Annotated in this window: 56 protein-coding genes and 1 pseudogene (1 of these 57 only partly in view); 21 read left to right on the top strand and 36 right to left on the bottom strand. The window is 48.8% G+C overall.

All coding sequences use genetic code 11. The features are described 5' to 3' along the window. The first annotated feature begins 169 nt into the window (after positions 1-169). On the top strand, positions 170-622 hold the full coding sequence (locus H0248_RS02070) for an acyltransferase (RefSeq protein ID WP_116165002.1): 453 nt from the start codon (positions 170-172) through the stop codon (positions 620-622). Positions 623-653: 31 nt separating this feature from the next. Here the strand turns inward: H0248_RS02070 and H0248_RS22005 are convergent, their stop codons facing one another. After that, the gene (locus H0248_RS22005) at positions 654-1,235 is read right to left on the bottom strand and encodes a hypothetical protein (protein WP_226887661.1); all 582 of its coding nucleotides are present in this window, start codon (positions 1,233-1,235) and stop codon (positions 654-656) included. 25 nt (positions 1,236-1,260) lie between these two features. Between H0248_RS22005 and H0248_RS02080 the strand changes: the two genes are divergently transcribed. Beyond that, the gene (locus tag H0248_RS02080) at positions 1,261-2,469 is read left to right on the top strand and encodes an IS256 family transposase (RefSeq protein WP_180784488.1); all 1,209 of its coding nucleotides are present in this window, start codon (positions 1,261-1,263) and stop codon (positions 2,467-2,469) included. A 208-nt stretch (positions 2,470-2,677) separates the two neighbouring features. Here the strand turns inward: H0248_RS02080 and fumA are convergent, their stop codons facing one another. Continuing rightward, entirely contained in the window at positions 2,678-4,321 is a 1,644-nt protein-coding gene (gene fumA / locus H0248_RS02085; RefSeq protein ID WP_116166972.1) for a class I fumarate hydratase FumA, read from the bottom strand. Between the two features lie 491 nt (positions 4,322-4,812). Next, the gene (locus tag H0248_RS02090) at positions 4,813-5,691 is read right to left on the bottom strand and encodes a LysR family transcriptional regulator (protein ID WP_102118238.1); all 879 of its coding nucleotides are present in this window, start codon (positions 5,689-5,691) and stop codon (positions 4,813-4,815) included. A gap of 139 nt (positions 5,692-5,830) precedes the next feature. On the opposite strand from H0248_RS02090, the gene H0248_RS02095 reads away from it, so the two are divergent. Next, a complete protein-coding gene (locus H0248_RS02095) occupies positions 5,831-6,301 on the top strand; it encodes a multidrug/biocide efflux PACE transporter (protein ID WP_180784489.1) in 471 nt (156 codons plus the stop codon). A 318-nt stretch (positions 6,302-6,619) separates the two neighbouring features. On the opposite strand, the gene H0248_RS02100 is transcribed toward H0248_RS02095, so the two are convergent. Further along, complete coding sequence (locus H0248_RS02100; protein ID WP_102118240.1) at positions 6,620-7,399, bottom strand: L-threonylcarbamoyladenylate synthase; 780 nt, start codon at positions 7,397-7,399, stop codon at positions 6,620-6,622. Positions 7,400-7,770: 371 nt separating this feature from the next. Here H0248_RS02100 and H0248_RS22010 point away from each other — a divergent pair, with 371 nt between their 5' ends. Next, positions 7,771-7,902, top strand: coding sequence for a hypothetical protein (locus H0248_RS22010; RefSeq protein ID WP_257981528.1), 132 nt, complete (start codon positions 7,771-7,773; stop codon positions 7,900-7,902). Positions 7,903-8,032: 130 nt separating this feature from the next. On the opposite strand, the gene H0248_RS02110 is transcribed toward H0248_RS22010, so the two are convergent. The 6 genes from H0248_RS02110 to H0248_RS02135 form a co-directional block, all read right to left on the bottom strand. Beyond that, positions 8,033-9,562, bottom strand: coding sequence for an FAD-dependent oxidoreductase (locus H0248_RS02110; RefSeq protein ID WP_116166970.1), 1,530 nt, complete (start codon positions 9,560-9,562; stop codon positions 8,033-8,035). 67 nt (positions 9,563-9,629) lie between these two features. Beyond that, positions 9,630-9,977, bottom strand: a complete 348-nt coding sequence (locus H0248_RS02115; RefSeq protein ID WP_102118242.1) for an FMN-binding protein — start codon at positions 9,975-9,977, stop codon at positions 9,630-9,632. An 84-nt stretch (positions 9,978-10,061) separates the two neighbouring features. After that, positions 10,062-11,438 (bottom strand): MFS transporter, encoded by a 1,377-nt coding sequence (locus tag H0248_RS02120; RefSeq protein ID WP_116155493.1) that lies wholly within the window; start codon positions 11,436-11,438, stop codon positions 10,062-10,064. Further along, on the bottom strand, positions 11,439-12,401 hold the full coding sequence (gene nrfD / locus H0248_RS02125) for a cytochrome c nitrite reductase subunit NrfD (protein WP_116238205.1): 963 nt from the start codon (positions 12,399-12,401) through the stop codon (positions 11,439-11,441). Beyond that, a complete protein-coding gene (locus H0248_RS02130; RefSeq protein ID WP_116238204.1) occupies positions 12,394-13,092 on the bottom strand; it encodes a 4Fe-4S dicluster domain-containing protein in 699 nt (232 codons plus the stop codon). The genes nrfD and H0248_RS02130 overlap by 8 nt, the downstream gene beginning before the upstream one ends. Positions 13,093-13,708: 616 nt before the next feature. Then, the gene (locus H0248_RS02135; RefSeq protein WP_116166969.1) at positions 13,709-14,674 is read right to left on the bottom strand and encodes an alpha/beta hydrolase; all 966 of its coding nucleotides are present in this window, start codon (positions 14,672-14,674) and stop codon (positions 13,709-13,711) included. A gap of 276 nt (positions 14,675-14,950) precedes the next feature. Between H0248_RS02135 and H0248_RS02140 the strand changes: the two genes are divergently transcribed. The 6 genes from H0248_RS02140 (at position 14,951) to H0248_RS02165 (ending at position 22,431) form a co-directional block, all read left to right on the top strand. Then, a complete protein-coding gene (locus H0248_RS02140) occupies positions 14,951-15,853 on the top strand; it encodes a LysR family transcriptional regulator (RefSeq protein ID WP_102118247.1) in 903 nt (300 codons plus the stop codon). Between the two features lie 292 nt (positions 15,854-16,145). Then, positions 16,146-17,360 (top strand): D-mannonate dehydratase ManD, encoded by a 1,215-nt coding sequence (manD, locus tag H0248_RS02145; protein ID WP_039283781.1) that lies wholly within the window; start codon positions 16,146-16,148, stop codon positions 17,358-17,360. Positions 17,361-17,389: 29 nt separating this feature from the next. Further along, a complete protein-coding gene (locus H0248_RS02150) occupies positions 17,390-18,412 on the top strand; it encodes a Zn-dependent oxidoreductase (protein WP_102118248.1) in 1,023 nt (340 codons plus the stop codon). Between the two features lie 200 nt (positions 18,413-18,612). Beyond that, entirely contained in the window at positions 18,613-19,983 is a 1,371-nt protein-coding gene (locus H0248_RS02155) for an MFS transporter (protein ID WP_180784490.1), read from the top strand. A 103-nt stretch (positions 19,984-20,086) separates the two neighbouring features. Then, the gene (locus tag H0248_RS02160) at positions 20,087-21,553 is read left to right on the top strand and encodes a mannitol dehydrogenase family protein (RefSeq protein WP_180784491.1); all 1,467 of its coding nucleotides are present in this window, start codon (positions 20,087-20,089) and stop codon (positions 21,551-21,553) included. A gap of 191 nt (positions 21,554-21,744) precedes the next feature. Next, the gene (locus tag H0248_RS02165) at positions 21,745-22,431 is read left to right on the top strand and encodes a GntR family transcriptional regulator (RefSeq protein ID WP_014914316.1); all 687 of its coding nucleotides are present in this window, start codon (positions 21,745-21,747) and stop codon (positions 22,429-22,431) included. Positions 22,432-22,497: 66 nt separating this feature from the next. On the opposite strand, the gene H0248_RS02170 is transcribed toward H0248_RS02165, so the two are convergent. Further along, a complete protein-coding gene (locus H0248_RS02170; protein ID WP_180784492.1) occupies positions 22,498-23,859 on the bottom strand; it encodes an esterase-like activity of phytase family protein in 1,362 nt (453 codons plus the stop codon). A 142-nt stretch (positions 23,860-24,001) separates the two neighbouring features. Further along, on the bottom strand, positions 24,002-25,195 hold the full coding sequence (locus H0248_RS02175; RefSeq protein WP_039312555.1) for a multidrug efflux MFS transporter: 1,194 nt from the start codon (positions 25,193-25,195) through the stop codon (positions 24,002-24,004). A gap of 394 nt (positions 25,196-25,589) precedes the next feature. Here H0248_RS02175 and azuC point away from each other — a divergent pair, with 394 nt between their 5' ends. Then, positions 25,590-25,667 (top strand): stress response protein AzuC, encoded by a 78-nt coding sequence (gene azuC, locus H0248_RS22410; protein WP_225602203.1) that lies wholly within the window; start codon positions 25,590-25,592, stop codon positions 25,665-25,667. 102 nt (positions 25,668-25,769) lie between these two features. On the opposite strand, the gene H0248_RS02185 is transcribed toward azuC, so the two are convergent. The 5 genes from H0248_RS02185 to H0248_RS02205 all read right to left on the bottom strand — a co-directional run bounded on the left by H0248_RS02185 (position 25,770) and on the right by H0248_RS02205 (position 33,205). Further along, entirely contained in the window at positions 25,770-27,635 is a 1,866-nt protein-coding gene (locus tag H0248_RS02185; protein ID WP_180784493.1) for an Svx/AvrXca family virulence/avirulence protein, read from the bottom strand. A 184-nt stretch (positions 27,636-27,819) separates the two neighbouring features. Then, positions 27,820-29,136 carry a purine-cytosine permease family protein gene (locus H0248_RS02190; RefSeq protein WP_180784494.1) on the bottom strand — a complete coding sequence of 439 codons (1,317 nt, stop codon included), beginning with the start codon at positions 29,134-29,136 and terminating at the stop codon, positions 27,820-27,822. Between the two features lie 14 nt (positions 29,137-29,150). Continuing rightward, positions 29,151-29,840, bottom strand: a complete 690-nt coding sequence (locus tag H0248_RS02195; protein WP_180784495.1) for a helix-turn-helix transcriptional regulator — start codon at positions 29,838-29,840, stop codon at positions 29,151-29,153. Positions 29,841-30,516: 676 nt separating this feature from the next. Further along, positions 30,517-31,866 (bottom strand): enolase C-terminal domain-like protein, encoded by a 1,350-nt coding sequence (locus tag H0248_RS02200; protein WP_180784496.1) that lies wholly within the window; start codon positions 31,864-31,866, stop codon positions 30,517-30,519. Next, positions 31,859-33,205, bottom strand: a complete 1,347-nt coding sequence (locus H0248_RS02205; protein WP_180784497.1) for an MFS transporter — start codon at positions 33,203-33,205, stop codon at positions 31,859-31,861. Before H0248_RS02205 ends, H0248_RS02200 begins: the two co-directional genes overlap by 8 nt. Before the next feature lie 138 nt (positions 33,206-33,343). Here H0248_RS02205 and H0248_RS02210 point away from each other — a divergent pair, with 138 nt between their 5' ends. Then, complete coding sequence (locus H0248_RS02210) at positions 33,344-33,511, top strand: hypothetical protein (RefSeq protein ID WP_240346009.1); 168 nt, start codon at positions 33,344-33,346, stop codon at positions 33,509-33,511. Between the two features lie 108 nt (positions 33,512-33,619). Next, positions 33,620-34,924 carry a type II toxin-antitoxin system HipA family toxin YjjJ gene (gene yjjJ, locus H0248_RS02215; RefSeq protein WP_180784498.1) on the top strand — a complete coding sequence of 435 codons (1,305 nt, stop codon included), beginning with the start codon at positions 33,620-33,622 and terminating at the stop codon, positions 34,922-34,924. Positions 34,925-35,019: 95 nt separating this feature from the next. On the opposite strand, the gene H0248_RS02220 is transcribed toward yjjJ, so the two are convergent. From H0248_RS02220 to H0248_RS02240, 5 genes are all read right to left on the bottom strand, one after another. Next, the gene (locus H0248_RS02220) at positions 35,020-35,589 is read right to left on the bottom strand and encodes a fimbrial protein (RefSeq protein ID WP_180784499.1); all 570 of its coding nucleotides are present in this window, start codon (positions 35,587-35,589) and stop codon (positions 35,020-35,022) included. Between the two features lie 27 nt (positions 35,590-35,616). After that, the gene (locus H0248_RS02225) at positions 35,617-36,651 is read right to left on the bottom strand and encodes a hypothetical protein (protein ID WP_180784500.1); all 1,035 of its coding nucleotides are present in this window, start codon (positions 36,649-36,651) and stop codon (positions 35,617-35,619) included. 17 nt (positions 36,652-36,668) lie between these two features. Continuing rightward, a complete protein-coding gene (locus H0248_RS02230; RefSeq protein WP_180784501.1) occupies positions 36,669-37,418 on the bottom strand; it encodes a fimbrial biogenesis chaperone in 750 nt (249 codons plus the stop codon). Between the two features lie 37 nt (positions 37,419-37,455). Next, positions 37,456-39,954, bottom strand: coding sequence for a fimbria/pilus outer membrane usher protein (locus tag H0248_RS02235; protein ID WP_180784502.1), 2,499 nt, complete (start codon positions 39,952-39,954; stop codon positions 37,456-37,458). Between the two features lie 149 nt (positions 39,955-40,103). Then, the gene (locus H0248_RS02240) at positions 40,104-40,652 is read right to left on the bottom strand and encodes a fimbrial protein (RefSeq protein WP_180784503.1); all 549 of its coding nucleotides are present in this window, start codon (positions 40,650-40,652) and stop codon (positions 40,104-40,106) included. A gap of 690 nt (positions 40,653-41,342) precedes the next feature. Here H0248_RS02240 and H0248_RS02245 point away from each other — a divergent pair. Both H0248_RS02245 and H0248_RS02250 read left to right on the top strand, forming a co-directional pair. Beyond that, entirely contained in the window at positions 41,343-42,110 is a 768-nt protein-coding gene (locus H0248_RS02245; protein WP_180784504.1) for a winged helix-turn-helix domain-containing protein, read from the top strand. Further along, entirely contained in the window at positions 42,097-42,567 is a 471-nt protein-coding gene (locus tag H0248_RS02250; protein ID WP_180784505.1) for a FidL, read from the top strand. The genes H0248_RS02245 and H0248_RS02250 overlap by 14 nt, the downstream gene beginning before the upstream one ends. A 120-nt stretch (positions 42,568-42,687) precedes the next feature. Here H0248_RS02250 and cueP read toward each other — a convergent pair whose 3' ends face one another. The 3 genes from cueP to H0248_RS02265 form a co-directional block, all read right to left on the bottom strand. After that, the gene (gene cueP, locus H0248_RS02255) at positions 42,688-43,239 is read right to left on the bottom strand and encodes a copper-binding periplasmic metallochaperone CueP (protein WP_180784506.1); all 552 of its coding nucleotides are present in this window, start codon (positions 43,237-43,239) and stop codon (positions 42,688-42,690) included. 214 nt (positions 43,240-43,453) lie between these two features. Beyond that, the gene (locus H0248_RS02260; RefSeq protein WP_180784507.1) at positions 43,454-43,855 is read right to left on the bottom strand and encodes a VOC family protein; all 402 of its coding nucleotides are present in this window, start codon (positions 43,853-43,855) and stop codon (positions 43,454-43,456) included. 85 nt (positions 43,856-43,940) lie between these two features. Next, positions 43,941-44,507, bottom strand: a complete 567-nt coding sequence (locus H0248_RS02265) for a TetR/AcrR family transcriptional regulator (RefSeq protein WP_180784508.1) — start codon at positions 44,505-44,507, stop codon at positions 43,941-43,943. A 131-nt stretch (positions 44,508-44,638) separates the two neighbouring features. On the opposite strand from H0248_RS02265, the gene H0248_RS02270 reads away from it, so the two are divergent. Together H0248_RS02270 and H0248_RS02275 are read left to right on the top strand one after the other, a co-directional pair. Further along, entirely contained in the window at positions 44,639-45,172 is a 534-nt protein-coding gene (locus tag H0248_RS02270; RefSeq protein ID WP_180784509.1) for an HPP family protein, read from the top strand. Between the two features lie 232 nt (positions 45,173-45,404). Next, positions 45,405-46,544, top strand: a complete 1,140-nt coding sequence (locus H0248_RS02275; RefSeq protein ID WP_240346011.1) for a methyltransferase — start codon at positions 45,405-45,407, stop codon at positions 46,542-46,544. 710 nt (positions 46,545-47,254) lie between these two features. On the opposite strand, the gene H0248_RS02280 is transcribed toward H0248_RS02275, so the two are convergent. Beyond that, positions 47,255-48,274 carry an alpha/beta hydrolase gene (locus tag H0248_RS02280; protein WP_180784510.1) on the bottom strand — a complete coding sequence of 340 codons (1,020 nt, stop codon included), beginning with the start codon at positions 48,272-48,274 and terminating at the stop codon, positions 47,255-47,257. A gap of 160 nt (positions 48,275-48,434) precedes the next feature. Between H0248_RS02280 and H0248_RS02285 the strand changes: the two genes are divergently transcribed. Next, positions 48,435-48,857, top strand: coding sequence for a MarR family winged helix-turn-helix transcriptional regulator (locus H0248_RS02285; protein ID WP_180784511.1), 423 nt, complete (start codon positions 48,435-48,437; stop codon positions 48,855-48,857). 128 nt (positions 48,858-48,985) lie between these two features. Here the strand turns inward: H0248_RS02285 and H0248_RS02290 are convergent, their stop codons facing one another. Next, entirely contained in the window at positions 48,986-50,173 is a 1,188-nt protein-coding gene (locus tag H0248_RS02290) for an MFS transporter (protein ID WP_180784512.1), read from the bottom strand. 115 nt (positions 50,174-50,288) lie between these two features. Between H0248_RS02290 and H0248_RS02295 the strand changes: the two genes are divergently transcribed. Then, positions 50,289-51,245 (top strand): AraC family transcriptional regulator, encoded by a 957-nt coding sequence (locus H0248_RS02295; protein WP_180784513.1) that lies wholly within the window; start codon positions 50,289-50,291, stop codon positions 51,243-51,245. A gap of 207 nt (positions 51,246-51,452) precedes the next feature. On the opposite strand, the gene H0248_RS02300 is transcribed toward H0248_RS02295, so the two are convergent. The 6 genes and pseudogenes from H0248_RS02300 to H0248_RS02325 form a co-directional block, all read right to left on the bottom strand. Continuing rightward, complete coding sequence (locus H0248_RS02300) at positions 51,453-52,190, bottom strand: sensor histidine kinase (RefSeq protein ID WP_180784514.1); 738 nt, start codon at positions 52,188-52,190, stop codon at positions 51,453-51,455. An 18-nt stretch (positions 52,191-52,208) separates the two neighbouring features. After that, the gene (locus tag H0248_RS02305; RefSeq protein WP_180784515.1) at positions 52,209-53,000 is read right to left on the bottom strand and encodes a response regulator; all 792 of its coding nucleotides are present in this window, start codon (positions 52,998-53,000) and stop codon (positions 52,209-52,211) included. 286 nt (positions 53,001-53,286) lie between these two features. Further along, positions 53,287-53,514 (bottom strand): annotated as a pseudogene (locus H0248_RS02310) (CcdB family protein). A gap of 39 nt (positions 53,515-53,553) precedes the next feature. Beyond that, positions 53,554-53,772 carry a type II toxin-antitoxin system antitoxin CcdA gene (gene ccdA, locus H0248_RS02315; RefSeq protein ID WP_180784516.1) on the bottom strand — a complete coding sequence of 73 codons (219 nt, stop codon included), beginning with the start codon at positions 53,770-53,772 and terminating at the stop codon, positions 53,554-53,556. Positions 53,773-53,786: 14 nt separating this feature from the next. After that, positions 53,787-54,035: a helix-turn-helix domain-containing protein gene (locus H0248_RS02320; RefSeq protein ID WP_094432189.1), complete on the bottom strand. Its 249-nt coding sequence runs from the start codon at positions 54,033-54,035 to the stop codon at positions 53,787-53,789. Between the two features lie 86 nt (positions 54,036-54,121). After that, positions 54,122-54,376, bottom strand: coding sequence for a helix-turn-helix domain-containing protein (locus tag H0248_RS02325; RefSeq protein WP_180784517.1), 255 nt, complete (start codon positions 54,374-54,376; stop codon positions 54,122-54,124). A gap of 103 nt (positions 54,377-54,479) precedes the next feature. Between H0248_RS02325 and H0248_RS02330 the strand changes: the two genes are divergently transcribed. Both H0248_RS02330 and H0248_RS02335 read left to right on the top strand, forming a co-directional pair. Beyond that, positions 54,480-54,722, top strand: coding sequence for a helix-turn-helix domain-containing protein (locus tag H0248_RS02330; protein WP_180784518.1), 243 nt, complete (start codon positions 54,480-54,482; stop codon positions 54,720-54,722). 445 nt (positions 54,723-55,167) lie between these two features. Next, positions 55,168-55,371: a helix-turn-helix transcriptional regulator gene (locus H0248_RS02335; RefSeq protein ID WP_180784519.1), complete on the top strand. Its 204-nt coding sequence runs from the start codon at positions 55,168-55,170 to the stop codon at positions 55,369-55,371. A gap of 25 nt (positions 55,372-55,396) precedes the next feature. On the opposite strand, the gene H0248_RS02340 is transcribed toward H0248_RS02335, so the two are convergent. The 3 genes from H0248_RS02340 to H0248_RS21880 form a co-directional block, all read right to left on the bottom strand. Beyond that, a complete protein-coding gene (locus H0248_RS02340; RefSeq protein WP_180784520.1) occupies positions 55,397-55,654 on the bottom strand; it encodes a plasmid replication protein in 258 nt (85 codons plus the stop codon). Next, the gene (locus H0248_RS02345; protein WP_180784521.1) at positions 55,651-56,508 is read right to left on the bottom strand and encodes a replication initiation protein; all 858 of its coding nucleotides are present in this window, start codon (positions 56,506-56,508) and stop codon (positions 55,651-55,653) included. Before H0248_RS02345 ends, H0248_RS02340 begins: the two co-directional genes overlap by 4 nt. A gap of 313 nt (positions 56,509-56,821) precedes the next feature. Then, positions 56,822-57,018, bottom strand: partial view of a hypothetical protein gene (locus H0248_RS21880; protein ID WP_205558602.1) — the end only. The gene runs 511 nt beyond the window's last position; 197 of the gene's 708 nt are visible here — the last part of the coding sequence; its start codon lies beyond the right edge, outside the window — the gene reads right to left on this strand; its stop codon occupies positions 56,822-56,824.

Raw genomic sequence — 57,018 nt, forward strand, 5'->3', positions numbered from 1 at the left:
TGACAACTACCTTGACACTTACCGGATGGAATGAACAACAGGATCAAAGTGATAAAACAGATGGCATACGAATACTGGGATAACGACTACTTTTTTATGAAGATAAAAGCAGCGTTCCCCAGTAAAGTGCGATGAACCTTATTAATTAGACCTTATTCTGGATAATTCTATGAAATTGTTAGAAAGCGAAATTCGCGACGTGATTTCAGGAAATAACGTCACCATCATCAGACCTGCCAATATTTATGAATGTGAACTCAAGGATAACGTATTCATTGGCCCTTTTGTTGAGATACAGAAAGGGTGTCTAATTGGTAGTGGTAGCCGGGTTCAGTCACACACATTTATCTGTGAAAACGTAACATTAGGCATGAACTGCTTCATCGGCCATAACGTGACGTTCGCAAACGATCTGTTTCATTCCGGTGTGCCGGACCCTTCACCGAATAACTGGATCACCATTTCCCTCGGAGATTCGGTCATTGTGGGAAGCGGAGCCACCATTCTGTCGCCATATATATGCAGTGGTTCCGTCATCGGCGCAGGTTCCGTCGTGGTTAAACAGATTGAGGTAAAAGGGATTTATGCAGGAAACCCAGCAAAATTAATCAGGCTATTATGAAAAGTAAAAGGGCCTGTTACGGCCCTTTTTATCAGAGATAGATTTGCGAGTATGGTAGATATGCGGAAATGGATTCTTGTGGTTCTTTACCAACTGCCGCCCTGTATTCAGCGTCAGTGATATCACCTTTGCTAAGCAAATGACTGAGAACTTCTCTCCCCAGCCCTGACAGTATCTGTATTTTTGCAGTACTGAAATCAAACATATTATCTATCATACCTGGCTCCGGAGTTACCGGCGGCCTAGCCAGATAGCCAGGTTTAACCACACTGGTAATGATGTTCCAGTAAGAGGAAAAGTCCCTAGAAGGATCTGGGATGAGGCCCGCCCGCAACCCTATACGGATGGTTTCCAGCCAGCTGTCATAAAAGCGTTTAACATGCAGTGAAGCCATGTGTTCAGCGCACCAGTCCTGCATAACAATTTTCTCCGGAAGTTCTGAATTCCCAGTGAAAACATTAATAACCCATTGGCTGATAATATCAAAATAGGGAAATGCAGCACCGAAACCAGCAGTATCTACAGGAGGATTGATGACAGCGAGAGTAGGATCTTCCGTCCAAAAAGAGCCTGTACATAAATTTGTGTAATTGCCTGATTTTGATATGTTCAATCCAACATCAAAAGTAGGTTAATTTATGGACGAAAAACAATTACAGGCACTGGCTAACGAACTGGCCAAAAATCTCAAAACACCTGATGATCTCAGCCAGTTCGATCGCCTGCTGAAAAAAATCAGTGTTGAAGCCGCCCTTAATGCTGAAATGTCCCACCATCTCGGGTACGAGAAAAACCAGCCCAAAGCGGGTCTTAACGCACGCAACGGTTATTCCACAAAAACTGTCATTACTGGCGATGGCCCGCTCGAACTGCGTACTCCGCGCGATCGTGACGCCACCTTCGAACCTCAGCTCATCAAGAAAAACCAGACGCGCATCACGCAGATGGACAGCCAGATTTTATCTCTGTATGCCAAAGGCATGACCACACGGGAAATCGTCGCCACGTTCAAGGAAATGTACGATGCTGATGTCTCACCCACACTGATATCCAAAGTCACCGATGCGGTTAAAGAGCAGGTTACTGAGTGGCAAAACCGGCCATTGGATCCGCTCTATCCTATTGTTTATCTTGACTGTATTGTGGTGAAAGTTCGTCAGGATGGCAGTGTGATTAACAAAGCCGTGTTCCTCGCTCTGGGCATTAATACCGAAGGTCAGAAAGAGCTGCTGGGGATGTGGCTGGCAGAAAATGAAGGCGCAAAGTTCTGGCTAAGTGTGCTGACAGAGCTTAAAAACCGAGGACTTCAAGATATCCTGATTGCCTGTGTGGACGGATTAAAAGGCTTCCCTGATGCGATAAACAGCGTTTACCCTCAGACACACATCCAGCTGTGCATCATCCATATGGTGCGCAACAGCCTGAAATACGTGTCATGGAAGGACTACAAAGCCGTTACTGGTGGACTGAAAACAGTGTATCAGGCTCCGACAGAGGAAGCCGCACTGATGGCACTGGATACGTTCGCGGGTCTCTGGGACGATAAATACCCGCAAATCAGCAAAAGCTGGCGTGCGCACTGGGAAAATCTCAACACCTTCTTCGGTTACCCGCCCGATATCCGCAAGGCCATCTACACCACGAATGCCATTGAGTCACTGAACAGCGTGATCCGACAGGCGACAAAGAAGCGTAAAGTGTTCCCGACAGACGACGCAGTGCGGAAAGTGATTTATCTGGCGATTAAAGATGCCTCAAAAAAATGGAGTATGCCGATCCAGAACTGGCGGCTGGCGATGAGCCGCTTTATTATCGAGTTCGGTGACCGCCTGAGCGATCACCTTTAATACGGTGGCAGTTACACAGAATTATTTACAGGCTCGCCTCTGGCGGTGAAGGTATCGCGTAGCGACCCCGTTCCGCCAAAAAGCCTGAGGTCAAGGAGCAGCGGCGATTGGCTGCTCCTTGTCGGGTGCGTGCAGAGAATCTGCATGAAAATACCGATTGTTATCGCACACGAAATATCGCCTAACTTCTAACCGCCGTAGGACTTCCTTAACCGCATTTCACGCACTTGGCGCTCTGAATCACCTGGAAGAAATCGTTGCCTTTATCATCGACCAGAATAAAGGCTGGGAAATCTTCGACTTCGATTTTCCAGATAGCTTCCATACCCAGTTCAGGGTACTCAACGCAGGTCAGGCTCTTGATGCTGTTCTGCGCCAGAATCGCTGCCGGGCCGCCGATGCTGCCAAGGTAGAAGCCACCGTGTTTATGGCACGCGTCGGTCACCTGCTGGCTGCGGTTGCCTTTCGCCAGCATGATCATGCTGCCGCCGTTGGCCTGCAATAAATCAACGTAGGAATCCATACGGCCAGCGGTGGTTGGGCCTAACGAGCCGGACGGGTAGCCTTCTGGCGTTTTCGCCGGGCCTGCGTAGTAGATCGGGTGATCTTTGATGTACTGCGGCAGGCCTTCTCCGTTATCCAAACGTTCCTTCAACTTGGCGTGAGCAATGTCACGACCCACGATGATGGTGCCTGTCAGGGAAAGACGGGTGGATACCGGATACTGCGACAGCGTTTTCAGAATCTCGGCCATCGGACGGTTCAGGTCGATTTTAATCGCATCGCCTTCGCCCGTTTCACGCAGGTGTTCAGGGATATATTTGCCCGGATTCTGCTCTAACTGCTCCAGCCAGACGCCCTTGCGGTTGATCTTGCCTTTGATGTTACGGTCAGCGGAACAGGACACGCCCATACCGACGGGGCAAGAGGCACCGTGGCGCGGCAGGCGGATAATCCGCACGTCGTGTGCAAAGTATTTCCCGCCAAACTGTGCGCCCAGACCCAGATCGCGCGCGGCTTCCAGAATCTCTTGCTCCAGCGCGACATCGCGGAACGCCTGACCGTGCTCGTTGCCCTCGGTCGGCAGTTCGTCGTAGTACTTGGTCGACGCCAGCTTAACGGTTTTCAGCGTGGTTTCTGCCGAGGTGCCGCCAATCACAAACGCGATATGGTACGGCGGACAGGCCGCGGTGCCCAGCGAGCGCATTTTCTCGATCAGGAAGCTTTTCAGCTTACCCGGCGTCAGCAGCGCTTTGGTTTCCTGATACAGATAAGTCTTGTTTGCAGAACCACCGCCTTTGGTGACGAACAGGAATTTATAGTCTTCGCCTTCGGTACTGTAGAGGTCAATCTGCGCGGGCAGGTTGGTGCCGGTGTTGACCTCTTTGTACATATCCAGCGCGGCGTTCTGCGAGTAACGCAGGTTGTCTTCAATGAACGTGTTGTACACGCCTTTGGACAGCGCTTCGGCATCATTACCGCCAGTCCAGACGTTCTGGCCTTTTTTACCGACGATGATCGCCGTACCGGTATCCTGACAGGTCGGCAGGATGCCCTTGGCAGAAATCTCTGAGTTGCGCAGGAATTGCAGGGCAACGTATTTGTCGTTTTCGCTGGCTTCCGGGTCGTGAAGAATATCGGCAACTTGCTGCTGGTGAGCGGGGCGGAGCATGAAAGAAGCATCGTGGAAGGCTTGCTGGGCCAGAAGTGTCAACGCGGCTGGCTCGATCTTCAGGATGTCCTGACCTTCAAACTGTGCGACAGAGACAAAGTCGCTGCTCAACAGGCGATATTCGGTATCATCTTTACTGAGTGGAAAAGGATCTTGGTAATAGAAGGGTTTATTCGACATTTTTTTCTCACTTGCAATTGCATCAATTAGTAAATTTTCACCTTATAGGATTCAGCATCTTATTATTAAGGCGTATTACCGCAGCACTACAGGGATGTCTCGAATACAAAAGTAGTAATCACCATAATAGTATGGTTTTTTGTCGGGAAGTACTACTTTGGTACATCACAATAATAATGATGTGCGTGTTATTTTTTCCCCGTAGCAGACACGTGGAACGGCGACATGGCATAGGTTTCCTGTGTGCGGACGCCACGGGAAACGGCACGCGATTTAACGTGAAAATATTCCTCTTTCAATTGGCTTAATTAAGTAAAGTAAATGGTGAAATTAAAAACAATAACCATTTAATCTTTAATGTTATTCGTTGGCGATATAAAGAAACCGTTATTGGCTTTTTATCGCTTCATGAAAAAACAGACCGATCACAAAAGCCACGGCGCGGTGGTCGATGTGATGACTGATATAATGTTGCCAATCCAGTGACGGAGTTATGGCGGCGTAGTCTCTTGTTGGGCAAGGAGATTGTCGATCATCCACAGCCCAGCAGGGCCGGGCGGATGGGGTTTGGACCAGACAACGTCTACGTCGATCCACTGCGGCCAGCCTGCGACAGGCAGCTCCACCAGTTTCCGCTGGTCATATTGCGCCACCAGCCAGCGTGGCAGAATGCTCCAACCGTGCCCCTGCTGTGCCATTTCCAACAGCATAAGATAAGACGGCGCAGACCAGACGATCCCTTCCGGTTGCAGCCGATCGCTGCGTTTATAGGTATTGAGATAGAGCTGGCGGACTGTCGCTAGCTGGCTGCGCGTCACGGTTTTTTCCGTTGCGAGCGGGTGCGCTGCCGACACAAAGATGGCCATTTCGGTCTTAACCTGCAAACGCGCGGCGGCAATATCGGGCGGGTAATCCGTTTGGGCGCGTAGTAACCCGACATGCGCACGGTTTGTTTGCAGCAGATCGATCACGTCATCGCCTTCCGCAATCAGGCATTCAAATTCAATATCGGGAAAGTGATGGGCGAAACGCTGAAGCACGGGTTCGTAGTGGGTTGCTTGCCAGATATCGGACAACACAAACGTCAGGCGGGGTTCGATATGGTCGGCTAGGCGAATCGCCAACTCATCCAGCTCTTCGCTGGCGGATAAGATCGCCTGTACGTGGGAAAGCACTTTTCTGCCCGCCAGCGTGAGCACCGGCTGGTGACTGGAGCGATCAAACAGCGTCAGCCCCAGATCGGCTTCCAGATTAGCGATGGCCGCGCTGATCGTGGACTGGCTTTTATGCAAGCGTCGTGCGGCGGCGGAAAACGAGCCCGCATCAACGGTGGTAACAAAAGCCAGCAGGGATTCCGGTGAATATCGCATTGTGTCTCTATCGTTTTTATCGATGGAATCTAACTGTACTCTACCACCTTATACGATGAAAATAAGGCTGTAATACGATGCCATCCATGGTCATGGCGAAAATTGACCCGTAACTCGCAATAAATAAAGTGAATGTGTTATGCAGAACAAAATCAGTAAAACCTTACGTGAGCGTGTGTACCATGCGATGGGCTTTGAGCTCATCGCGTTGACGATCTGTGCGCCAGCGGGTGCCTGGCTGCTGAATAAGCCGCTCTTCGATATGGGCGCACTGGCAATTATGCTCTCCAGCGTCGCGATGATCTGGAACATGATCTACAACTCGATATTTGATCGCCTGTGGCCTGCGGATCGCGTTAAGCGCCGACTGCCGGTTCGTATTGCTCACGCGCTGGGGTTTGAAGGCGGCTTTATATTGATTGGTCTGCCGCTGGCGGCGTGGATGCTGAACGTTACGCTGTGGCAGGCGCTTATGGTGGAGATCGGCTTCTTCCTGTTCTTCCTGCCGTACACCGTGGTGTATAACTGGGCCTACGATACGCTGCGGGAACGCATTGTGAACCGCCGCCATCACGCTCAGCAGGTCTCAGCCAGTTCTCGTCTGCGCTAATTCGTCTACGTTAATTTGCCTGTGTTAACTCTGCGTTACCGGTGTGTCAGCTTAACGCTCTGATACGCCGGTAGCTCAAGCGCTCGCCATAAATACCAGGATGCCACCGTACGATAAGGCTGACATTGTAGGCCCAGCGCGTATTGATAGCGCTGAGATGAGTTTTGGCGCGCTGCGTGAAATCTGCTGGCAGATGGGATGGCATAAACGGCTTCCGTAATGAGAACGCAAAGGACAGAAAACGAGCATAGGAGATTGCCGCATAGCGCGCCATGTAGGAAGGGCTATTTCAGCGGCAGGCTATGCCGCTGTTACGTGCTAATAATAATCGCCGTGCCGATAGTCCCAGGTGGTGAAGGTATCAGACAGTAGCGACATCACCTTGTCCACATCCAGCCCCTTGCGTATCAGCGTCGGGCACGGGTACACGTTCCGCCTCCCTTTTTGTTCCGGCACCAGTTGACCTTCTGTATCCACCATCGACACCATCACGCCTTGCTCGTAGCGTGTGTCATGGGACTTATTTGGCTGGATAGATTTCACGTAATCGTCGGCTTCGATAATCAGATCGGCAAAGGCACTAATACGTTCACCGATCCCCTCCACCTCGCCTCGGTTGCCTTTACCTGACGGGTTAGCTGAACTGGCAAAGGTTAATTTTCCATACTCTTCCCACAGCGCCTGCGTGAGGATTTCGCTCGGTTTACCGAATTTAATCACGAAACAGCTGGTTTTGCGATCGTCCATCATCAGCGCTTTCGAGCCATCTTTGGGGATACGCGCTAATGCACTGTCGTGCCAGGGAAGGATGCAGCCCAGCAGCACGTCGGCGTCCCAATGGCGCTGATATAACTGTTCGATTTCTGGATTCAACTGTGCCAGCACTTTCAACTGGTCAATGGAGCCACACAGCACTACACCCGGCTTGTTTCGGTTGCGCTGTTTGGCGTCAAATTTGCGCTCCAGCCCTGCTTTATCTGAAGCCATGATGATATAACCCACCTTGGTTGGAGAAACGATGATTCCCCCGCCGCGTGACATAATTTGCACCGCATCATCATGCAAACCGCCATTCCAGTGAACTTTACTTCCGCTCATGTTGCCCCCTGATTGTAGAGAAAAAACGGAGTCTCACTGTGTACCATTTATTTGCATGACATATTTGTTTGAAAAGTAACCAATAATGTCGACGGAAATATCAACATCGGGGCGATCCGAATGAAAAAGCAAGAGTGGGACGTGTGCGTAAGGTGGCGCAGGTTTAGCGTTAACGCATGGCGTGGCTTTTAGTCGTATCAAGACGGGCAGCCATACTGAGATTGGAATGAGGTTGAGGTGCATACGATGCTTAACGATACGCTGTTTCAGGATGTTGACTCGCGCTGGGGCATCGTGCGTAAACGCGCCCTGTTGGAGAAAGAGCAGTTGGAGAAAGAATAAGCTGCGCATCCGCGAGGGGAGTCGTTATCGTGAATTTTGATTTATTTGCCGATGAAGCGCCGCGTCGCTGGACGGAAACGCTGGCGCCGGGCACAGTTATCCTGTGCGGAAGCGGGATAAGAGGAGTGCCAGCCTGTATTGAGCACTACAGGCTGTCTTAATCATGCTGGTCATTTAAGCCCGCTGTTAGGGGAAACACAGGGGGAGGTTCCCGTAGGGAGGCCTCACCCCTGTGGTTGCCCCGTGTATCTCAATGCTCAAACGATCGGCATCAGGCTTAAGCGCTGGCGCTTATTTCTTGCTGAACTTCATATAATCGAGGGCGCTTTCTGCCGCAATACGGCCGGAGTTGAGCGCAAAGCCAAACGTGCCACCGCCTAACAGCAGGTCATAGGTGTCGCCATACATGCCAGCAGCATCATTACCCGTGACGTACAGACCCGGAATGACCTCGCCGGATTTATCTATCGCCTGCATTTTCTCGTCAATCTTCACGCCGCCGAGTGTACCCAGCGCGGCGGGCTGCATTCTCACCGCATAGAACGGGCCGGTTTTTACCGGACGCAGGTAATCCATGTTTTTGTTGAACACCTCATCCCGCTTTTGCGACGCAAATTTGTTATTTTCTTCCAGCGTATTCTTCAGCACGCTGGCATCAACGCCCATCTCTTTCGCCAGCCCGTCAATGGTGGCGGATTTGAAGACGAAGCCGCGATTTTTCTGACTTTCCTTGGTAAATTCGCTATCAAATTTAGTCAGCTTGGTATTGGCGATCACCCATTCGCCAATCGGCACATCAATGCCGTCTTCGACGTAATGCTTACGGGATGTTTCGTCAAAAATGGAGTACATGATGCCGCCCGCTTTGGACAGCGCATTGCCGGAATGTGGCCAGATGATGACGTTGGATTCATCGGTAAAGCGGCGGCCGTGTTGGTCAACCCACAGATAGGGCTGACGTGCGGCGGCCAGCAGGTGAGAGTTGGGCGCGTAGTCTGGCAGGCCGGGGCGATAGGCTTGCAGGAGACCCAAGCCGTCCGGCTTGGCGCCGGCTTTCCAGGCCATATTAATCCCGTCGCCGTCTTTACCGACGTTACCTACCATAATGGTATCGGGGAAGGCGGCGTATTTTTGCAGCATCTCTTTGTTGTTGGCATAGCCACCGGTCGCGATGATGACGGCCTTGGCGTCGATCTGGAAGGTGTTGCCTTCGCTATCTTGTGCGATGACGCCTGTGACTTTGCCGTCTTTCACGACCAGATCTTTACCCGCTGTCTTCACCAGCGTGGTGACATCCATCGTTTTAAACTGCTCGTGGAATGTCTTGATCAGGTGGCGTCCGTGGCCGGGGCCGTCGATCACATGCCAGGTCAGCATACCGCCAGGGCCGCCGGGGCCGATGTATTCAAACTTGATGCCTTTCGATTTCACCCATTCAATCGTGTCCGCAGAACGGTTGACGAAGGCACGCACCACGAAGGGATTGGCCATCCAGTGGCTGTACTCCATGATGGTCTTAAAGGCCATATCCGGCGTGACCACAATCCCCTGACGCTTCTGCATACTGCTGTTGGCGGCGAAGATGCCTTCGGCAAAGTTACCCGTGCCGCCAACTATCGGTTGTTTTTCCAGTAAGACGATTTTCGCCCCTTTCTCTGCGGAGGCCATGGTTGCCGAGGTGCCTGCCGCACCCGCGCCGATAATCACGATATCCGCGCTTTTCGGGATTTCCGGTTTTGCCGCGTCCGCCGCCTGTGCGGTAGACCAGCTCATCATCGAGAGACAGAGCGTCGCGAGTACACTTTTTCTGAAGCGTTTCATGATGTTTTCCTTAATGTTATTCGTATTCTTACAATGCAGTCGTGCTGCGTGTGGAGAACCTACGGGATTAATTCGCTTTAGCCTGCGAGTACGCGTCTTCCGCCGCTTCTTTCACCGCACCGCTGGTCATCGTGGCGCCGGACACCCCATCAACCTGGATGCTCTGCTTTTCGGTCATGGTTTTCGCGAGTTCTATGGCGGCTTCCCCGCCGACTTCCGGCGTTTCTTCTGGGGCATCAATCGTCGATTTAAGGACTTTCCCCTGCGCATCGATATCAAGCGTAACGGTGACGTCCCCGCCGATACCCTGTCTCGCAGCGGAATAGGTGCCCGCTTTAAAATTCCCTTCTTGCGCAACCGCGGTTCCCATTGCGAATAACAGGCAGAGTGGAAGGATTCCTGAGCAGATTTTCATATCAATAGTTCCAGTAGTTTTTGAATGAATACGGTGAATCACAAATCTATTTCCCATAAATCACGTTATCTCCCATAAATAACGCTATCTCCCATGAATAAAGTGATAACCATCGTCGTTATTGAGGGGCCTGAATATCAGGCAGCAAAGGGGTAAGCCAATGCCGAGTAATAAAAACAACAGACTGAAGTGATTAAGGTTGAAGAGGATTTCAAACTGAGAAAGAAAACGTAATATCGGAAATGTCAGCGTCATACTGAGCATGACGGAAAGTAATTGGCTAATGGTTAAAAGATTATTACCGCTGTGGTACGTGCTGTTATTCAGGTTGCTAAAGGCCAGCGTACTTTCTGCTGAATATAAGGTTGAAATCAGCACGCCTAATATCATGGCGATGATGCCGATGAGCGGCATTAATTTCTCTTGCACGGCGACGCTCAACGCGAGGATACACAGAGACGTTACGCTGGTTGTCAGCATCAACAAACGACGGTAGCCAATACGCGTGACCAGCGGTTCGAACAGTATTTTTGACAGCAGTGCACCACTGGAAAAGAGCAGCAGAACCAAGCTGGTTTCCGCAGGTTTACAGGCCAGCGTCGTTTGCAGCATTAACGAAAGCACGACGGGCGTTGATGCCAGTAATGTGCGCGTCGCGATACCGCCAATAACGCCGACAGAAAAGGTTCTGATGCCAAACAGGGCACGAGGAAATAATGCCGTCTCTGTAATGAGATGCTGCCGATAATAAATGAATACCAAGCCCAGCGTGCTGCAAGACAGGAATAGCATGACGAACGTTGGCAATATATTTTTCGTGGCGGTGGTTAACATGAAGGCCACGAGAAATAACATTAAAATGGGAAACGCGACTTCATAGGCACCCGTGCGTGATGTCTCTTTTATCGTTGCAGTAGGAATATAGTAGGTTGCCAGAAAAAAGCAGAGTAAAGCCAGCGGGATATTCACGAGGAAAATAGCCTGCCACGAGAGAAAACTAACCAGAATATTGCCGAAAACGGGGCCGATCAGGGTACCAAGTAATCCCAATAAGGTCACCCGATTCAGGAAGCGTAATTTCAGCTTCTGCGGTGTGGTGCGTAATATCACGGTTCTGATGATGGGCAGCATGAGCGCACCGCCGATGCCTTGAATAAAGCGGAAAATGCTTAAGCTGCCGAGTGTGGTTGCCGTCATGCACAGCAGCGAGCCGAGCGTGAAAATGGCAATCGCAATCTGGTAGGTTTTCCGTTCCCCTAGCCGTTCCGCCAGCCAGCTATTGGCCGGCGTAAACGCGACGACCGTGACAATGTAGGCGATCACGATCGTCTCCATATGCAACACCGGCTGGTGTAGCGACTGCGCGATGGCAGGAATGGCGACATACACCATGGTGGTATCCAGCGATTGCATGAAAAAGGTGGCAGAAGCAATCCAGAATAAGACCCATGACGTATTCATTCAGGCCACCGTCATTTGTCCGGCATAAAGCACGAACAGTCGTAGCAGGAACACGCCGAACAGGCTCATGACGGCTAACGTAATCACTTGCCCTTTGCCGGAATGGGAAGAGGGCTTGCGTACCCGGTTGGCAATAGCGGGAATCACAATACCGATGCCGATAATGCCGATCCAGAATACGCCGCCCCAGAAACCCGATAGTGCGGTTTGTGCGGCGACAACCTTTTGCCCGCCGCCAAGCAGCAGCCCGACAAAAAACGCGAACAGCAGGAACAGCTCGGCATACACCACTGGGGTTTCCACGCAGTGGATGAAATGCAGGGAGCGTGAATGCTCCGATGTATTACGGCCCCATGCGCTGGCCAGCAGCATGACGGCAATGCCGGAGGTGGTGCCGGATACCAGAAACAGGACGGGCAGAACAGGGTTATTCAGCAGCGGGAACGATTTCAGCGCGGACAACAGAAAGCCGGTATAGCAGCCGAGCAAGACTGCCAGCACCAGCAGCAGGTTCTCAATCACCGCCGCTTGTTTGACGATTACCGCTGTTAACTGACGGGCTCGCGCCGCCAGCGCAGGTCGGTGCCAGACGGTTTCAAGCTGCGTCAGCCATGTATCATGATAAAGCGTGATCAGCCATAACAGCATCACGACGAAATACACCTGAAAGAGCATCACGCCAAGCGACATGATGGAGGTCGGGTTGTAAAAGACCATCAAATACCAAAAGGTAAAGGGTTTGGTCAGGTGGAAAATCAGAATCCCCAGCCCGAGGATCACGGCGAGCGGTGCGACGATAGCCGTGGTTTTGATGACAAGATTACTGCCGCGATATTCGCTGGGAACGTAGTGCCTGAGGAGCATCGAGAGCGATACCATTCCCGCCGAAATGCCGACCAGAAGAAGATAAACGGCGATGGGCCAATCCCATACCAACGTGTCGAACGTGAAGGCATTATGCATTGTCGATTTCTCCTCGTTTCCCCGGCATACGGTAGAGCTGGGGTTCAGTACCCAAATAGACCTTGGAGCGGTAGGTCGCGTTGCTCTCGATCATTTTGGCAATGTTGCTTTCAGGGTCGTTGAGATCGCCAAATACCAACGCTTTGGTGGGGCAGATTTCGACACAGGCAGGCTGTTTCCCAGCGGCCAGATTGGTTTCTCGGCAAAAATTGCATTTGTCTGCCGTTTTCATGACGGGATTGATGAAACGCACATGGTAAGGACAGGCGGCAATACAGTAGCGGCAGCCCACGCAGCGTTTATCGTTCACATCAACAATGCCGGTGAGCGCATCTTTGAAGGAGGCTCCCGTTGGGCAGACGGCAACACAGGGCGGATTCTCGCAGTGCTGACAGGATTTACGGAAAAATTGCTTGATGGCGCGTGTCTTCTCGACGGCAGGAATATCGACGGTTTGCAGTATATCCAGCCGGGTTACGCCATCGGGCACGTTATTGGTCTCTTTACAGGCCTTGATACAGGCTTTGCAGCCGATACAGCGCATTTCGTTATGCAATAAGCCATATTTAACGGCTACTTTACCCTGCGTTTTTTCGGGTTCATTTTGCGCTTGTGCGAGACCGATATGCCCACTCATGGCAATCGTACCTCCCATATAGGCAATAAAACGACGGCGAGATAAGTCTTCCATATTATAAATCTTCACATTGGGGTGATAGCCGCGCGACGGCTAAATAGCTTCTCATAATAGCGCTACACTTGCAGAAGATGACATCCCGCCAGCGCTGGAGCCGCACAATGATAGGTGGAGCATCAATGCGAGAAGCTATTTAGATATTATGCATCCAGCAATAGCATTAATATTTCTCAGTGTGGCGCTAATAGGAATAACGCTCCGTTATTACGATGAAAATAATAAGCAGACCACGTTGTTATTGTGGTTTTATTGAAACATGGGAAGTAACGGGTAAGTGTGCGATTGGTCACGTTTATTTTTTTTGTAGATCCGTATATAACAAATATAGATTTGTTATAAATGAAGTTTTATTGTGTTATCGCTTTATTCTTAGTCCTTCCTGTTTTTAGTCATCAAGACTTCCACTAGGATAATTTTTTATTTTCTCTATGTACGGTGATTTTGAATAATTGATGTATATCAGATTATACGTTTTTTTATGTGACAATAAATGAGAGGGGAATTGATAATGGCATTTTTGGTAACAAATAAAAAACGTTAGTGCTTGTTAGGCTCTAACGTTTATGCAACATGAGTTATTAGGGGATAAAATTTTAATTGTCTGCAGGCATCAAGGTTTTAAGTGCTTATCAAGAAAGCGGACGGTAATCTTCATAATTTCCGGTTGCAGCCAATGCGGTCCACCGTGCTCTGCGCCTTTCACACTATAGTAGGTTGACGCGATCTTTTTCTCTGTTAGTGCCTGATGCAGCCTCTCGGTCTGACGTGGAGAAACTACGGTATCGTTCGTGCCGTGCATAATCAGGAATGGGGGCGTCGCGCTGTTGATAAAGTTAATAGGGTTAGCGGCAGCAGCTTTTTCAGGGTAGCGGGTGATTGCGCCTCCTTCATTAAATACCGAGGTGCCATTGACCCAAATTGCTTCTGTCGCGGAAGGTGATGCGTGTTTCTGAACGACATCGTCAGGGAAACCTTCACCCACAAGTGTCAGGTCGGATAAGCCATAGAAATCAATCACGGCCTGAACATCACTGCTTTGATCGAGATTATCGCCTTTATCATAGTCCTTTGAACCATTTGTCGTCCCAGCAAATGCTGCCAGATAGCCTCCCGCAGACGCACCGAAAACCGCAGCGTGTTGTCCGTCAATGCCGAATTTTTTCGCATTGGCACGCAGATAACGAATGGCGGACTTGACGTCTTCCAGCGGAGAGGGAAAAAGCACGGTGGGGGCGACACGATATTCCATGCTGGCAACGACATAACCGGCTTCGGCAAGGTTAAGACGCTGTTGCAGGTAATTATCTTTATTGGCATTAACGAATCCGCCGCCGGTAATGAATAATACGACGGGAAGTGCGGTTTTCGCTTCAGGCTGAAGGATATCCATTTTTAATGCGACGTTAGGGTAGCCCCGCACCGATACCTGAGAGTAAACGACGTCAGAGATTAACTTCACGGATGTCGTTTCCTGTTTGACGGTGATTTCATGCTGGTTCTGTGCTGCATTGATTGCTGTCGCGCTCATCATTGCCAAGGTCGCTAACCCTATTTTTGTCGTTTTCGAATAATCCATATCTTAAGTCCTTTTGTTAGTGGTATGTAAATTTTTTTGTTTGAGAGAGGTGATGTCATATTTGTAAAGGTAATATTAAAAAATCTTTAATATTATTGGTATTTCGTCTTAAATGAATGAATTATTTCCTCGTTGATAATAAGTTGACTATCTCTACTATTAACGTTATTTCTCATGAATTAAATGTGCATCTAATCACATTTGATTATTTACAAATCATTATAATTGTTATCATGGCCGATTATAGAAGTTATCGTTGATGCGTAATATAAAACAATGTTCAGCATAAAGCGTGTGATTTATTATCAGGAGCTCATCCGAGTCGGGAGTTTCACTAAGGCGGCAAAGGCGCTGAATATCTCTCAGGCTTTTTTGTCACAGGAGATCGCCCGCCTGGAGATTGAAACGGAAAGAAAGCTGATTAACCGAACCACCCGGCAGTTTTCTCTTACACCATTTGGGGAGATCTTTGCGGACAAAATTCAGGGGATGATTAAGGAGCATTATGAACTGGCGCAGTTCGTCAGCAGCTATGAGGAAAGCACGGATGGTGCGCTACTGGTTGGCGTGATCCCGATTTTTAACCGTCTGGCACACTACAATATGTTTAACCTGTTTCAGAAAGCCTATCCCAATATCGATATCTCTTTCATTGACGGCGTGAGCACCGATTTGCTGGAAAGGGTGCGCAATGGCGAGATTCACCTGTCTTTCTCGACGCCTTTTGATGAATACCTGAACGATCCGTTATTTCATCACACCATTTGTCAGATCGATGACGTTGTTGCGGTGATGGCGACGTCGCACCCGCTTGCGGGCAATAAGACGCTAAGCTTGCCGCAACTGGTAAAAGAAAAACTGATTGTGCCGCAGAAAGGGACAGGGGAGCATGCTGCTGTTTCTGAATCCTTCACTCGGCAGGGCATCAACCCCAGCTACTTTCGTGAATGCAGCAATATGGACATCATTATGGATCTGGTGATCAACCTGTCCGGCGTGGTCTTCCTCTGTTCGTCTGTCGCCAAAAGCCTGACCGCTTACGACGTCGCGGTGATTCCGCTGGAAGAGCAACTGAAAAGGACTTTCGCCATTAGCTATCTGAAGCGCAGCACGAACATTCCTATGGTGCGCCTGTTTCTAGATTTCCTGCAAGACTACAACAGCAAGTCTGCCCAGTAGGAGATTTTCCTTGTTCAAAAGGTGCCGATATCCAAGGTATGCACTGTAACAGATAACATGCTCTGTGCGTATCCAGCCCTAGCAGCGCTGAGCGCACAAGCCGCCGCCAACCTTTTTATCTGCCCACGTTTTATCCCCGCGGCGCACTCCGGTTCTTCCTCTCGCTTTTCATGAATTTTAGATAAATGTTGCAGATGTGAATAAATGTGAGGCGATTCAAATTATCTTGATTAATATACTTGTATGGTAGTCAGCATAAACGAATGGCTACATGCACAGAAGGATAAGTAACGTGAAGATTGTCAGCGCTGAAGTGTTTGTCACCTGCCCGGGGCGAAACTTTGTCACCCTGAAAATTACGACAGATAGCGGATTAACCGGCCTCGGCGATGCGACGCTCAACGGGCGTGAGCTGCCGGTCGCCTCTTACCTCAAAGATCATGTGTGTCCGCAGCTGATTGGCCGCGATGCGCACCAGATCGAAGACATTTGGCAGTATTTCTACAAAGGCGCGTACTGGCGTCGTGGCCCAGTGACCATGTCCGCGATTTCGGCAGTCGATACCGCGCTGTGGGATATCAAGGCCAAAGCCGCCAACATGCCGCTCTACCAACTGCTGGGCGGCGCATCGCGTACGGGCGTCATGGTGTATTGCCACACCACGGGTCACTCGATTGATGAAGTGCTGGATGATTACGCCAAGCACCGCGATGAGGGCTTCAAGGCGATTCGCGTACAGTGCGGCGTGCCGGGTATGAAAACCACCTACGGCATGGCGAAAGGCAAAGGGCTGGCGTATGAGCCGGCGACGAAAGGCAACTTGCCGGAAGAGCAACTGTGGTCGACGGAAAAATACCTCGATTTCACGCCTAAGCTGTTTGAAGCGGTGCGCGACAAATTTGGCTTCAACGAGCACATGCTGCACGACATGCACCACCGTCTGACGCCGATTGAAGCGGCGCGCTTTGGTAAAAGCATTGAGGACTATCGTCTGTTCTGGATGGAAGACCCGACGCCTGCGGAAAATCAGGAGTGCTTCCGTTTAATCCGTCAGCACACGGTTACGCCGATTGCGGTAGGTGAAGTCTTTAACAGCATCTGGGATTGCAAGCAACTGATCGAAGAACAGCTCATCGACTACATCCGTACCACGATTACCCACGCGGGCGGGATTACTGGCATGCGTCGCATCGCCGACTTTGCTTCGCTCTATCAGGTGCGCACCGGTTCACACGGGCCGTCGGACCTGTCGCCTATCTGCATGGCGGCGGCGCTGCATTTTGACCTCTGGGTGCCAAACTTCGGCGTGCAGGAATACATGGGGTACTCGGAGCAAATGCTGGAAGTGTTCCCGCATAACTGGACATTCGATAACGGCTACATGCACCCAGGCGAAAAACCGGGGTTAGGCATTGAGTTTGATGAAAAGCTGGCGGCCAAATACCCCTATGACCCCGCTTATCTCCCAGTTGCCCGTCTGGAAGATGGCACGTTGTGGAACTGGTAAGAGTGGAATAGGTAATCAGAGACCAAAATATGAAAAGCATTGTGATACAGCAGCCAAATGAACTGGTGATTGAAGAGCGTCCTATTCCGCAGCTAGCGGCAGGTGACGTTCGGGTGAAGGTAAAGTTGGCGGGCATCTGTGGCTCGGACAGCCACATCTATCGCGGGCATAACCCTTTTGCTAAATACCCGCGTGTGATCGGGCATGAATTCTTCGGCGTGATTGAGGCGGTGGGTGAGGGCGTGGAGGCATCCCGTCTGGGCGAACGCGTCTCGGTCGACCCGGTAGTGAGCTGCGGCCACTGCTACCCTTGCTCCATCGGCAAGCCGAACGTCTGTACCTCGCTGGTGGTGCTGGGTGTGCACCGTGATGGCGGATTCAGCGAGTACGCTGCCGTACCGGCGAAGAATGCACACACTATCCCAGACGAGATCCCTGATGAGTTCGCCGTGATGATCGAGCCCTTCACGATTTCAGCCAACGTGACCGCACAGGTGAAACCGACGGAGCAGGATATCGCCCTGATTTATGGCGCGGGACCGATGGGATTGACCTCGGTTCAGGTGCTGAAAGGCGTGTTCAACGTGAAGGAAGTCATTGTCGTCGATCGCATTCCTGAACGTCTGGATATGGCATTACGTAGCGGAGCGGACAGGGTTATCAACAACGCATCGCTGTCATTAAAAGACGAGCTGGAAGCGCTCAATATCAAGCCTACGCTGATTGTTGATGCTGCCTGCCATCCGTCTATTTTGCAGGAAGCGATTACGATTGCGTCTCCTGCGGCACGTATCGCCATCATGGGTTTTTCCAGCGAGCCTTGTCAGGTTAGCCAACAGGGAATAACCAGCAAAGAGATCTCCATTTTCTCATCGCGCTTGAATGCCAATAAATTCCCTATCGTGATTGCGTGGCTGAAAGAGAAACGTATCGATCCGGCTAAACTGATTACCCACCGGTTTGATTATCAGCAGGTTGTACAGGCAATTGAAGTTTTTGAAAAAGATCAAAAACGCTGCTGCAAAGTCCTGCTGACATTTAATGATGCATGACACGTTATTGGCAACCGGGATATATAAAAGGGAAACACATTATCGATTACAGAAAACTATAATGATTCCTTTGAAGTAATTATTTCTCTCTTAATCACTCCAGACCATTAATAACGGGTCTGGAGTGGATTGCGACACCATGATGAACGGTAATTTTACTTACTGTGCTCTACCATAATTACAAATCGTCGAGAGTATATATGAATACGAAAATAGCATCTGGACAAGAAAAACCTGCAAGAAGTACCTCTGACTTAGTTAAAGCGGCGGTGTCCGGCTGGTTGGGCACCGCATTGGAATTCATGGATTTCCAACTGTATTCGCTCGGTGCGGCATTGGTTTTCCATGAAATATTCTTCCCTGAGCAATCGGCAGCGATGGCGCTGATTCTGGCAATGGGAACCTACGGTGCAGGCTATGTCGCACGTATCGTCGGTGCCTTTATTTTCGGCCGTATGGGGGACTCCATCGGTAGAAAGAAAGTACTCTTTATCACCATTACCATGATGGGGATCTGTACCACGTTAATTGGCGTACTACCGACCTACGCACAGATTGGTATTTTCGCGCCCATCTTGCTGGTGACCTTGCGTATCGTGCAGGGGTTAGGGGCGGGTGCCGAGATTTCCGGTGCCGGTACCATGCTGGCTGAATACGCGCCTAAAGGGAAACGCGGGATTATTTCCTCACTGGTTGCAATGGGTACCAACTGTGGCACGCTCAGTGCTACGGCTATCTGGGCCGTCATGTTTTTTGCCCTCTCGAGAGAAGAGTTACTGGCGTGGGGCTGGCGTGTACCGTTCCTGGCGAGCGTCGTCGTGATGATCTTCGCGATCTGGCTGCGTATGAACCTGAAAGAAAGCCCGGTCTTCGAAAAAGTGAGTAATGATGTCTCGGGTACTGAAGAGCCGTCACCTGCTCTGGTGGTTGAACAAAGCGAGCAAAAATCAGTACTGTCCATGTTCAAAAGTAAGGCGTTTTGGCTGGCAACGGGATTACGCTTTGGACAGGCGGGAAATTCAGGGTTAATTCAGACCTTCCTCGCAGGATATTTAGTCCAAACGCTCCTGTTCAATAAATCTATTCCGACCGATGCATTGATGATCAGTTCCATTATTGGTTTTATCACGATTCCATTATTAGGTTGGCTCTCGGATAAAATTGGTCGCCGCGTACCGTATATTATTCTGAATATCTCGGCGATATTGTTAGCCTACCCAATGCTGTCTCTTATCGTCGATAAAGAGAATAGCGTTAACGTGATTGTCGTCAGTATTATCATTATTCATAACTTCGCGGTACTGGGATTATTTGCGCTGGAAAACATCACCATGGCGGAAATATTCGGTGGACGCAGTCGCTTTACGCAAATGGCGATTGCCAAAGAAACCGGTGGTCTGGTTGCCGTTGGTTTTGGTCCGGTGTTAGCGGGTATTTTCTGCAACATGACCGGTTCTTGGTGGCCGATTGTCGCGATGATGATGGTTTATTCTGTGATCGGTTTATTTGCAGCTATCTGTATGCCGGAAGTGAAAGACCGTGACTTGGATGCATTAGAAGACGCGGCGTAACGTTCAGATTGTCATTGTTCGAGTTGCAGATGAATTGACCTGTCTGCAACTCGAATTATTTAGGGCACAGACGTATTTTTTGAATCACCTATCAGGGATAACGATGAGTATCAGTGAATTTTCTACGCTTAAACCGCAGGTTGTGGTGCCGCGTTACGACCGCAGTCAGCTAAAAACACGTATTGCGCATATTGGCTTTGGCGCATTCCACCGGGCGCATCAGGCTGTCTGTGCCGATAAGCTGGCGGCGGAACACGGTAGCGACTGGGGCTATTGCGAAATTAACCTGATTGGCGGCGAGCAACAGATTGAAGCCATTCGCCAGCAGGATTTACTGTGGTCGGTTTCCGAAATGGCGGACAGCGGCTGGAATAGCCGGGTCATCGGCGTGGCAACCCGCGCGCTGCACGCGGAAGTCGAAGGCATCGAGGCGGTGCTGGAAGCGCTGAGCGCGCCGGATATCGCCATTGTGTCGATTACCGTCACGGAGAAAGGCTATTGCCACCATCCGGCGACGGGGCAGTTAAATAGTGAACATCCGCTGATTTGCCACGATCTGGGGTTACCCGCAGAACCACGCTCCCTGCCCGGTGTGATTCTGGCTGCGATCAAACGTAGACGGGAACGCCAGCTACCGGCATTCAGCGTGATGTCCTGCGACAATATGCCAGAAAATGGGCACGTCACGCGCAACGTGATCGTGCAACTGGCCGAGCTGCAGGATATCGAACTGGCGCGCTGGATTGAACAGCACGTCACCTTTCCGTCCACGATGGTGGACCGAATTGTTCCTGCTATCACCGAAGAAACGCTGGGGACAATTCAGGGACAGTTGGGCGTAGTCGATCCCGCGGGCATTGCCTGTGAACCGTTCTTCCAGTGGGTGATTGAAGATAACTTCGTCAACGGTCGTCCCGAGTGGGAAAAAGCCGGTGCGGAGCTGGTACAGGATGTGCTGCCGTTTGAGGAAATGAAGCTGCGTATGCTGAACGGCAGCCACTCATTTCTGGCGTATCTGGGCTACCTTGCTGGCTATCAGCATATCAGCGAGTGCATGCAGGACAGCGAGCTGGTCGCGGCGGCGCATCACTTGATGCTGCGTGAACAGGCGCAGACGCTGCGTACACAGGGTGTCGATCTTGCCGCCTATGCAGATGCGCTGCTGGATCGCTATCGCAACCGGGCGTTAAAACACCGCACCTGGCAAATTGCGATGGACGGCTCGCAAAAACTGCCGCAGCGGATGCTGGATTCGATCCGCTGGCATCTGGCACGCGGCAGCCGTTTTGATGCGCTGGCGCTCGGTGTGGCGGGATGGATGCGCTATGTGGGCGGGGTGGATGAACAGGGAAAACCGATTGAAATTAGCGATCCGCTGAAAGATTTGATCGCTGAAACGGTGCAACGCAGCCCGGAAGGCGAAAGCCGAGTCGCGGCATTACTGACGCTGACGGCGATTTTTGGTGAAGACTTACCGAAGAACCCTGTCTTTGTTGATGCGGTGACGCAGCACTACCTGTCGCTATTAGCGAAGGGCGTGAAGGAAACATTGCAGGATACCAACTGGTAATATGAAAGCGGNNAGCCGTCGCGTAACTGCATGAGATAGCTGTGAATCATAAAACAACACAGGATGAGGCGAATGCCGACGATGCCTTGCCCTGTGGCCCCCGATCTCATCACGACAGGCGTTGTAACACTGACACTCACCGCGCTAAGCGTGTATCATAAGCGGTAAATTTCTCGGGTAAGCACAGCGGCATGGACACCTCTTTTCAGATCAACAACAACGAACCAGTTAACCAGCAAATTTATCGCGTACTGCGCAAAGACATTGTGGAATGCAATATTCCGCCGGGTAAACTGCTGTCTGAAAAAGAAATTTCTGTGCGTTTTGACGTTTCCCGCCAGCCGGTCAGAGAGGCTTTTATCAAGCTGGCAGAAGCCGGACTGGTGCAGATCATGCCGCAGCGCGGCACGTTTGTGATGAAAATCTCGGAGCAGCGCGTGGCGGATGCCCGCTTTATCCGTCAGGCGCTGGAGTGTGCGATTGCGCGTCGGGCGGCAGAAATGGTGACGGAAGAACAGCTGCTGACGCTGGAGCACAACTTACGCCGTCAGGAACTGGCCGCGCAGAATGATCAGGTGCGCGAGTTTCTCAGCCTTGATGACAGCTTCCATCAGCTTCTGACGCAGATTGCCAACTGTCCGCTGGCGTGGGAAACCATCGAATCGATTAAAGCGACGATGGACCGTGTACGTTTTCTCAGCCTGAGCCAGGTTTCACCACCGCCCAGCCTGATCCAGCAGCACTACCTGATTTTTAGCGCCCTGAAAGCGCGCGATCCTGATGCTGCCGAAAAAGCGATTCGTGAACATTTGCAGGAAATGATCTATTCGATCACGCCGATTGCGCAACAGAATAGCGACTGGTTCGAGCACGCCTGAACGCGTTGACCTGAGGGTGTTGAATAGTGGCTTCCCCGTCTCCGGTGGAAGCCATTTCACAGAAGACTACTTGAGCGGCTGTGGCAGGGTAATCACCCACAGTTCGTTATCGGCTTCTGGCTTCTCCAACGGTTTGATGGCTAAGGTCGTCTCGACCGCCTTGCCATCTCGCGTCAGTTTTCCATCGGCAGTAACCTGATAGTCGTCCGCCTTATCTTTCGCTTTCACTGGGGATTGCAGCACGGATTGCAGGCCAAAGTCGTTGTCGTTAATAACGGCCAGCGTTTGCTTATCGACCAGCGCCAGACCTTCCACTTTCTCCTGCTGCCAGCCGAGTTTACGCAGATCCACCAGCTCCTGCTTGCTCGCCAGCGTAATGCCGCGTTTTTCCAACTGGGCGAGATCGTCAAACTCCGGCGATTTACCGTCAGCATCGAACGGTGTCAGATCGCTAGCCTTGCTGAGATCGACCAGATAGATGCGGTTCTGCATTTGTTTGTCTTTATCCGCCCCTTGCTCGACCAGCAGAATACGCTGATTATCCAGCGCGACGATATCGCCGATCTTGGCATCCTTCGCTTTCTTATAGCTGTCGATGTTGATGGGGTAGCCCACTATGCGGCTGCTTTTGGTTTCCGGGTTAAACATCACTAGACGCGTAAACTGGGCTTTGTTTTTGCTTTTGCCGGCGATATCCAGCGTGCTTTGCACGGCCATGACAATCGTGCCGTCTGGCAGGCGGGTCAGCCCTTCAAAACCCCGATTCGGCTGACGCCACTTGATGATATTCGGTAAACCGCTGGCAACCGAATGTTCGCTGCCCGCAGGCGTCGGCCCGAATTTTTGCAGGATCTTCCCGCTGGCATCAACGTGAATCAGGAACGGGCCGTATTCGTCACACAGCCAGAAACCGCCGTTGCCGTCCGGCGTAATCCCTTCGGTGTCCAGCCCGCGCTGGCTGGTGCTGAGCGGTTGCAGCGCATCGTTCAGCGCCACTTCGTTGGTGGTGCCGATAACGTCCGCGGGCAGCGGCAGGCCAGTGATATTGCCCTCGGCATCGTGCAGCGGACGGGCGTTGATCGCCTCGGCGGTTTTCGCGCTGACCCGAATATCCATTATCAGCGGTGCGTAGTCAGGGCTGGCGAAGATCTTGGCTTCTTTCTCACCAACCAGCGGTGCATCGGCATTTGGGCCGCGATCGGTGACGGTGGTGAACATCAGATCGTCGCCCTGTTTGCCGGTGAAATAGAGGCCGGAGCCAATACCGACAGGCAGGCCGTTGGGGAAGTTCTGGGCGAATTTGCCCTGATACGCAACGCGTTCGCTGGCTGGGAAGGTGACGACATAGCGCGTCACTTTCTCACCTTCGGCCTGAACGCTGAACGGCAAAAATCCGGCAACCAGCAGTGCTAACAACGTGTGTTTCATGGGATTAGCTCTTTGATGTGGGGCGATTTGACAGACATATTGTCGGAGCATAGGGAATCATCATGTCAGTTTTGTGACCGCACACTTGATTTTGCCATGAAGCATGCGGTTTTCATTGAATATCAATTACTTGACTGGGGCGTTATCCCTTTCCGCGCGGTTTCCTGAAAGCGAAAAAGAGTTGTAGCGTATTGCATAGCACCAGAACGGCGGTGATGACGAAAACCCAGCGGAAGCCCATCAGAGCGGACACGCCGGAACCCACCAGCGGCCCTAGGACGTTGCCCAGATACATGAATGACTGGTTATAACCGAAGATGCGGCCTGTCACCTGCTGGCTGCTGTATTTGACCAACAGCGCCTGCACGGTTGGCATCAGTGCGCCGTCGGCAAAGCCCAGCAGAAAGCGCAGGATGCCGAGCTGCGTAGGGCTTTGTACCATCGCCATGACCAGGAACAGCAGTACGCTGATCGCCAATGCGGCGATCAGGACACGATGTGCGCCGATCCGGTCGCCTAAACGGCCAAGTCGCGGGGCGGATAGCAGGGCGGACACGCCGGGAATCGCGGCAATCACGCCGCTGATAAAGGCAATATTGTCGGTGCCGGGAGCCAGATCGCGGATGAACAGGGTCAGGATGGGGCTGATGGAGCCGTTCGCCATCTGGATCATCATTGTCGTAATGAACAGGCAGATGATGAGCGCCGGATACGGCAGCGACGCGAAGACGGCTTTTCCGCTGAGCCGATTCTCTTTGGTGACCTTAACCACGCTCTCTTTAATCGCGAAAAGCGTAATCAGGAAGCTGGTAAACAGCATGCCACCGGTGATGAAAAAGACGATGCGCAGCCCGATGTAGTCGGCCATAAAGCCGCCGAATAGGGGGCCGAGAATGACGCCAGCGATCTGTCCGGTCGATAGCATGCCCAGCGCCCAGCCGCTTTTTTCACGCGGAACCTGTGAGGCAATCAGCGCCATCGCATTGGGAATGTACCCAGAGGTCAGCCCCATGAGCGTGCGCAGGATGAACAGGTGCCATACGTTGGTTGCCAACCCTTGCAACGACATCACGATTGCCATGCCGAGTGCGGCGCGCAGCAGCATGAGCTTTCGCCCTTTACGGTCGGCGAGGCTTCCCCACAGTGGCGCAACGGCGGCTGAGACGAGGAAAGACGAACTGAAGATCAAACCGGACCACAGGCTTAGCGACTCGTGCGAGTGAACGCCAAGCTGCTCAATGTACAGCGGTAAGAAGGGTAATATCTGGCTCATGGCCAGCCCAGTGAAAAAGCATCCTAGCCAGGCAGAGAAGAGGTTAAGTTTCCAGGTTTCCATGGGGGTCGGAACGGGCCTTCATCAGCGAATAACCAATAGCGAAACCGTAGTGACTGCGCGCGAAAAAGTGTGCTACCGACAGTGAATGGCGCTCAATTGATAACGGATAGTGACTAAAATTTCGTCTTTCATCATGAGCATAGCATAGCCAGCGGCGTATTGGTCACTGAGGGTAATGATTCGCAACAAAAGAAAATCAGCGTAGGTATAGGGTGGAGTGGGGGAAGGTAAATTTTATTGTGTGACTTACGTCACAAAAAAAGATGCTTTTGCTCAACAAAGGTGTACAATTCATCGCCATAAAGCGGGGCATTGCCATTAAGACACGTCATCGCTAAAAAGCCATTCCATCGCGTCATTAAATAACGAATTAAGTCAAACCAAGGTGAAAAAAGTGCGTAACTTCTTTAAAAAAATGCTGGCGGCTTACCTGAATACCTATAAAAACGTGCCGCCCGGCGCACTGTTCTAAATCTGTGCTATGCAAACAGGCCGCCATCATGGCGGCCTGTGTATTTATGGGGAGCCGAGAATCAACGTAACGTAGTTCTCGGTTCCCCTTTTTGTGGTGATATTACTTCGTACTGTAAACCGGCACCGCCGTTACTTCTGGCACCGCGTCAGTCAGGTAAGCACCCGCTGCGCTGCTTCTGACTTCATTTTCATCAATAAAACCATAGAATACGCCCTGTGATGCGGAAGCGCCGCGAATTTCCGCGTCCCCGCGCATCTGCGCATTGCCTGACAGCACAATGCCGCGCTCAAACGCACCCGGCCCCATGAAGACCGTATGCAGCCGCGCGTTATCGCGTACCACGGTATTGCCCTGTAGCACCGTCAGGCCGCCGACAACGGCGCGTCCTTCCACTGTCCCGCTCAGAATCGTTGCACGATCTTCAATTCTGGCGTTATCTCTCACCGTCCCGCCGATGACGCGCGCGTAAGGCCCGACGTAGGCGGTAGGGGCGACATTGGCTGCGTTGGATACCCAGCCGCCGCCGTTGGCGTGACGAGAACCGTTAGCGGTTGGGTTCGGTGCACCAGGCTGGCTGCCTTCCGGCCAGACGCCGGTGAAATCAGCCATCCACGGGTAGCGGTAAAGGGAATAGTAAGCCTGATCCCACTTGATCTTCTGCATTTGCGACGGTGTGCCCATGACCACCATGTAAATGCCGCGATCGTCCTGACGAATCGTGAAATTTTTCACCGTGGCAGACGCGCCGCGCTGCAATTCACTGTAGCGAGAAACGCCGTCCGAACCGATAGCGACAATCCCCCAACGCCAGTCGGAATTCGGCTGCGGCATGGTGGCCGGATCGTTTTTCAGCCCAGGGAAACGGGTAATGGCCGATTTACTCTGCACCATGCCACGGAATTTGACGGTAATTTGTGTCGCGCCACTTTCCGGAATCAGCCGGACGATATTGTAGCCCAACTGCTGCGGCGCTTGATCGAACGGTACGGAGAAGCGACGGAGGCTAGCGCTGGCACCAACAACCGGCTCAAGCGTCGTGGTTCTCAGCAAACGGTCGGCGTTATTCTGGTTGGGTTGTACCGCACCATAGCCGCCGTAGGTTGAGCGATAGAAACGGCCACGATCGAAACCGTCTGGATCGACGTAATCCCAGTTGACGTTGTGCATTGCCCAGTCGCCGAAGACGTCGTTGAATTCAGACTGGCTCCAGCCCATGTTGGTACGCAGAACGGACAATGGATCGGCAGTCGACTGACCGCTTTCGCCCCATTTCGGCGCTTTTGCCCACATATCGTTGATCGCGCCATAGCCAAAGCGGTTCTTCAGGTGTTCCATAAACTGCCAGTTGCAGTAACGGTTACGCGTTGAACCCAGATAAATATGCGAATAGTTGACCTGCATTTCCGAACAGTGTGCCGACGTACCGCGGAATTCATCCAACTGGTGCGTCATCCAATTCGCGTGGGATTCCCAAATCCAGCCAACGTAGTTATCGCCTGAACTCTGGAAGCCGCCGGTTTGCCCTTGCAGCGCATGGGTAAATTCGTGCGCCAGCCCCCAGTTATCCTTGAGTGACGCAGGGCCAATCCACATCCCCATGCTGCCACCACCCGCAACTCCCCCGCTGAGCCCAAAGGTCGGGTCGATGTGAATATTGGCTTTATATTTCACGGTCTGTTTGCAATAAGGCTCGGGGAACTCAATTTGTTTAATAAACTTATCCCAAATTTGTTCCAATTTCTGGCCTGCGGCGACCGCATCATTGCGGTTAACGTCGTTATTATTCCAGCGGAAGGCAAAGTGCTCAGTCTGGTATTTCACGGAAGGCATATCAGTGATGGAATTATCCACCTGCCAGTTGCCCGCGACACAAGCCTCAGCGGCGTTTGCCGTATTGACCATCAATGCGCCACTTAAAACGAGTAGACAGTTTAGTGGCGTGAGAAGTGTTTTTATTTTTGGCATAAATCCTTTTCCTAGCATGACTATTGCTAATCAGCCTTATTATTTCACGAGAGAGAATTCCTCGGTGATAGATAAGACCCCATCCCAAGGCCATCATGGCCTATTTTGCTTAAGTAAAAAACATATCGGCCTCTGTAAGAAGAGGCCGACTGGATTATAGATTAATTTTATCTTGTTACCTATTTCATTTTAAATTTTGGTTATGCACGAGTTTCCTAAAATAAACGTGTTTATTGGTGTAGTGCTTTATTATCCAATAAAGCAGGCTGGCCGCTAGTAACGAATTAAACGCCGGTACGCCCCACTCAAAGGCTAATCCGACGATAGCACCGGCAATGCTGGCAATAATAGCGGGCCAGCCAATCAGCGGCGTTTGCGCACTGTCGGGTAATTGGCCTTCGGCACGACTGGTTTCGAGCAATACTTTGTGGGTGCGCAAAATATAATAATCAACCAGCATCACCCCGATAATCGGTGGGAACAGTACGCCTAATAGCGTCAGGAAATCGATAAAGCGGTCAAGAATACCGGCAACAGAAAGCAGTGTGCCGATGAGTCCAATGACCAGCGTGATCGAGACATAGCGTAGTTTCTTCCCCGTGACGCCCTCTATGGCATTGGCGATTCCCAAAGAGGAGGAATAAAGGTTGATATCGTTCACACGCAGTGTCGAAAATATCACGGCAATCAGCCCGATGCCGCCAGCGGCCTGAGACATAATCGTCACAACATCTGCGGTATTGAGCGCACGGGCAATAATGATGGCGAGGCCATTCACCACAAATTCCCCGACGATAATCGACAGCATCGTCATCCAGAAAACGTGTTTTCCTTTTTGGGAATAGCGCGTCATATCGGGAGTAATTAAACTCGCGACGATACAGCCGCCTACAACCATCGTCGCGCCAGCGCTAATGGAAATGGCTTCACCGTTAGGTGCGGAGGCGAGCAGTTCAGCAATATTGTGGCCGGAGAGCGTCATGATCGAAATATAGCCGACGACGATAACAAACATGGGCACGGCGATTTTGGCCGTGAAGCGTAACGCCCTGAAACCAAAGGCAACCAGCAGCGTCAACGCAATGCCGGACAAGGTGGCAGACCAGCCAAAACCGAGCTTATCCGCCATCGCAAAGTTAAGCGCCTTGGCGAATACGGCATTCTGGACGCCGAACCAACCGATGAGGCTAACGGCGATCACCAGCCCAATCAGGACGGAACCAATACGGCCAAAGCCGCACCAGCGTGCGAGCAGGCTGCCCGACATGCCTTCTTTCATTCCCGCATAGCCCAGCCCTACGGTCACCACGCCAAAAATGGTGCTGCCAATGAAGATGGCGATGAATGCCTGACTTAGCGTCATAGAATGGCCGAGTACCGCGCCTAACATAAACTGGTCTAGCGCGGTTAACATGCCGATGTGCACTAATGCCACATTTAAAAAAGGCAGCCGGACACTCAGCGGAACGCGACTGACCGGGTAGTCATCTATTTTTTCCATGTAGATAGGTTTTCTTATATAAATTGAATGCCTTTCTCGATGAGAGAACGGGGAATATAACCGTCTACACCAAGGTTCCGACAAAATGCTTCAAACTGAGGTAGAGAGTGCGTATCGGTTTTTTGGTACATGTTATAGACTCTGTTCTCTATTGTTTTCGGTGAGACATTCATTTTTCGGGCAATTTCCTTATTTGAAAAACGCTGCAATAGCAAAAATATAATGTCGAGCTCTGCCTGTGTAAAAATATCGGTAGCGATTTCTGTTTGTAATACAGTGGGTTTTTGCTGATTGATATAGTTTAAGGGAGAACGCGAATCTAACTGTTTGGCACTCCACATAGTTCCAATACAGATCTTGTTTCTATCAAAAATAGGAATCTTTTCGCTAACACAAGGCGTGAGTGTTTTTTTTCCATACCAGTAATGTGTTTCGATCACTGTCACCCGTTTCTCACTATTCTCTGTCAGTCTGTCGTGTTCTTTTAAATCGTCGGAGAGTTCTGCCCAACTGGCAGGGAATTCATCATCAAAGCGCCCCTCGATATCAAATCTTTCCGGTGTCCCTGTATAAAAATAGGCCGCCTTGTTCATGTAAATATGCCGAGATGATAGATCCTTAATACCCCATGGTTCGCTTAAGGATTCGATCATCGTAATCAAATAATGAATGTAGTCAGTCATATGTTCCGCTGATGGTGACATTCTGTCCTCCTTGAGATACGGCATTAACTCAATGAATATTGAATCTTGGTTAAAATTATTTTGATTATTATTATCTTGCTAATTTATTGTTGTGTGGGTAATTCTGGTTCCATGATTATTTTTGTCAGGCAAGGGTGTTTTTTACCTTTTATGATTTTCTGTTATTGTGCTATAATTCAATGACACGATATTTTACGCTAATTATATGTCTCTAGTGTCACAAAATTAAGAAAATATTCGCCACACCAGGGAAATAATACCGAATCCTGTAAGGGATGGTATTTGGTCTTACATCAAAAAAATACATTATTTACACGTTACTTGCTGATTTTTAATCATTTTTATATCGTCATTTCTTCTGTGTCCATACCAAGGTGGAGAGTCTCGCTCGGCTCACGCCAGCTAAATGCACCACGGTTTCGCTGGCATTCCTTTCCTGCCGACCTCCTCTACCTCCTGTCTGTTGCAAAAGCCCTTCTTGCTGGCCTGTCGTCATGCAGAATGGATCACTCGCCTGATATTTACCCTTCATAGCATGGAGTCAACACTGTTTGTTTCCTGAATACATTAAATGATGTACGTTTTTGGTCGTGATGCGCTTTCTGATGATCGATAATGCTGTCTAAATCTTAAGTAAAACATCATCCCCCGCCGACAACATCGGCGGGGGATGTTATCAACGAACCAGCGATGGCCGTTTGGCGTTAAACGACCAGTTGGGGATTAAAAACTGCATACCGAGCGCGTCGTTACGGTTTTTATCCGGTAGTGACTGATAAAGCCGGTGCGCCTCCTCCACCCGTTTCCTGTTCAGCGTAATCCCTAATCCCGGCCCTTCCGGCAAGTGCAAATGGCCTTTTTCAATTCGCGGGGCTTCATGCGTGAGCTGCTGTCCATCCTGCCATATCCAGTGGGTATCAAACGGCGTGATGCGTTCGCCCGGTGCGGCTGCACCCAGATGCGCGACCATGGCGAGCGAGATATCGAAATGGTTGTTGGAATGGCAGCCTGTAATCAATCCCCATTCCTGGCATAGCTGCGCCACGGTGTTGGCATGGCGCATGGTCCAGAAATGCGGGTCGGCCAGCGGAATATCGATAGCGTTCAACTGGAGTGCGTGGTTAAGCTGACGCCAGTCGTTAGCGATCATATTGGTTGCCACGGGAATGTTAGTGGCTCGTCGGAATTCGGCGAGGGTTTCCCGGCCGGAATAGCCATTCTCTGCGCCGCACGGGTCTTCCAGATACGGTATTTGCCCCTGTAGCTCCCGCCCCAAACGTATCGATTCATCCAGAGACCAGCTGGCGTTGGGATCTACGGTAACCCGCGAGCCGGGGAAGTGACGCAGCAGCGCTTTTACCGTCTCGACCTCTTTTTCGCCGTGATGCACGCCGCCCTTGAGTTTGAAATCGTTAAAGCCGTAGAGATCGCTGGCGGCTTCCGCCAGACGGATCACGCCGTCGCTGTCCATGGCTGCCTGATGGCGCAGATAAAACCAGTCATGTTTTCCGGTTTCGCCGGGTAAGTAATTCATGTCGGTTTTCGTGCGGTCGGCGATGTAAAAGAGGTATCCGAGAATCGGAATCGACTCGCGCTGCTTACCGCTGGCCAGCAATTCTGCGACCTGAAGGTTTAAGAACTGCCCGGTCAGATCCAGTAGGGCGGCTTCCGTCGCGGCTACCGCGTTATAAAATTTCTCCGGGTTCATCTGTGGAATGTGAATGGCGGTGTTATCGCTCTGCCCGCTACTCAGGTTGCGCTTATCGCTTTTAAACAGCGTGCTCAACGTCGTGTTCAACTTGAGTAATGAGGTTCCCTCCACCTGTGGAATAAAATCGTTGAGCACCCCGAGCGTGCTGGAATGGCAGGGGCATTCTCCTACACCGGTATGGCCCGCGCTGTCCGTCAGCGTCACCAGAATGCGGGTGAAGTAGCAGTTGTGCGCACCGCCAATATTCAAAAGCATGCTGTCATATCCGGCGACCGGAATGACCTCCATTTTTTTAATGATAGGGCTGTCAGACATTTCGATGCTCCATAGGTTTGAATGAACTGGGCGGCGTGGTATGTGTGTTACGCAGCAATAAGAACAGGCCGGTCACGACGGAAACCGCAGTCAGGGAATAGAGCCCACCCGTTGTACTGCCGGTTTTTAATTCCAGATAGCCAAAGACGGTAGGTGCGACGAAGCCCCCAAGGTTGCCGATGGAATTGATCAGGGCGATCCCCGGTGCGACGATGGAGGCGGGCAGGTTGCCCTGTGGCATCGGCCAGAAGAAGGTGGCGCTGACCTTTGAACCAATGCAGGCAACGATCATGGCGAAGAAGCCGAACCACGGCGATCCGATCGTCGCCATAAACGTGCCGCAGGCGGCAATCAGCATGGCGACGCCCAGCGCTTTAGGTAAGTGTTGGCGATGTTTGTCGCTAAATTTGCCAACCAGGTTGATGGCGATAATGGCGCACAGCCAGGGGATGGCGGTAAGCAGCCCGATACCGAAACTGCTGAACCCCTGAATGCGTTGGATAATCTGCGGGAGCCAGAACACCAGCGTGTAACCCGTCATGGTCATGGTAAAGAAGATGGCACAGTAGAACAGCGTTCTGCGGTCCGTTAGTAAGCGCAGTTTTCCGGTGTTTTCCTGCTGTGCATCGCGTTCTATTTCTTCCTGCTGTAGCTGTTGCCCGAGCGCCTGCTTCTCTTCTGCGCTGAGCCAGCGGGCTTTATCAGGGCTGGATACCAGCACAAAGGCTGCCAGAATCCCGACCAGAATCGACCCCGCGCCTTCTAAAAACATCACCCATTTCCAGCCTGTGATGCCGAGGAAATCATGCATCATCAGGATGGCTCCCGTAATCGGGCCGGAGAAGAGAAACGCCCCTGCGCTGGCACTGAGGATCAGCGCTGTTGCTCGGCCACGCCAGGCGTTGGGCACCCAGAGCCGGAAGTAATACAGCACGCCGGGGAAGAAACCCGCTTCGGCTACACCGAGCAAAAAGCGGAGAACATAAAATTGTATCGGGCTGGTGACAAAGCCTGTCGCGACCACGACGGCTCCCCAGGTAATCATGATGCGTGTCAGCCATACCCGCGCCCCGAATTTCTTCATCATCAGGTTACTGGGGACTTCAAACAGCGCATAGCCGATAAAGAAAAGCCCTGCACCAAGGCCAAATGCCGCCGCGCTGATACCGGCATCGGTCTGGAGTTCTGCTTTTATAAATCCGATATTTGACCTATCTATCTGATTAATAATCAACATAATGGCCAGCATCGGGATAATACGCTTGAAGAATTTGGCAATGGCTGAGGCGAGATACGCCTCTCTGGTGTGGTTAGATGATTCGGTTGTTGTCGTTGTCATTTTTACACCTCGCGTAGGTAGGTTACGAAAGTGTTATAGAAAATGAGTGAAAGGAATAACCATGTGCAGATGCCCAGCATGCGTTGGGCTACTCCACAGTGGCGGCGAAAATGAAGGCGTCAGCGCGATTAGGAAAAAGTGAGAAAATATCACGTCTGCGACGGCGGTCACAGCCTGACGGGGGAGGCAATTAACTGCGTCACCCGCATGCACGATCTCATCCGTGAAGGATCGCAGTTTGTTATCGCGACGCACTCTCCGATCCTGATGGCGTATCCCGATGCCACTATCTTTCTGTTCGTATAGAAAGGCATCCTACGAAGATGACACGCGACAAAATAATTGATAAATTTCCTATTCAATTATCTATTAATTTACTTATTCATTTATCTATTCATTGAGTGATTTTTCACTATGACAAATCGATCTGATATGATACGCCAAATGTTACGCTCTGGGCCAGAGACTGTAATAAAAGTTACTGATTATATGGGGATTAGTCAGCCTACTGTTTCTCGTGCTTTAAAGGCGCTTGGTGATGATATTGTTCGAATTGGATCGGGTTCATCTATTCAATATGCTTTGCGAGACACTTTTCGTGGGTTTAGCTCTGTCCCCATTTACCGCATAACCGAGATGGGGCAAGTAACATCACTGGGCAAACTCATTCCGGTTCATCCAGATGGATTTGTCATGGAGCAGACTGGCAAAGTGAGTATCCATAGTGACGGGCTGCCTTGGTGGTTATTTGACATGCGACCGCAGGGCTATCTTGGACGAGCGTATGCATCAAGATATTCAGCCGAGCTTGGTTTGGCTCCTAATCCAGAAGACTGGGCAGACTCTGATGTTATTAGAGCCTTGCTAGCGCATGGGCACGATGCTGTAGGGAATCTACTGATAGGGGACAAGGCAAGAAACCAATTTGTGGAGATGCCGTTACCTACTCCCGTTGCTCGAGCCACAGCCTATCCCACGCTGGCATTGGCTGTTAGTTCCGGCGAGGTGCTAGGCTCATCTGCTGGAGGTGAGCAACCCAAATTTTGTACCTATACAGAACGCGGCCATGTGCTAGTGAAATTCACGGCTCTGGACAATAATCCCATAAGCGAACGCTGGCGCGACCTGTTACAGGCCGAACATCTTGCGTTAAAAGTGCTTGGTGTAGAAACAGAGGTGTTTGATTTTGGTGTACAGCGCTTCCTTGAGATCCCCCGCTTCGACCGCGTAGGCCCACTAGGTCGTATCGGTCTCTTTTCTTTACGAGCGCTGGAGGCGGAGTTTGTCGGCCGAGCCAGAGAATCTTGGCCCGTTCTGATTAATGAGCTGGTTAAACTGAAGCATGTTCATCCTGATGCCGCCATTGGCACGGCACGGCTTTGGGCGTTTGGGACGCTGATCGGCAATACCGACATGCACCACGGTAACCTGTCGTTCATTAGTCGCAATGGCCGCCCATATCACCTTGCGCCAGCCTACGACATGTTGCCAATGGGTTTTGCCCCTCGATCCGGTGGCGAAAGAGTCAATACACTTCGACCGGCGATACTACTTGAAGTAATCAGTGGAGAAATCTGGCGGGAAGCATTGGCGCTGGCAGAGAACTTCTTAGCGTTAGCCCGTGATTGCAGCCGCTTCTCTGCCAATTTTGACCCATGCCTTGCGGCGTTGCGTAGCCACCTTGATGAGGCGAGGTTGCGTATATCGCGCTTGGGATAATGACCCTGAATCGCAACTGATTCTAGACCACTGCGAATGAGTGACCGAGCCGCTGGTTTTTGGGAAAGCACATGGCGGCCCAGATCTGATTTTCGCTATAAATAGCTCAAGGTAAAATTCGCCGTTGCCATGAAATCGCCGGACTGAATCAGATCGTCGCGTATCTTTTCGATGCGGGCTGAAAAGGGAATGGTGTTGTCTCCGCTTTGCAGCACAATGTTGTCCGTGCTGCTGTTGATGCCGACCAGTTTGTTCGCATGATAAATGCCAATCGCAATGCCTTTGGCACCGGAAGGCGTATCCAGCGCCAGCCGTTTGGGCAAGAGCGGCTCTTCTTTGCCTGAAAAACGGATAGTGACGTTTTGGTAGGTATCCAGATTGCAGTCCGTGAGGTTAATCGTGAAGTCATGCCAGTCGCCGTAGCGATTGGCTTTTAACGTGCGGTCAGAGACTTCACTCATGTCCACGACAATCGCCTTGCTCTCCGTACTCACATTGCAGGCGGCGTTGACGACTAAAACGTGGAAGGTCACTTCGTGATCGTCCAGCATGGTCCTCTGCTGCGCAAAGGATGTACCTGAATACAGCGCGATGATGCCAAGTGTGAAGGCGAGTAGGGGGGCGCGCGACGTGGCTTTCGCTACCGTGTTGTTGTGCTTTATCATCGTTGCGATCTCGCGTAGGAAGACGGATTAATGATAATTAAACCGTAGGATAATATTTTTCTCGGTATCGCCTACCACTGCGGGGCCGGCGGCATAGAGCCGAGCCGTATAACGCCGTTCAACCTGGCCGCTCGATGCCGTCAAGCCGTCAACCAGACCGATGAACTGGTTAAACACCACGTTATTGCCGCTGCGCGTATCTTCGATCTTCAGCGTAGCGCCATTTCCCATGTTCATGCCGTCTATCCCGACGAGTGAATTTCCCCGCGACGAGGCGTCAAAGTTGATGTCCAGATCGAAACCCTTGCCGCAGTCTTCTCCGCCGTCGGTCGATACGTTGATGTGGAATTCTGTTTGTGCCAGCGCGTTGGCCTCCGTCCCTGACCACGCTCGGATCGTACCAAAATCGACATAGCTGTCGGGTGACACGTTGATTTTTGCGGCGCACTGCATAATGTCGATGCCATGTAGCCCTGACAGGCTTAAGCCATAATTGCTGTTGGGTTTGTTGTTGATGCCCCCCTCACCGTCAATCTGGAAGACGCGCAGCGAATCGACGCCCGCCGTGGTATCGGTGATATTTCCCGTTTTTTCGAGGTAGAGCTGCACCGTGACATTTAGCATGGTCGGGTTGGACGGCGGTGATAAGCCACTTGGACCCGGTGCGATCCACTGCCCTGTGGATATGCGGGATGCGGTGGTGCCACCGTTGGTAATCACCCCGAGATCCTGCCCGTTATAGATGATGCCAATCCCAACCCCTTGGCTGATGACCTTGCCTTCAGGATTGGGATAGAAGTAGGACATCTCACCCTGCGGGCGCACGGATTTATATGCCCAGCAAGCCAGGTTGCGGGTATAGGGTTTTGACGTCCACAGTCGGCTGCCAATCGGCAAGGTCGCAGGGATTTTTAGCGTACCGATATCCTCATAATCGTTTACTGGGCCGGTCACGCTGCCCAGCCGGCATTCCAGAGCGCTGGCGTTAAACGCCGTTAAGCAGAAAAAGAGCGGCGCGCAGAGGGTGACATAGCGATGTTGATGAACAGCTAACCAAGACATGGCGGATTCCCTGTGGCTTATTTACGGATGGCGGGCTGGCACTGGTTTTGTGCGCAGGTAAAAGGCAACTCCAGATGACCGCCGTAGTCATTGACGTAGTACAGATAGAAGCGATCGACCGTACCGTCATTCACCTCAACCGACAGCGTTGAGCGTGGCGCGACCATAAAGGCATTTCCCTTCAGCAAGCTGGCGGGGTTGGCGCGCGTCGCTTTGGGCTGTTTCAGGATGCCGCTGACCGTTATGTAGTACGGCGTGGGGTTTTCTACCTGAAAGGTGTTTCCTGTTTTGCGGACGATCAGTTTTTCCTGCCATATTTCGTCTTTGGCTGGTTTTACGCCCCGGGGGCGGAAGAACACCTTAATTTCAGACTGAATGGCTATCTGTAATACGTTGGGCTTGTCCGTCTTGGGTGGAATTTCCCGGACGTTAAGGTAAAACAGCGATTCGCGGTCGGTTGGCAATTGGCTGATTTGTTCTGTTTTAACCAGACGGATCAGGCTATATCCTTTCGCTTCGATGCGCTGTAACGGCGGCAGTACCATCAGCGGCGTCGTCACTTTATTGTGCCGATCGTCCGTCAGCCAGGATTGCGCCAGAAACGGATTCTCCGCATTTTGGTTCATCAACATGACCGTCGCCGATTGCTCCTCATCGTTAAAAATAACGCGGGTGCGATCGAGGCTCAGGGCGCTATAGGCTGCGGGCATCAAAAACAGACAGCCGATGAAGAATCCAACTGCTCGCTGATAAAATGTGTGTTTCATAACGTATTCTCCAGATTTTTCTCTTTCTTCGCGCCGCTTATTTACAGGGAAGCAGCAGGGTATCAAGGTGATTTAAGATGGCGGGTAGGGTGATGGCGCACTGTGTCCTGCCCTCCCAAATGACAGACAGCGTTTCGTCAGGTGACACGCCCGTGATGTAGGCCTGCCCGCCGTTGGTGATCATGGCGATATCGCGGCCTTTCTTGTTTTTGATCTGGGCAGCGAACGGGGGATTTTTGCCATCGGCCAGCGCGACGCGCGCCATGATTTTTGCCCCGCTCACCACGTCGAATTTACGGTAGCCAATGGCACCTTCGGTCAGCGTGCCCTGAACGACCGTCGTCACCGCTTCAATGTGTTGCGGTAATTTTTGAAGATCAATGCGGGTCGAGACGTCGTAGTAGCTGCTGGTGCCGGCAATCACGGCCAGGCCATAGCGGTTAGTCTCGACCTGACTACCGGTGAACGGCACGCCCGCTTGACCCGCATCGACCATGATGCGGGTGCCGCCCTGATTACCTTTCGGGTGTGCTGCGACGCCGTGGCGGGTGGCGGTAATGCCGCCGCGCAGCGAGCCGCTCAGGTAGGTGTAGCGATCCTGCTGCCAGGCGACGCCCGCGGTGGCGTCCGTCATCGATGCCAGATGGGTATAGTTGCCGCTCAGGTAGGTATTCTCTTTGCTATCGTGCCGAGTGCTCAGGTTCCAGGTGCGGCGCGGATCGGCGTTATTGGAATAGGTCAGCGCCTGATTGCTGCCGTCGTTATAGCGCCCCATGCTGTAGCTCAGGCGATCCTTCTCACCGAGCGGGATAGAAAAGCTCAGATACAGGCTGTCATCGGTACGGCGGTTGAATTCGGTGCGATAGGCCGAGAGATTCGCGGCAATGCCTTTAACTGCGCCGATATCGAAATATTTGTTCAGCGAAACCCCGTAGCGATCCTGCTCGGCTTCATTCCAATAGGTTTGGCGCGTATAGGTCACGTAGGTCGACAGCCCGCTCAGCAGGGGAGATGATTCCCGCGTCGCGAAATTTTTGGAGAGCGTGATGGTGTAGCGCTCTTTTTCATTGCGATAGCGGCTATCGAGATTCAGCGCATAGAGATACTGCGCCATGCTCATGTAGGTCTTTTCTGAAAAGCGGTAGCCCGCAAAACTGATCTGGCTATCGATCGAGTTGAAATATTTAGACCAGTTAAGTGAGAAAGCGTGCCCCATTTGCGATGCGGACGTTGCTGGCAGCGTCGCGCGTGACTGTGTGATATCCGCCGACAGCGCACCCAGCAGGTAAAGGTTTTTCCCGATGCCCGCTGACCAGGACTGATAGCCATCGGACAATATGCCGCCACCGTACACCGACCATGCGTTGGATAACCCCCATGAGGCTTCGGCGGCAGAAAAGGCTGGGCCTTGCAGACGATGGTTGGTATTTGAGGGTTTACCCGCGGCGAGTTTGTACTGCACGTGCCCAGGTCGCGTCAGGTAAGGCAGGTTGGCTGACTCAGTCTGGAACGTGGTCACCGTGCCGTCTTCTTCCGTCACGCGGACATCCAACGTGCCGCTGACGCCGTTTTTCATATCCTGAATGGCAAAGGGGCCGGCAGGTACGGTGGTTTCATAGATCAGCCTGCCATTTTGCGTCACGGTTACCGTCGCGTTGGACTTGGCGACGCCGCGAATTTCGGGCGCGTAGCCGCGCAGCGAAGGGGGAAGCATGTTCTCGTTATTGGCTAATGACACACCGGTAAAGCGATAGCTATCGAACAGGTTGCTGCTGAAATACATTTCACCCAGCTTGAGATCGGCTGAACGCGTTGGCAGCGGACGATAGGCGTAAAACTGATCCCATGAGAAGCTATCGCGATTCGCGTTGCGCGATTTTTGCAGAAAATAGCGATAATCGGCACGATAGCGCCAGGCTCCCTGATTAAATCCGGTGGTGCCGTAGCTGCTGAGATAGTGTGATGTGCCTCTGCCGTTGGTCTCACGACGCACGTTCCCGACGAGGTTGTAATCTAGCAGCGCACCGCCGATACCGTGGTCCCATTGCTCGGGGGGAATCCAGTTGCGATCGCTGTACGCCAGCCAGGCTTGTGGGATCGTAATATTCAGCGTTCCCATGCCTATCTGGTTAGAGACGGTGACGCCAGCAATTGGCGTCAGATCGACACATGCGCCGTTATTCCATAATTCGGCTTTGTTCCGCGCCTCTTTTTTCAGTGCCAGTTTATCGACGAGTTCGGGCGAGAGACAGGCTGTTGGCAGAGCGAGATGATTACCTTCTGGCAGGTAGTTAATCATCTGTTGCTGTATTTCACGCGCGTTGACTTTTATTGATAAAAGATAGGTACCGGGTGTGACGTATTCGGGATCGGAAAAATGGCTAAGATCAATATCAGTACGATCGTCGACATCCAATACGTTAACGTTAAATTCCGTTGCACTGAGCGATGTTGTATTCAAAGAAAAAATAAAAAAACCGTAACGAAATAACGCGGGTTTTATTTTTTCTTTGAACGTAATATTTTTCATTGCCATAGGAATAGGTGCTTGAAAAGATGTCGTGTTGTGGTTATCCATTCATGTATTTCGACATATGGAATGAATAGGATAATAGGGGAGGAAGCCTCCCCGTTTTTTACGGATACTCTGTTGTTAGCGCAATAGATTGTTAGCGCAATAGAATTTTATTGATAGGACACAACAAAATTAGCCGTGCTGGCGAAGGAACCTGTCGTGATGACTGGCGATTCTCCCTCCTGTGGCGTTGGCAGTTTGGCAACATAGGACGTGAAGGAGAAAATATTATCTCCATTTGCCAGCGGTGTAGCAGGAATAGCTGGTGTGGTTCCGTCGAATTTAATTTTTTCGCCGACGCTTTCTACGGCAATACCCACACCGGTTGCGCTGCCATTTAATGCCAGCAGTTCATTATTGGTGCCAGATGCTACGCCGCCGGAGAAAACAATTTTGGCACTGGTTGCGGTATCCAGACTGCAATCTTTTAATGTGATATCAAACGGTTTTATTTCTGACGTGCCGCCGTTTTCCAACACCGTTTTGCTGATTTCGCCAAAATCGATCGTTTGGTGCAAATCTTCCTGAGATACTGAGCAGGGCGTATCAATAATTTTTCCTTTAAACGTCACTGATCCATTATGTGAATCTGCGGCATGTGCGCCGACAGAAAATATCACAGAGATGAGGGATGCCAGGGTGATCTTTGATAATTTCATATTATGCTCTCTCGGTTGGTTACTTTATTTAAAAAATGAGTACGACTCGCCTGAATGTTCACGCATTCAGGCATAACGAGTAATGCCTTCTCTTTTGTCATGTCTTTTCTGACTGATTGGTGGCTCATCGTGTTTCATGCGGTGAATATATTTCCGCTTGCCTAACCAGCGACGCTGAAACTGGGGGTATCGTAGTGCTGAATGATTTTTCGGTCAAATATATTGAATTGATTATATTTATTTAGATTAAATGTTTTAAATTTACATTTATTTAGTTTTTTGTTCTGTTTTATTGTTTTTACGTTCCAGCGTGAAATTATAAGCTATAAATATAATTATCGAAATATTTTATTTAATTCAATGTGTTATTTGTTATTCGGTGTCTTTGATATGTGCTAGTGTGGAATATCTATTGGTCGGTAAAAATAATGAAATGTCTTTTTATTTATATAGATCTTAAATGAAGGGAAAATAATCTTTGACAATAAATAGGTAAGTTTTTATCCTTGCCTGAGATAGAGGCTGTGAATTGAGATATATGATTTTTTTGCTTTTATAGATAACGTATTTTTTTGTTGTGGCATGGTGGTTTTAAGACTATTCCATAAGTTTTATTATCATAAATGATGTATCTATCAGGCTGATTATAACAAACGAATAGCACTTCTTAATCTTGATGGAAAAGCACGTATGGTTTATTTGATTAATGACTTAATCATTTTTAATGAAGGAGAAGGAACGCTTGCATGGATAGAACGTGAAAATGAAGCAATCTCTCTGAGCTTTCCTATTTCTCGATTGCTCTGTTTGCTCATTGAGAATCAGGGGGTAACGCTAAGCCGCGATTTTTTGTTAAAGGAGGCACTAGAAAAACATGCGCTTTGCCCTTCCCTTAATAATCTAAACAACTATCTCTCTCTCTTAAGGAAGGTATTACGCGAATTTGACCTTGCGGATTCAATTGTGACTATTCCTAAGCTAGGTATTGTTTTTAACGTGGAAAGCATTGTTTCCTATCCAACGGCGGATGGAGGAGAGGAAGAAACGTTAAATCAAGGAGGTGAAAAGAACGTTGAAGAGGAGAGTGATGAAGAAAAAAAGCCCTTTTCTATAAAGCATCTCGCCACACCTGAGTCAGTAAAAAAACAACAATATATCCGGTTCCTTCTCATTTGGACAATGGTCGCTGGGATTTTCCTGCTCACGTTGGGAAACGTAAACCGTTTCCCTTATCGACACCTTGTCGACGTGAAGATGAGCGGGAGGTGCGATCTTTTTTATTTATATGACAGCGTGGATTATCCTCTCCCAACCGACTATGAAAACCTGTGTTCAGATAACATGTTATTCTTCCTGTCGAAAAAAATTGTTATATCTGGAATGCCGGATAAGAAAAGTGAAATCGTTATTTCCTGCAAGAAAGACGGGAATGGATGTGTGACTTATGTTAATAATTAAAGTCAGAAAGAAAATTTTTTGCACCATACTGGTGCTTTTTATTTCACTTTCTCTGGGAATTCTTTTTTATTTAAAAAGCAATTTATACAAAAAATCACTGGTGTGCCAGGGTGAAGTAAAGCTCTATGCGGAAGATCAGCAGATCAGAAAGGAATATAATGTCTATTTTTATCTCAATAAACAAAATAGAGCACTGGTTTTGGTCAACGGCTTTTACATTGGCGAGGATGGTGTACCCCTAACGATTCGGCGCACGTTCAGCTTTGATTCCGTGTGGGAGGGGAACCGTCTGGTGGTGAACAATATCGCGATGAGTAAGCATATCAACGATACTGCCCCCGATGAGGCGATCCCCATTCTGGCTGAAAATGATGTCATCCAGTTCGAAATGCTGACGAAGCATACCTATCTAATTAGTAACGTCCAATCAAAAATGGCTTGCAACATTCGCGATTAATGGGTGTTGGAACGGGTGTACACATTAATCGCTATGCAAGATGCGTTTCATAACACGTGTTGCATGAAATCATCAATATTTTCAATTGCCTGCTGAATCCGAATTCGCGACGGCTTTCTGCTACGCCTCTTTCAATGGTAGCGTCGTCATGCAGGTCTGACTGTCGTCATAGGTTGCAAACGGTGAGCTTGCCACGCGTCCCTGATAGGTCACATTAATCGTTCCTTCAATATTGCGTGGTAACCATACACCGACAAAGCCGTTCTGGTGGCTACTCAGTGTTTTTTGCACGATAACGTTACCCGATTTATCGGTGATTTTTACATCAAACGCGGTATTAGCGAGCTCGCCCTGACACCCAGATAAGCTGTGGTTAAAGCAAGGATGGGTTTGCTGAATATAAGGTGCGAATGAAAGATAGAATTTATTTCCCAGCGGATAGCTATACTGCTGCTGTCCATCGGATAATTTCAGCGCTTTGCTGGTAATCGACGCGCTGTAGGGCAGCGGTCTTGCCTGCGGTGATTGATCGATAACATCGACGATCTGCTCGACCGTTTTCCCCGCCAGCCCTTGTTTAGCCAGAAACGCGTTGGCGTCAGCTGTTGCTGCAAAACCTGAACCGCTTAATGTCAGACCGAGTAGCGCCGCCATCATCTTTAGCTTCATCATTATTTCCCCTCAATAGAATCATCATCTGGAATCACAGGTTATGACGTTACACCTTCCCCCTACGGGAAGGTCAAAAGACGGTGAGTATAGAAAGGTAAATTAATGTATTTACTGATTTTTTATTGATTTTGGTCAATTTTAAATCAGGGTGCGTGGCGGCGATGTCAGCGCTATTATTGATGTGGCGCATGCGTCAGGTGTTCTTCGGTCTCATTTACTGACCTGACCAGTAAAACTCGATGCGGATCCCGCTTGGCTCATAGCACATCATATGCATGGCCGGGCCACCGCTAGCCAGAGCGGGCGCGAATTCAATGTTGATGTTATGCGCTGATAATTTCTCAGCGATCTCAAACAGCGTCGCTTTGCTATCAACCTTAATGGCAAGATGATGCAAGCCAACATGACTTTTTCGATCAAACTGAACCGGCTCGCTGGTTTGTACCTGCCAAAGCGTGAGCATTATCGTTCCATCGCTGACAAAAATGGCGGGATAATCCTCTTTTCGTTTTACCTCTTTCCATCCCAGAAGCGAGGTAAAAAAGTGCGCGCTTTCTTCCAATGCTGATACCGTCAAACCAATATGGTGAACGCCTTGTGTAAGTGGTGAGTTCATGGTTACTTCCTCAATGAGAGATAAAGTTAATAGTGACTGCTTGTTCGTCGGTTTGTTTTACCGGTGTGTGATAGGCACCGAGTGATTACTGAGAAGGATGAGGGAAGGCTAACTGTCTCGCGTGCCGGCGATAAACATCGTCGCCGCGGGTTAGACCAATAAATTCTGCTCTCACGATCATCCCTTCAATAAACGTCATGATAGCTTCGATTTTGTCTTCTTTTTCTGGTTCTTCGGCAGTGAATATCGATAGCAAGAATGACTTGATCCAGGTTTTATGGCGCAAAGCCAGAGCCGTAATGGCTTCGTCTTGCCCTTTAAATTCAGCCAGCGCATGCATGAACATACACCCTTTAAAATTGACGCTCCTGAACCAGGAAAAATGCCAGTCCATCACGGCATCTAGACGACTTTCCGCATCGTTAGCGCCAGATATCGCGTTGGCTAACCCTTCCTCAAAGTGCGTATGTCGGCGAGCCAGCACGGCTTCAATCAACTTATTCTTTGAGCCAAAATGGCGATACATAGATGTTTTAGAGACTCCTGCCTTATCTCTAATTAAATCAACGCCAACGGCGGTATAGCCAAATTCATTAAACAGCGCTTCCGCGATGTCTAAAATGTGCTCTCTCTTGCCCATGATCTCTTTCATCGTTTTTCTTCATCAATGATTGGTTGTTTTTATGTGGACAGATCTGTACTCTTTGCTTGTTGTGTACAGATCTGTCCACTTAATCTAGCACAGCAATTTCATAACATCATGTTTTTTTATCGGGGATGACCATGAAGAGACTCAGAGGAGGTGGTGCTTTGCCACCAAAGCCAACATTTATCCAGTTAATGAAAGGGTTAGTGGGAGGAAGCATAGGGGTTCTGATCCTAAGCTATTTGGGACAGTCCAGCGGCGTACCTTGGTTGATGGCGCCTTTTGGAGCAACCTGCGTCATTTTATTTGCTGCGTCAGCGTCGCCATTCGCACAGCCAAGGAACGTGATTGGAGGACATTTCATTACGTCAGCCGTGGGTCTGATTGCTTTGTATGGATTCGGCGACACTCTCGTTGTGCTGTCACTGTCTGTTGGCGTAGCGATCATGCTGATGCAATATTTTCGCGCGGTTCACCCACCAGCAGGTGCCAACCCGCTGGTGATCATTTTGGCAGGGAAAAGCGCCGTGGGGTTTGAGTTCTTAGTCACACCCGTTCTATTGGGGAGTATTGTGCTGGTGGCGATCGCCGCTGTGATCAATAACTATGCCGAAGAAAGTCACTGGCCTGCGTATTGGCACGGTATTGGACAGCGTAAGCGCCAGCCCTGAGGTGGCTTGACTCAGGGATGAGTAGTCTTCAGTTATTTTGTATATTATTATTTTACACGGAAATAGTATGGAGATTGCCCACACTACATCTTTTCACCATAGCGAGAATCTTTTATTCATCGTTAATACCATTTTCTTAAAACAAAAGTGCCTTTTAAGCATGCCGCTTTAATCTCTTATTTATTCTGGCCGGATGGTAGATGGCTGATTACCGTTCGGCCAAACGGATGATATGTTTTTAGCCTCATTTCCGCATACTTTGCGTACCGTCATCAATGACGAGCTAGATCGTAAACTCATCCTCGTTATGAAATCAGAGAATAAAGGGAAATATATGAATTCCGCTGAGCATATTAAAAGTATTTCAGAAATCATGATGATGCCTTTGGCCGCAAAAGCATTATGCGTTGCAGCGGAAATAGGGATAGCAGATAAAATAGGGGAGCAGGGGACAACCATCGCTGAATTGTCAAAGGAATGTCAGGTGAGTGAAAAGAACATTTTTGATATTATCAAGGTGCTTGAGGTCTTTGGCTTTTTTGAAGTGCAAGATGAACGTATTATTAAAAATAATGCACGTTCAGCGCTGCTGATGTCGGATAGCATCAGTTCAATGAAGCATTTCTGTATGCTGTTCGGCAATGAATACTATCAGGGGTTTGATGGGCTATTGCATACAAGTCGTACAGGGGAGTCGGGGTTTAAGCAGGTCTTTGGGCTGACATTATATGAGCATCTGGCGCACTCCGCATCACGAGCAGACATTTACGATCTTGCCATGCGGGATTTATCTCGCCCGGTGGGATATGTGCTGGCTAAAGAATATGTGTCTCTTTTTAAAACGGCTGGCAGCGTTGTTGATATTGGCGGCGGGAGCGGCGTTATTCTGACTGAGCTTATAAAGCAGTATCATCACTTAACGGGTTGTCTTTTCGACATGACCGGTGTCTGTACCAGAAGCGAAAAGCGTGTCGCACAGCACTATCCTGAATTGAAAGAAAGAATGGTTTTCACTCCCGGCAGTTTCTTTGAGGCTATTCCTTCTGGTTATAATATCTATCTGCTTAAAAACATATTGCATAACTGGAACGACGAATTCTGCCTGAAAATATTAAAAGCCATCGCCCAATCAATTGGGCACTCAACGCTATTAATTATCGAACCTTTGCTAGAGCATGAGGAAACCTCACCAAGGTTATTGATGAATGCGCTTTTTCAATCCGTCATCTGCCAGGATGGCACGCGATACAGAACCTTGAAAGATATGGAAAATATTCTGACGTTAAGTGGGTTAATCATCGTTGGTACAAAGAAAATAACCACTGGCCATACGGTCGTTGAGATTAAATTAAACGCGGCGCCGCAGAGGTGAATATTGCAAATGCTCTATTTTTCTGTGTTTTTCTCATAGCTTTCTAATGACTACTGTTATTAAAACCATGTTATTAAAATCATGTTATTAAAATCATGTTATTAAAAACAGTATTGACACCGATTTTAAAATGCGTAGATTGGGATTACAGCAGTAAAGTTTCAGTCTGCTGTGATGTTAAAGACATCGAATATGCTCTTTAATAAATATTTTGCGATACAGGTCACGAAATATTTTTGTATGGGAATCGATGTTGAGAAAAATTCATACTCTCACTCGATGATGCTTTAAGGCCACGTAGTCAGTATCGACAATCGCAAAAATGGGGTGAAAGCGCGATGATGTAAGGCCATGATTTTGTTTTTATTGGTTGCGATTAGGTGTCGGTTTAGTGAGTGAAAGATATCGCAACGGGAGTAAGGCCACGCATCAAAGAGTCTATATCGCGATGGGGGATGTACTTGTTAATCTGCCATATCTTTGAATGGTGATAAGGTTGGCAGACTGTTTAAATCAGTAAATATAGGGAGGTTTAGCTCATTTTAGTACCCAATATTATCTGTTATAAACGTGTACATTTGAAGCAGTACCAATAGTAGTAAAATGTTATTAAGTCAATGAATGTTAAATCTTAAATCTGCAGTACCTTAAAAGCCTTGGCTAATATAGTCAGGGCTTTTATCATTTGGTGCCATTGCTACATCAAGCCGTTATTTCAGGTGTTTTTGCAACTCTGCGCCAGCCTGCTCCAGCGCGGTGATGACGGTCGGCTCCTCGCTCAGCGGATTCAGCAGGCCGTAATCATGGATCATGCCATTATAGCGAGTCACGGTCACGGGTACGCCTGCTGCATCCAGCTTACGCCCGAACGCTTCGCCTTCATCGCGCAGTACGTCCAGTTCTGCCGTCTGAATCAATGTTTGCGGGAAGCCCTTCAACTGTTCAGTACTGGCACGCAGTGGGGAGGCAAGAATATTGTTACGGTCTGCCGCACGGGTCGTGTAGTTATCCCAGAACCACTTCATCATATTTTTCGTCAGGAAATAGCCCTTTTCATACTGGTTGTACGACGCGTTATCGAAGTTCGCATCCGTTACTGGCCACAGCATGACGTTATAACGAATTTTCGGCCCGCCGAACTGTTTAGCCTGTAGGGCAACAGACGCGACCATATTGCCACCGACGCTGTTGCCGACCAGCGCCAGACGGCTACCGTCCACACCAATTTCCTGACCGTGCTTGGCTACCCACTGCGTCGCCTCATAAGCCTGATTGATGGCTACAGGGAAGCGTGCTTCAGGAGACGGGGTGTAATCCACGTACACCGCTGCGGCACCAGACGCCCTGACCAGATCGCGGATTAAACGCTCGTGAGTGGGGAAATCACCTAACACCCAGCCGCCGCCATGGAAAAACATGAACACCGGCAGCGTACCGGATGCATTTTCCGGCTTCACGATTTTCAGCGTAATAGCCTGACCGTTCACCTGGATAGTTTTTTCAGACATCTGTGCGGCTGGCAGTTTCACGCCCTGTTGCGCGCCGATAAGAACCTGACGCGCTTCCTGCGGCGTCATCTGCTCTATCGGTTTGCCCTTACCGGAATTCAGGACATCAAGAAATGCCTGTACACCCGCGGTCGGTGCTGGGGCATTGATCGGCTGCGCAGAAGCGACGGATGTCATAGATGCGAACACGGCAGAAGTCAGGAGGGTGGAGACGGTTTTCATGATGTTGGCCCTTTTTAAAATAGTGAGGTTGATAGGTTCGATCGGGGTGGTTTTAATAACCACGCGATTAAATCGCGTAAACAATACTTGCGTACAAGTTACTTTTGGTCAAACGTTATTTATAATTTTTTTTAAGCTTGTGAGTAACGGAGTATTTAAAATGAAAGAAAACAGTATCTTGGGTGAATTGCTGTGCTTCTCTCTGTATTCGGTCGCCAATGCACTGATCCGTCAGTATCGGCCGCTGCTGAAAGAATTCGATCTGACCTACCCGCAGTTTGTCGTCCTTCTGTCCCTGTACGATCAGGACAATATCCTGCTCAAAGAACTGAGTGAGAAAACGCTGTTTGATTCAGGCACGCTGACGCCGCTTGTCCAGAAGCTGGAAGCCAAGGAATTTTTAAACCGGGTTGCGGTTGCGGGTGATGAGCGGATGAAAAAGGTGGTGCTGACAGACAAGGCGCTTGCGTTGAAAGAACGGATCGTCGACCTGCCAAATCAGATGCGTTGCTCTATGCGTATGAACGATGAAGATCTGAATATGCTACGACAGCTTTCCAAAAATCTGCTGGAAGATTTATAGCTGGGTGGGGGAAAAGGTCGATTTCCTATCGAGGATTCTCGAATCGTCTGGTCGATTGGGTGGCGCTAATCGTTCAAAAGAAGGGTAAGTGACAAATGCCACACCCGCGCTGGGTGTGGCATTGCGTGTTATTGTGCGCGAACTCGCACGCCCGCAAAAACAATCACCATTGCTGATACCAGCAATAATCCGCTGCCAGCAAACACACCGCTGGCTCCGTTGAGGTCAAATATCACCCCGCCACCTGCGGCGCCCGCCCCGATGGCAAATTGGATCGATGCTACCAGTAAACCGCCCGCGCTTTCGGCTTCGTCCGGTACGGTGGTTGCAAGCCAGGTTGACCAGCCCACGGGAACCAGACCAAACGCAAATCCCCACATTGCCACCAGCAGACCATCCAGTATCGCCAGATGCCCAAAGGCCGCCATGGTCAGTGCCAGAACGCCCATCACAAAGGGCACAAGTGCCAGCGTCAGGCGTAAGTTTCGCGCCAGTAGATAACCGGCAATCGAAGTACCGACAAAATTGGCGAGGCCAAAGCCGAGTAAAATCAGGGAAATATTTTCGACGCTTGCTTGCCCGACGGTTTCCAGGAACGGGCGCAGGTAGGTAAAGAACGCGAAATGTCCGCTGAAGATCAGCACAGTTGCCAGCAGTCCGCCGATCATGCCCGGACGGCGCAGCACGCGAAGCAGTGTTCCCAGGCTGCCGCTGCTTTCCGGCTTCATCGATGGCAACACCCACAGCTGCCAAAACAGCGCCACAACGCTCGGCAGAATGCAGAGAATAAAGACGTTTCGCCAGCCAATCAAACTCCCCAGATAGCTGCCAAGCGGCGCGGCAACCACGGTGGCAATCGAAACGCTGGAGAAGATCACCGCCAGCGCTTTAGGCACTTTATCCTTGGGTACAAGATGCATCGCCGTGGCGGTGGACATCGCCCAGAACCCACCAATGGCAATCCCCAGCAGTAAACGCCCGAATAGCAGCATATGCAGATTGGGAGCAAACGCCACCAGCAGGCTGGAGATGATTTGCAGCACCGAGAAAAACATCAACACCCAACGGCGGTCGATGCTTTTGGTTGCCGATGTGATGAGCAATCCGGTCACCAGCGCGACCAGCGCCGTTGCGGTCACTGCCTGGCCTGCCATTCCCTCTGTAACGCCTAGACTTGCCGCCATCGGCGTTAATAAACTGGCTGGTAGAAACTCAGCCGTAATCAGGCCAAATACCCCCAGTCCCAGTGAATAAACGGCTCGCCAGGCGGGTTTTGCGGGCGCGATGGCCTCACTTGCCGCTATACATGAATTCATCTGTTGCTCTCTCGTTAGAAAAATGTGACAACCGTCACGAAGCATAGAGCGTTCCACATGGACGAGCTATGACATATACTCTTCACTTATTGATTATTCGTCCGGAGTTGTCGTCATGACCATTCAGTCACCCGATTTGATCAGCGAGCTTCTGCGTGGGATGCGTCTTTCCGGGGTGACCTATCGCCGAATTGAAACCCACGCTCCCTTTGGTGTGGCGTTCCACTACGAACCCGGCAAAGCGCAGTTTCATTTTGTCAGTCAGGGAACAGCGCTGCTGCGTATGGAGAGTGGTGCGACGTTTGTGCTAAAAAGCGGGGACGCGCTGTTTATACCCAACGGTAATTCGCATGCGTTACTCTCTGATGAAAAGGCTGACGTCACGCCAGTGTCGGCATTTCCCAGCGAACCGATTTGCAATTCGGTCTGTGCGATCGACTGCGAACCCTGTCCAGACACCGAAAACACGGTGATCTTCAGTGGATGCATGGATTTTGAGCTGGGTGGAATGCAGCCGCTGATCAAAGCGATGCCGGAAGTCATGATGGTGAGCCGCCTGATGTCGACCTGGCCGGAAATCCATCCGATTCTTGCGGCCATGGAACGTGAGTCGATGACACGGCAGGTAGGATTTGCCGGCATTCTGGCGCGACTGGCTGATGTGGTCGCGGCGCTCATTGTGCGCGGATGGGTTGAAGCCGGCTGCGGTAAAGCGACGGGCTGGGTACAGGTACTGCGTGACCCGAGGCTGAGCCGGGCGATTTACGCGATGCATCAGAATCCAGGCGTCAACTGGAGCGTCGCGGAACTGGCAAAAGAAGCGGGCACCTCCCGTTCCGTTTTTGCTGAACGCTTTCTCTCCGCAACCGGAACTACGCCCGTAAAATATCTCAGCGAGCTGCGTATGCGCTTAGCTGTTCAGTACATCCGTCATGAACATCAGCCGATTGAAACGGTGGCGCTACGTCTGGGTTACGGATCGCTGGCGGCGTTCAGCCGCGCATTTAAACGCATCGTGGGTCACGCACCGGGAACGCTGCGAGAAACCAACTTGGCTCCTGAAGAGGTTTGATGGGGAACAGAGTTAGGGATCGTATTGGAAGCGAATGCGCCATCGTAGCGATCGTTGTTGTTGGGGGTGGTATCAAAAGCATCTGGATTAGTTTTTCAGGGGTGGCCAAAAGCAAAAATCAGCCGCTAAGTTGGTTATTTGAGGCAAACCCATCGGTCTGCCTTTGGTGTAAAATATTGCATAGATGAATGTATTTTAAATAGATTTTTATGGATTTATTTCATAGGGGATTTTTAGAGTAACTGTAAAGTTACAATATCCAATTTCATTAAAAGTATACCTTTTTGTTGATTGGGATTTAAAATCTATATTTATATTTAGAAGGTCCGATATGCGTTTGCAGTTATATAATCCATATCCCTCTCCTGGAATATCCGAATTAATGGCTGCATTAGCTCTGAATCCCTTTGTTGTGAGGCTATGAATTTCAGAGTTTTCAACTACAGGGCCAGGTGAAGAAATTTCTAGTAAAATGTATTCACTTTTGTTAGTTGTTGAAATATTTATTGATGAGCCACTTGGGGAGTATTTAAAAGCATTTTGGAAAATAAGGTTTATTAATTGCTCAAAAAATGTAATATAAGTGGATATGGCTATTTTTTCATCAAAGTCAGTCTCTATTTTTATTCTTTTGTCCTGAAGTTTATTCTTCATTTTTATTTTTATTCTTTGTATTTTTGATGGTATTTCTAAAAGTCCGACGGCATTATTGTTTTTTGCTTCTTCTAGATTTTCAAGTAAGCTGATATAAAGCCATGAGTTGAAATCTTGAAAAACCTCGTCAAGTTCTTCAAGTTCCGTTCTTACTTTTTTTATTACAGAGTCACTGTTTTCATATTTTTCAATAGACAATCTCCCTTGGATGGATTGGAATTTTTGTTGAAAATCTCTTGAGAGATGTCTATATCTTTCGAATATCTGTGCCCATTCAACTGAATTAGACATATGCATACCTTCGTTAGGTTATTTGAATGAATTAAAAATAAACAATGAACTTGCTATATTTATTGCTTTAGTGGAAATAGCTGCAACTTCAATAACACCCTTAATATCTACATTCTTTTCAGACTTTAAAATTATTTCTTTTATCTCATTTTTTGAAATATCTGTGCTTTCTCCTAAATATTTCAATAATAATACGTTTTGTGTAAATGCTTTTTGTACTTTTGTGATTTTTGATTCGCTTAGATCTAAATGAACTAAACGACTTCTAATAAATTTCCACCTTTGTTTTGGTGCTATAAATATTTTAGTCAAATTACTGAAGTTAAGCAAAAAATCATCAACGCCCCAATCTCGCTGAAAAACAGCATCTAGAGAAGTAAAATGTTTCCCTGTCTTAGGATCTAAAAGTCTAGCGGGGCTTCCTGTGAAGGCTACTACCACATGTAAGGGATTTAATTCGCGTAGGTCTTGTATTACACCGATCCCGTCCAAACCTGGATATGCCAAAGTTCCAACACCTTCGATATCGCAAAATATTAAATCGAAAGTGTTAAATTGGTATGCTATCAATTTCTTTTGTGAAATTTTTGTGTTTGTTTTATGATAGTCTTTAAATATTTTAACTGTGTGACCCTTGCTCTCTAAAGTTTGGACCCAAGGAAAATCATTATCATCAATTATCGCGATCTTTAATTTACTTGGTTTGTCAAAAAAATTTTTCATATCAATATCGATATCATCAGGATATATTGTCTTAGCCCGCAAAGATGACATGATTATGTAGTAATGTATTTTTATTTTGTTCCACATTTTTATATCTCTTTTCGTTGTATATGGTAAGCGTTGAGTATCTTTTTGCTGCTCTATCAGTGAAATGAATATGCACCTACTCTACAAGCTAACAGTTAATGTTTCGCTAGGTGAGATGTAGATTTTGACCTTCCCCAAGGAAATGCGTAATTGATACAATTACGATAGCAATGATTTTCGTGGCATTCAATACAATTAAACATTATGTAAGCATCATAGCGAATCGAACTATTCATTTTTAGTACTGATTATGTCCCTCACTATGCGTAAGGCTCAAGAACACCTCTCAAATCCCCCAAAACATAAGATTAATAGCATCCTTGATCTCATTTGCATACTCGCCAAGATCCGCAATAGCCTCACCAATCACCTCAGTCGTCATCAACCGATAATGGTCGTTGTCAATGCGGATCAGAGGGAACCACATCTTATTCATTTTCTCAGACAGGTAATGCGATCCAATAAGTGGGATGACCATGCGCCGCTTTGGTGTCTCGACAATATCGCTTTACATATCGACAAACGTTTTGTAATGACTGGAGCGTTTACACGATCACCAGTTCCTGTTTTCATCAGCAAAAGAACCATTCTGGGTAATAAATCTGGCGACGTTTTCCATCCCTTCGCGGTTTTCCTTTTTCCACACCTCAGTTTTGATACGGTGGGCTTCTTTGCCTATGACGTCATTCACCAGACCAGAAATAGGTATCCCGGTAGCATTGGGAATCTGATTATCGTTTTTGTCCACGGCAATGTTAATCCGGCGTTTCATTGCCGTGTTCCTTTTTAACCAAGCGCTTTATATTTTGCAGGGATCTTAGCAATAATGCTGGCGGGGTCTAGAGAGAGTAAACGGGCGATATGGATAAATTCTACGATGTCTAACCTTCTTTCCCCGTTCTCAACCTTGGCGATAAACGATTGAGGACGATCCAGCGCTAGCGCTAGGTTTCCCTGCGTGACCCCTTTGGCAATGCGTGCTTCACGTAATGCCTTGATAACGATTTGATATTCATCAGAGTAAACAGAAGCCATCGATTCAACCCCATAAAATTTGGGATCAAATATCAGTCGCTCACTGCTTTATCCCAAAACGGGATAAGTGTTTTTTTTTGTATTGATTACTTAATGCTATCTTTCTGTATTTTATTCGCTATTTTTTCTAAAACAGTGGAAGCGTCTACAGATAGCAGGTGAGCGATGTGGACAAATTCAACAACATCCAGCCTGCGTTCCCCATTCTCGATTTTGGCTACAAAAGACTGAGGTCGACCTAAAGCGTTCGCCAAATTTTCTTGGGTCATGCCTTTTTCGATTCTGGCCTCTCGCAGTGTTTTTATAACTGATTGATATTCATTTGAATAAATCGATGCCATTTTGGTGACCTTGATAGATATCCCAAAATCGAATATCAATCATTTCCTTTTTTATCCCAAAATGGGATAATCGGCGCAATTCATCACAGGGAGAGGTCGATAAATGGATAATTACGATTGGCATCCGGCAGACATTATTGCTGGCTTAAGGAAGAAAGGAACAACGTTGGCCGCGGTATCAAGAGCATCTGGATTAGCGTCTTCAACACTTGCTAACTCACTAACAAGACATTGGCCGAAAGGTGAGAGATTAATTGCCTGCGCATTGGGAAAGCAACCGGAGGAGATCTGGCCGTCACGCTATCGGAGTATGAGCCCGAATCATGGGGAAGGGGAGGCGGGATAACGCGCTCGTAGAGAATCGAACGGTGTTCGATGAAGAGTCCACACGCCAGAAACGAAAAACCCCCGCCGAAGGCGAGGGTTAAGAATTAGTGGTGCCGGACTAGGAATCGAACATTTATACAATCCTATGTTTTATAGAATAAAAATCAGTACATGTTGTTTTTTACCAACGTATATTTACCAACAAATCAAGGGTGTTGTCAATTTAAATCAATAAGTTACGTTATTTTTCGGTAGTAGACATCAGTAAACATCGGTTTTTAGATAGTGTAAACATCATATTGTCAAATAAAAGAGCACTTTTTGCCAAAAGATATAACTAATTGTTTTTAATTAATTTCTTGTATTTTTCCTCTGTTCCCTTCCAAAAAGCCTAAAAATAGGTGTTGATCGTCATAAGCGATATTCGAATAATACATTCCATCAAATAACAAAAGGAAAAATATATGAAAGAAAAAACAAAACTGATCCGTATTTCTGAAGTAATCGATCGCACAGGGTTTTGCAGGGCTTGGATTTATCGACTGATTAAAAATAATAGTTTTCCATCACCCGTAAAAACAGGTGAACGGTCTATCGCATTCATTGAAAGTGAAGTTGATCAGTGGATTGAAGAAAAGATTTTTTATTCACGTAATCAAGCTGCGTAAAACTAAATATAAGCCACGGAGTGGCCTATATTTGTTTTTCTTGTAATGCTAAATATCTACGATAATAAGACATAGCACTATCTAAGGTAGTATCCATTTTTTCAGCTACCTCACGCCATTTAAGACCAGATGATCTCAATTCAAAAGCAAGCTGTCTTTTTTCTGCTGCTTCTTTTTCATACTGTTCACGAGGCATAGCATAATATTTCACTATCGTTTTACGAGACACGCCAGCCATTTTTGCAAAATCTTTTGCTTTTATCTTTTTTCCGTTAATAATCATAATATATCCCATACTTGATCTAGTTTTGTTTTTAAATTTGTTCTTCTTGTTTTTTGTGCTCTTGCCGATTGTATTTCAGAAAACTTTTCTTTAGAAAAATTATCCCACGTCCATTTTGTGATGCTTTTACATATTTGTCTTACTTCATTGAGAGAAAGTAGATTGGCAGCATTACTATAGTTATTTAATACAATAGCTTTTGAAAACATATCATTGAAAAAATCATCATATGATTTAATTGATTTATATTTCAAAACATCTTTATATGCTATTTTTCTTAAATCCTCAAATAAATTAACATTACGACCTAAACCGTAAATATTACTTCTATTCTGCTTTTTATTTTTGTCTGAAAAATCTTCACGAACGAAATCAGATAAATAAGCAAGCTCATATTCTGGTATGTTATTACATATTGTTCTTGATTCGTTTTTATTTAGTGGGTTTCTCATCAATACATCAGCATATGCTCTATCTGCTTTTAATCTTTCAGTTAGTCCCGCCTGAACATACGCAGCAAATTTCAATGGTTTTATTTTTGCTGCATCCGTTTTCAATACAGGACTTTTTAACGCATACAGAAGATGAGCATGACCATTATTTGTATTTTGAATAATAATATTCGGCTTCGGTAAACCTACTAAATCCCACGCTATTGCCCCGTATTCGTGGTCTATGTCAAAGACTAATCCATTTGTGAAAAATCTGTTATTGTATGCGATATATTTATTTCTAAATGCTATTTCTTTGTGTCTTCTATATACACCTTTTGATGGATTATCACAGCATAAAACGTATTCTTGTATTTGACTTTTGTATTTTTCTATATTATAAATATTTTGATTTAATATCATATTAAATAATCATTATAAGTGATGCTCCTTTTTATTTTCGTTTTGGTTGACTGTAAATAATAGGGGCTTTATTTTTTTTGTTTTTACATTCATTTCTTTATAATAAAGAGATAACAGATATTATATTCTAGTCAAGTGGTACTCTAACCATATCAGATATTATGTTGTTCTTGGTTGAAATAAATAACATGGTGCCCTGTGATTAATGGCACTAAGACTACTTTAGTAAAACAATTTTTATAAATGCAAATAAGAAAGGTGCCATATGAAATGGCACCGATAAATAAAAAGCCAATATTTTTGTTTGTAATGATTATTTCTTTCTTGCTGTCCTTATATATCCATCTTTATCATAAATTTTTAATCCATTACCATCTATTACATAATAAGAGCCAAACTTATCGTTGTTCTTTTTATATTTATTATCAAGTTTTGTTAGTTGATAGGTTCCACTGCTGCCATCACCGTTTAATCGTTTTAAAAAATATCCCCGTGATGTTCTCGTTATTG

The organism is Pectobacterium brasiliense (genome assembly GCF_013449685.1).
GTDB lineage: Bacteria > Pseudomonadota > Gammaproteobacteria > Enterobacterales > Enterobacteriaceae > Pectobacterium > Pectobacterium brasiliense_A.

What these genes read in the sequence shown, in the direction of transcription:
- H0248_RS02285 (WP_180784511.1), top strand. Translation starts at nt 48,435, where the DNA reads ATGAAAGAAAACAGTATCTTGGGTGAATTGCTGTGCTTCTCTCTGTAT.
- H0248_RS02185 (WP_180784493.1), bottom strand. Translation starts at nt 27,635, where the DNA reads ATGCCAAAAATAAAAACACTTCTCACGCCACTAAACTGTCTACTCGTT.
- H0248_RS02305 (WP_180784515.1), bottom strand. Translation starts at nt 53,000, where the DNA reads ATGTGGAACAAAATAAAAATACATTACTACATAATCATGTCATCTTTG.
- H0248_RS02195 (WP_180784495.1), bottom strand. Translation starts at nt 29,840, where the DNA reads ATGTCACCATCAGCGGAACATATGACTGACTACATTCATTATTTGATT.
- H0248_RS02345 (WP_180784521.1), bottom strand. Translation starts at nt 56,508, where the DNA reads ATGATATTAAATCAAAATATTTATAATATAGAAAAATACAAAAGTCAA.
- H0248_RS02335 (WP_180784519.1), top strand. Translation starts at nt 55,168, where the DNA reads ATGAAAGAAAAAACAAAACTGATCCGTATTTCTGAAGTAATCGATCGC.
- H0248_RS02240 (WP_180784503.1), bottom strand. Translation starts at nt 40,652, where the DNA reads ATGAAATTATCAAAGATCACCCTGGCATCCCTCATCTCTGTGATATTT.
- H0248_RS02110 (WP_116166970.1), bottom strand. Translation starts at nt 9,562, where the DNA reads ATGAAACGCTTCAGAAAAAGTGTACTCGCGACGCTCTGTCTCTCGATG.
- H0248_RS02230 (WP_180784501.1), bottom strand. Translation starts at nt 37,418, where the DNA reads ATGAAACACACATTTTATCAGCGAGCAGTTGGATTCTTCATCGGCTGT.
- H0248_RS02200 (WP_180784496.1), bottom strand. Translation starts at nt 31,866, where the DNA reads ATGTCTGACAGCCCTATCATTAAAAAAATGGAGGTCATTCCGGTCGCC.
- fumA (WP_116166972.1), bottom strand. Translation starts at nt 4,321, where the DNA reads ATGTCGAATAAACCCTTCTATTACCAAGATCCTTTTCCACTCAGTAAA.
- cueP (WP_180784506.1), bottom strand. Translation starts at nt 43,239, where the DNA reads ATGATGAAGCTAAAGATGATGGCGGCGCTACTCGGTCTGACATTAAGC.
- H0248_RS02235 (WP_180784502.1), bottom strand. Translation starts at nt 39,954, where the DNA reads ATGGCAATGAAAAATATTACGTTCAAAGAAAAAATAAAACCCGCGTTA.
- nrfD (WP_116238205.1), bottom strand. Translation starts at nt 12,401, where the DNA reads ATGCATAATGCCTTCACGTTCGACACGTTGGTATGGGATTGGCCCATC.
- H0248_RS02070 (WP_116165002.1), top strand. Translation starts at nt 170, where the DNA reads ATGAAATTGTTAGAAAGCGAAATTCGCGACGTGATTTCAGGAAATAAC.
- H0248_RS02265 (WP_180784508.1), bottom strand. Translation starts at nt 44,507, where the DNA reads ATGAAAGAGATCATGGGCAAGAGAGAGCACATTTTAGACATCGCGGAA.
- H0248_RS02275 (WP_240346011.1), top strand. Translation starts at nt 45,405, where the DNA reads ATGTTTTTAGCCTCATTTCCGCATACTTTGCGTACCGTCATCAATGAC.
- H0248_RS02325 (WP_180784517.1), bottom strand. Translation starts at nt 54,376, where the DNA reads ATGGCATCGATTTATTCAAATGAATATCAATCAGTTATAAAAACACTG.
- H0248_RS02320 (WP_094432189.1), bottom strand. Translation starts at nt 54,035, where the DNA reads ATGGCTTCTGTTTACTCTGATGAATATCAAATCGTTATCAAGGCATTA.
- H0248_RS02175 (WP_039312555.1), bottom strand. Translation starts at nt 25,195, where the DNA reads ATGGAAACCTGGAAACTTAACCTCTTCTCTGCCTGGCTAGGATGCTTT.
- H0248_RS02160 (WP_180784491.1), top strand. Translation starts at nt 20,087, where the DNA reads ATGAGTATCAGTGAATTTTCTACGCTTAAACCGCAGGTTGTGGTGCCG.
- H0248_RS02150 (WP_102118248.1), top strand. Translation starts at nt 17,390, where the DNA reads ATGAAAAGCATTGTGATACAGCAGCCAAATGAACTGGTGATTGAAGAG.
- H0248_RS02330 (WP_180784518.1), top strand. Translation starts at nt 54,480, where the DNA reads ATGGATAATTACGATTGGCATCCGGCAGACATTATTGCTGGCTTAAGG.
- H0248_RS02340 (WP_180784520.1), bottom strand. Translation starts at nt 55,654, where the DNA reads ATGATTATTAACGGAAAAAAGATAAAAGCAAAAGATTTTGCAAAAATG.
- H0248_RS02220 (WP_180784499.1), bottom strand. Translation starts at nt 35,589, where the DNA reads ATGATAAAGCACAACAACACGGTAGCGAAAGCCACGTCGCGCGCCCCC.
- H0248_RS02120 (WP_116155493.1), bottom strand. Translation starts at nt 11,438, where the DNA reads ATGAATACGTCATGGGTCTTATTCTGGATTGCTTCTGCCACCTTTTTC.
- H0248_RS02270 (WP_180784509.1), top strand. Translation starts at nt 44,639, where the DNA reads ATGAAGAGACTCAGAGGAGGTGGTGCTTTGCCACCAAAGCCAACATTT.
- H0248_RS02090 (WP_102118238.1), bottom strand. Translation starts at nt 5,691, where the DNA reads ATGCGATATTCACCGGAATCCCTGCTGGCTTTTGTTACCACCGTTGAT.
- yjjJ (WP_180784498.1), top strand. Translation starts at nt 33,620, where the DNA reads ATGACAAATCGATCTGATATGATACGCCAAATGTTACGCTCTGGGCCA.
- H0248_RS02130 (WP_116238204.1), bottom strand. Translation starts at nt 13,092, where the DNA reads ATGGAAGACTTATCTCGCCGTCGTTTTATTGCCTATATGGGAGGTACG.
- H0248_RS02295 (WP_180784513.1), top strand. Translation starts at nt 50,289, where the DNA reads ATGACCATTCAGTCACCCGATTTGATCAGCGAGCTTCTGCGTGGGATG.
- H0248_RS02135 (WP_116166969.1), bottom strand. Translation starts at nt 14,674, where the DNA reads ATGGATTATTCGAAAACGACAAAAATAGGGTTAGCGACCTTGGCAATG.
- H0248_RS02205 (WP_180784497.1), bottom strand. Translation starts at nt 33,205, where the DNA reads ATGACAACGACAACAACCGAATCATCTAACCACACCAGAGAGGCGTAT.
- H0248_RS02155 (WP_180784490.1), top strand. Translation starts at nt 18,613, where the DNA reads ATGAATACGAAAATAGCATCTGGACAAGAAAAACCTGCAAGAAGTACC.
- ccdA (WP_180784516.1), bottom strand. Translation starts at nt 53,772, where the DNA reads ATGAAACGCCGGATTAACATTGCCGTGGACAAAAACGATAATCAGATT.
- H0248_RS02140 (WP_102118247.1), top strand. Translation starts at nt 14,951, where the DNA reads ATGTTCAGCATAAAGCGTGTGATTTATTATCAGGAGCTCATCCGAGTC.
- H0248_RS02280 (WP_180784510.1), bottom strand. Translation starts at nt 48,274, where the DNA reads ATGAAAACCGTCTCCACCCTCCTGACTTCTGCCGTGTTCGCATCTATG.
- H0248_RS02225 (WP_180784500.1), bottom strand. Translation starts at nt 36,651, where the DNA reads ATGTCTTGGTTAGCTGTTCATCAACATCGCTATGTCACCCTCTGCGCG.
- H0248_RS02190 (WP_180784494.1), bottom strand. Translation starts at nt 29,136, where the DNA reads ATGGAAAAAATAGATGACTACCCGGTCAGTCGCGTTCCGCTGAGTGTC.
- H0248_RS02300 (WP_180784514.1), bottom strand. Translation starts at nt 52,190, where the DNA reads ATGTCTAATTCAGTTGAATGGGCACAGATATTCGAAAGATATAGACAT.
- H0248_RS02100 (WP_102118240.1), bottom strand. Translation starts at nt 7,399, where the DNA reads ATGAGCGGAAGTAAAGTTCACTGGAATGGCGGTTTGCATGATGATGCG.
- H0248_RS02080 (WP_180784488.1), top strand. Translation starts at nt 1,261, where the DNA reads ATGGACGAAAAACAATTACAGGCACTGGCTAACGAACTGGCCAAAAAT.
- H0248_RS02250 (WP_180784505.1), top strand. Translation starts at nt 42,097, where the DNA reads ATGTTAATAATTAAAGTCAGAAAGAAAATTTTTTGCACCATACTGGTG.
- H0248_RS02095 (WP_180784489.1), top strand. Translation starts at nt 5,831, where the DNA reads ATGCAGAACAAAATCAGTAAAACCTTACGTGAGCGTGTGTACCATGCG.
- H0248_RS02115 (WP_102118242.1), bottom strand. Translation starts at nt 9,977, where the DNA reads ATGAAAATCTGCTCAGGAATCCTTCCACTCTGCCTGTTATTCGCAATG.
- H0248_RS02165 (WP_014914316.1), top strand. Translation starts at nt 21,745, where the DNA reads ATGGACACCTCTTTTCAGATCAACAACAACGAACCAGTTAACCAGCAA.
- H0248_RS02290 (WP_180784512.1), bottom strand. Translation starts at nt 50,173, where the DNA reads ATGAATTCATGTATAGCGGCAAGTGAGGCCATCGCGCCCGCAAAACCC.
- H0248_RS02260 (WP_180784507.1), bottom strand. Translation starts at nt 43,855, where the DNA reads ATGAACTCACCACTTACACAAGGCGTTCACCATATTGGTTTGACGGTA.
- H0248_RS02170 (WP_180784492.1), bottom strand. Translation starts at nt 23,859, where the DNA reads ATGAAACACACGTTGTTAGCACTGCTGGTTGCCGGATTTTTGCCGTTC.
- H0248_RS02245 (WP_180784504.1), top strand. Translation starts at nt 41,343, where the DNA reads ATGGTTTATTTGATTAATGACTTAATCATTTTTAATGAAGGAGAAGGA.